Source organism: Haloferax marisrubri (genome assembly GCF_001469875.2).
GTDB classification, from domain to species: Archaea; Halobacteriota; Halobacteria; order Halobacteriales; family Haloferacaceae; genus Haloferax; species Haloferax marisrubri.
In genome coordinates this window covers 89,443-144,853 of sequence record NZ_LOPW02000006.1, presented here as the reverse complement: position 1 = coordinate 144,853, position 55,411 = coordinate 89,443, and the positions used below count along the sequence as shown (strand labels likewise).

The 55,411-nt window shown below is 68.2% G+C and carries 57 protein-coding genes (2 of these 57 running past the window's edge); 28 read left to right on the top strand and 29 right to left on the bottom strand.

Annotation, left to right across the window (positions count from 1 at the left end; genetic code table 11):
- Positions 1–88: the 3' end of a hypothetical protein gene (locus AUR65_RS06655; RefSeq protein ID WP_058566099.1), read on the top strand. The gene continues 200 nt to the left of window position 1, outside the view; only the last 88 of its 288 coding nucleotides appear in the window; its start codon lies beyond the left edge, outside the window; the stop codon is at positions 86–88.
- Between the two features lie 123 nt (positions 89–211).
- On the top strand, positions 212–832 hold the full coding sequence (locus AUR65_RS06650) for a TetR/AcrR family transcriptional regulator (protein ID WP_058566098.1): 621 nt from the start codon (positions 212–214) through the stop codon (positions 830–832).
- Positions 833–1,114: 282 nt separating this feature from the next.
- On the opposite strand, the gene AUR65_RS06645 is transcribed toward AUR65_RS06650, so the two are convergent.
- From AUR65_RS06645 to AUR65_RS06630, 4 genes are all read right to left on the bottom strand, one after another.
- Positions 1,115–2,017, bottom strand: a complete 903-nt coding sequence (locus AUR65_RS06645; protein WP_058566097.1) for a pyridoxamine 5'-phosphate oxidase family protein — start codon at positions 2,015–2,017, stop codon at positions 1,115–1,117.
- A 75-nt stretch (positions 2,018–2,092) separates the two neighbouring features.
- Complete coding sequence (locus AUR65_RS06640; protein WP_058566096.1) at positions 2,093–3,766, bottom strand: hydroxysqualene dehydroxylase; 1,674 nt, start codon at positions 3,764–3,766, stop codon at positions 2,093–2,095.
- Positions 3,767–3,895: 129 nt separating this feature from the next.
- On the bottom strand, positions 3,896–4,489 hold the full coding sequence (locus AUR65_RS06635) for a hypothetical protein (RefSeq protein ID WP_058566095.1): 594 nt from the start codon (positions 4,487–4,489) through the stop codon (positions 3,896–3,898).
- Between the two features lie 60 nt (positions 4,490–4,549).
- On the bottom strand, positions 4,550–5,596 hold the full coding sequence (locus AUR65_RS06630; protein WP_058566094.1) for a pyridoxal-phosphate-dependent aminotransferase family protein: 1,047 nt from the start codon (positions 5,594–5,596) through the stop codon (positions 4,550–4,552).
- A gap of 90 nt (positions 5,597–5,686) precedes the next feature.
- On the opposite strand from AUR65_RS06630, the gene AUR65_RS06625 reads away from it, so the two are divergent.
- From AUR65_RS06625 to AUR65_RS06615, 3 genes are all read left to right on the top strand, one after another.
- The gene (locus AUR65_RS06625; RefSeq protein WP_058566093.1) at positions 5,687–6,691 is read left to right on the top strand and encodes an AIR synthase family protein; all 1,005 of its coding nucleotides are present in this window, start codon (positions 5,687–5,689) and stop codon (positions 6,689–6,691) included.
- 159 nt (positions 6,692–6,850) lie between these two features.
- The gene (locus AUR65_RS06620) at positions 6,851–8,179 is read left to right on the top strand and encodes a cobyrinic acid a,c-diamide synthase (RefSeq protein ID WP_058566092.1); all 1,329 of its coding nucleotides are present in this window, start codon (positions 6,851–6,853) and stop codon (positions 8,177–8,179) included.
- A 177-nt stretch (positions 8,180–8,356) separates the two neighbouring features.
- The gene (locus tag AUR65_RS06615; RefSeq protein WP_058566091.1) at positions 8,357–9,076 is read left to right on the top strand and encodes a cob(I)yrinic acid a,c-diamide adenosyltransferase; all 720 of its coding nucleotides are present in this window, start codon (positions 8,357–8,359) and stop codon (positions 9,074–9,076) included.
- A 60-nt stretch (positions 9,077–9,136) separates the two neighbouring features.
- On the opposite strand, the gene AUR65_RS06610 is transcribed toward AUR65_RS06615, so the two are convergent.
- The 8 genes from AUR65_RS06610 to AUR65_RS06575 form a co-directional block, all read right to left on the bottom strand.
- Complete coding sequence (locus AUR65_RS06610; protein WP_058566090.1) at positions 9,137–10,225, bottom strand: LeuA family protein; 1,089 nt, start codon at positions 10,223–10,225, stop codon at positions 9,137–9,139.
- Positions 10,226–11,494: a CaiB/BaiF CoA transferase family protein gene (locus AUR65_RS06605; protein WP_058566089.1), complete on the bottom strand. Its 1,269-nt coding sequence runs from the start codon at positions 11,492–11,494 to the stop codon at positions 10,226–10,228.
- The gene (locus AUR65_RS06600) at positions 11,491–12,642 is read right to left on the bottom strand and encodes an ABC transporter ATP-binding protein (RefSeq protein ID WP_058566088.1); all 1,152 of its coding nucleotides are present in this window, start codon (positions 12,640–12,642) and stop codon (positions 11,491–11,493) included. The genes AUR65_RS06605 and AUR65_RS06600 overlap by 4 nt, the downstream gene beginning before the upstream one ends.
- Positions 12,642–13,508 carry a carbohydrate ABC transporter permease gene (locus AUR65_RS06595; protein WP_058566087.1) on the bottom strand — a complete coding sequence of 289 codons (867 nt, stop codon included), beginning with the start codon at positions 13,506–13,508 and terminating at the stop codon, positions 12,642–12,644. Before AUR65_RS06595 ends, AUR65_RS06600 begins: the two co-directional genes overlap by 1 nt.
- Before the next feature lies 1 nt (position 13,509).
- Complete coding sequence (locus tag AUR65_RS06590; protein WP_058566086.1) at positions 13,510–14,439, bottom strand: carbohydrate ABC transporter permease; 930 nt, start codon at positions 14,437–14,439, stop codon at positions 13,510–13,512.
- Complete coding sequence (locus AUR65_RS06585; protein ID WP_058566085.1) at positions 14,436–15,674, bottom strand: ABC transporter substrate-binding protein; 1,239 nt, start codon at positions 15,672–15,674, stop codon at positions 14,436–14,438. Before AUR65_RS06585 ends, AUR65_RS06590 begins: the two co-directional genes overlap by 4 nt.
- A 260-nt stretch (positions 15,675–15,934) precedes the next feature.
- Positions 15,935–16,573: a helix-turn-helix domain-containing protein gene (locus AUR65_RS06580; protein WP_004967876.1), complete on the bottom strand. Its 639-nt coding sequence runs from the start codon at positions 16,571–16,573 to the stop codon at positions 15,935–15,937.
- A gap of 141 nt (positions 16,574–16,714) precedes the next feature.
- On the bottom strand, positions 16,715–17,587 hold the full coding sequence (locus AUR65_RS06575) for a universal stress protein (RefSeq protein WP_058566084.1): 873 nt from the start codon (positions 17,585–17,587) through the stop codon (positions 16,715–16,717).
- Positions 17,588–17,713: 126 nt separating this feature from the next.
- Between AUR65_RS06575 and AUR65_RS06570 the strand changes: the two genes are divergently transcribed.
- The 3 genes from AUR65_RS06570 (at position 17,714) to AUR65_RS06560 (ending at position 20,514) form a co-directional block, all read left to right on the top strand.
- Entirely contained in the window at positions 17,714–18,394 is a 681-nt protein-coding gene (locus AUR65_RS06570) for a hypothetical protein (RefSeq protein WP_058566083.1), read from the top strand.
- A gap of 134 nt (positions 18,395–18,528) precedes the next feature.
- A complete protein-coding gene (locus tag AUR65_RS06565; RefSeq protein ID WP_058566082.1) occupies positions 18,529–19,668 on the top strand; it encodes a DUF7118 family protein in 1,140 nt (379 codons plus the stop codon).
- 69 nt (positions 19,669–19,737) lie between these two features.
- Positions 19,738–20,514, top strand: a complete 777-nt coding sequence (locus AUR65_RS06560) for a hypothetical protein (protein WP_058566081.1) — start codon at positions 19,738–19,740, stop codon at positions 20,512–20,514.
- 26 nt (positions 20,515–20,540) lie between these two features.
- Here the strand turns inward: AUR65_RS06560 and AUR65_RS06555 are convergent, their stop codons facing one another.
- Positions 20,541–21,008, bottom strand: a complete 468-nt coding sequence (locus AUR65_RS06555) for an FKBP-type peptidyl-prolyl cis-trans isomerase (RefSeq protein WP_008093880.1) — start codon at positions 21,006–21,008, stop codon at positions 20,541–20,543.
- 108 nt (positions 21,009–21,116) lie between these two features.
- On the opposite strand from AUR65_RS06555, the gene AUR65_RS06550 reads away from it, so the two are divergent.
- Complete coding sequence (locus AUR65_RS06550; RefSeq protein WP_058566080.1) at positions 21,117–21,947, top strand: alpha/beta fold hydrolase; 831 nt, start codon at positions 21,117–21,119, stop codon at positions 21,945–21,947.
- Here AUR65_RS06550 and AUR65_RS06545 read toward each other — a convergent pair.
- Positions 21,928–22,296 carry a rhodanese-like domain-containing protein gene (locus tag AUR65_RS06545; RefSeq protein WP_058566079.1) on the bottom strand — a complete coding sequence of 123 codons (369 nt, stop codon included), beginning with the start codon at positions 22,294–22,296 and terminating at the stop codon, positions 21,928–21,930. The genes AUR65_RS06550 and AUR65_RS06545 overlap by 20 nt on opposite strands.
- A gap of 102 nt (positions 22,297–22,398) precedes the next feature.
- Here AUR65_RS06545 and AUR65_RS06540 point away from each other — a divergent pair, with 102 nt between their 5' ends.
- Positions 22,399–23,004 carry a class I SAM-dependent methyltransferase gene (locus AUR65_RS06540; protein ID WP_058566078.1) on the top strand — a complete coding sequence of 202 codons (606 nt, stop codon included), beginning with the start codon at positions 22,399–22,401 and terminating at the stop codon, positions 23,002–23,004.
- Between the two features lie 528 nt (positions 23,005–23,532).
- Positions 23,533–24,408 carry an amidohydrolase family protein gene (locus tag AUR65_RS06535; protein ID WP_058566077.1) on the top strand — a complete coding sequence of 292 codons (876 nt, stop codon included), beginning with the start codon at positions 23,533–23,535 and terminating at the stop codon, positions 24,406–24,408.
- Positions 24,409–24,484: 76 nt separating this feature from the next.
- On the opposite strand, the gene AUR65_RS06530 is transcribed toward AUR65_RS06535, so the two are convergent.
- Positions 24,485–25,249 carry an enoyl-CoA hydratase/isomerase family protein gene (locus AUR65_RS06530; RefSeq protein ID WP_058566076.1) on the bottom strand — a complete coding sequence of 255 codons (765 nt, stop codon included), beginning with the start codon at positions 25,247–25,249 and terminating at the stop codon, positions 24,485–24,487.
- A 95-nt stretch (positions 25,250–25,344) separates the two neighbouring features.
- Positions 25,345–25,983 (bottom strand): helix-turn-helix domain-containing protein, encoded by a 639-nt coding sequence (locus AUR65_RS06525; RefSeq protein ID WP_058566075.1) that lies wholly within the window; start codon positions 25,981–25,983, stop codon positions 25,345–25,347.
- Between the two features lie 91 nt (positions 25,984–26,074).
- On the opposite strand from AUR65_RS06525, the gene paaA reads away from it, so the two are divergent.
- The 5 genes from paaA to paaE are packed head-to-tail and all read left to right on the top strand — an operon-like array spanning position 26,075 to position 28,777.
- The gene (gene paaA / locus AUR65_RS06520; RefSeq protein WP_058566074.1) at positions 26,075–27,019 is read left to right on the top strand and encodes a 1,2-phenylacetyl-CoA epoxidase subunit PaaA; all 945 of its coding nucleotides are present in this window, start codon (positions 26,075–26,077) and stop codon (positions 27,017–27,019) included.
- A 5-nt stretch (positions 27,020–27,024) separates the two neighbouring features.
- Positions 27,025–27,345 (top strand): 1,2-phenylacetyl-CoA epoxidase subunit PaaB, encoded by a 321-nt coding sequence (paaB, locus tag AUR65_RS06515; protein ID WP_058566073.1) that lies wholly within the window; start codon positions 27,025–27,027, stop codon positions 27,343–27,345.
- Between the two features lie 2 nt (positions 27,346–27,347).
- Entirely contained in the window at positions 27,348–28,166 is an 819-nt protein-coding gene (gene paaC / locus AUR65_RS06510) for a 1,2-phenylacetyl-CoA epoxidase subunit PaaC (protein WP_058566072.1), read from the top strand.
- Complete coding sequence (locus AUR65_RS06505; protein WP_058566071.1) at positions 28,159–28,608, top strand: metal-sulfur cluster assembly factor; 450 nt, start codon at positions 28,159–28,161, stop codon at positions 28,606–28,608. The genes paaC and AUR65_RS06505 overlap by 8 nt, the downstream gene beginning before the upstream one ends.
- A 1-nt stretch (position 28,609) precedes the next feature.
- Entirely contained in the window at positions 28,610–28,777 is a 168-nt protein-coding gene (gene paaE / locus AUR65_RS19890) for a 1,2-phenylacetyl-CoA epoxidase subunit PaaE (RefSeq protein ID WP_199180571.1), read from the top strand.
- 51 nt (positions 28,778–28,828) lie between these two features.
- Here paaE and AUR65_RS06500 read toward each other — a convergent pair whose 3' ends face one another.
- The 3 genes from AUR65_RS06500 to AUR65_RS06490 all read right to left on the bottom strand — a co-directional run bounded on the left by AUR65_RS06500 (position 28,829) and on the right by AUR65_RS06490 (position 30,802).
- Positions 28,829–29,212: a PaaI family thioesterase gene (locus tag AUR65_RS06500; RefSeq protein ID WP_058566070.1), complete on the bottom strand. Its 384-nt coding sequence runs from the start codon at positions 29,210–29,212 to the stop codon at positions 28,829–28,831.
- A 40-nt stretch (positions 29,213–29,252) separates the two neighbouring features.
- Complete coding sequence (locus tag AUR65_RS06495) at positions 29,253–30,257, bottom strand: LLM class flavin-dependent oxidoreductase (protein ID WP_058566069.1); 1,005 nt, start codon at positions 30,255–30,257, stop codon at positions 29,253–29,255.
- 74 nt (positions 30,258–30,331) lie between these two features.
- Positions 30,332–30,802 carry a MaoC/PaaZ C-terminal domain-containing protein gene (locus AUR65_RS06490; protein WP_058566068.1) on the bottom strand — a complete coding sequence of 157 codons (471 nt, stop codon included), beginning with the start codon at positions 30,800–30,802 and terminating at the stop codon, positions 30,332–30,334.
- Between the two features lie 61 nt (positions 30,803–30,863).
- Between AUR65_RS06490 and AUR65_RS06485 the strand changes: the two genes are divergently transcribed.
- Entirely contained in the window at positions 30,864–31,061 is a 198-nt protein-coding gene (locus AUR65_RS06485; protein WP_058566067.1) for a hypothetical protein, read from the top strand.
- Here the strand turns inward: AUR65_RS06485 and paaK are convergent.
- On the bottom strand, positions 31,040–32,329 hold the full coding sequence (gene paaK / locus AUR65_RS06480; RefSeq protein ID WP_058566066.1) for a phenylacetate--CoA ligase PaaK: 1,290 nt from the start codon (positions 32,327–32,329) through the stop codon (positions 31,040–31,042). The genes AUR65_RS06485 and paaK overlap by 22 nt on opposite strands.
- Before the next feature lie 99 nt (positions 32,330–32,428).
- Between paaK and AUR65_RS06475 the strand changes: the two genes are divergently transcribed.
- The 7 genes from AUR65_RS06475 (at position 32,429) to AUR65_RS06445 (ending at position 40,300) form a co-directional block, all read left to right on the top strand.
- The gene (locus AUR65_RS06475) at positions 32,429–33,592 is read left to right on the top strand and encodes a thiolase domain-containing protein (RefSeq protein WP_058566065.1); all 1,164 of its coding nucleotides are present in this window, start codon (positions 32,429–32,431) and stop codon (positions 33,590–33,592) included.
- Positions 33,589–35,154: a zinc ribbon domain-containing protein gene (locus AUR65_RS06470; RefSeq protein ID WP_058566064.1), complete on the top strand. Its 1,566-nt coding sequence runs from the start codon at positions 33,589–33,591 to the stop codon at positions 35,152–35,154. The genes AUR65_RS06475 and AUR65_RS06470 overlap by 4 nt, the downstream gene beginning before the upstream one ends.
- A gap of 84 nt (positions 35,155–35,238) precedes the next feature.
- Positions 35,239–36,123: a 3-hydroxyacyl-CoA dehydrogenase family protein gene (locus tag AUR65_RS06465; RefSeq protein WP_058566063.1), complete on the top strand. Its 885-nt coding sequence runs from the start codon at positions 35,239–35,241 to the stop codon at positions 36,121–36,123.
- Positions 36,120–36,995 (top strand): enoyl-CoA hydratase/isomerase family protein, encoded by an 876-nt coding sequence (locus AUR65_RS06460; protein ID WP_394337336.1) that lies wholly within the window; start codon positions 36,120–36,122, stop codon positions 36,993–36,995. The genes AUR65_RS06465 and AUR65_RS06460 overlap by 4 nt, the downstream gene beginning before the upstream one ends.
- Before the next feature lie 229 nt (positions 36,996–37,224).
- Positions 37,225–37,545, top strand: a complete 321-nt coding sequence (locus tag AUR65_RS06455; RefSeq protein WP_058566062.1) for an EthD family reductase — start codon at positions 37,225–37,227, stop codon at positions 37,543–37,545.
- 4 nt (positions 37,546–37,549) lie between these two features.
- Positions 37,550–39,244 carry a thiamine pyrophosphate-binding protein gene (locus tag AUR65_RS06450; protein ID WP_058566061.1) on the top strand — a complete coding sequence of 565 codons (1,695 nt, stop codon included), beginning with the start codon at positions 37,550–37,552 and terminating at the stop codon, positions 39,242–39,244.
- 111 nt (positions 39,245–39,355) lie between these two features.
- Positions 39,356–40,300 carry an NAD-dependent epimerase/dehydratase family protein gene (locus tag AUR65_RS06445; RefSeq protein WP_084816379.1) on the top strand — a complete coding sequence of 315 codons (945 nt, stop codon included), beginning with the start codon at positions 39,356–39,358 and terminating at the stop codon, positions 40,298–40,300.
- A 78-nt stretch (positions 40,301–40,378) separates the two neighbouring features.
- On the opposite strand, the gene AUR65_RS06440 is transcribed toward AUR65_RS06445, so the two are convergent.
- The 3 genes from AUR65_RS06440 to AUR65_RS06430 form a co-directional block, all read right to left on the bottom strand.
- On the bottom strand, positions 40,379–40,750 hold the full coding sequence (locus AUR65_RS06440; protein WP_058566059.1) for a cupin domain-containing protein: 372 nt from the start codon (positions 40,748–40,750) through the stop codon (positions 40,379–40,381).
- A gap of 65 nt (positions 40,751–40,815) precedes the next feature.
- Entirely contained in the window at positions 40,816–41,406 is a 591-nt protein-coding gene (locus AUR65_RS06435; RefSeq protein ID WP_058566058.1) for an HD domain-containing protein, read from the bottom strand.
- Between the two features lie 3 nt (positions 41,407–41,409).
- Positions 41,410–42,135, bottom strand: coding sequence for an EthD domain-containing protein (locus AUR65_RS06430; RefSeq protein WP_058566057.1), 726 nt, complete (start codon positions 42,133–42,135; stop codon positions 41,410–41,412).
- 117 nt (positions 42,136–42,252) lie between these two features.
- Between AUR65_RS06430 and AUR65_RS06425 the strand changes: the two genes are divergently transcribed.
- Positions 42,253–43,503: a M24 family metallopeptidase gene (locus AUR65_RS06425; RefSeq protein ID WP_058566111.1), complete on the top strand. Its 1,251-nt coding sequence runs from the start codon at positions 42,253–42,255 to the stop codon at positions 43,501–43,503.
- Between the two features lie 184 nt (positions 43,504–43,687).
- Positions 43,688–44,542: an MBL fold metallo-hydrolase gene (locus AUR65_RS06420; RefSeq protein WP_058566056.1), complete on the top strand. Its 855-nt coding sequence runs from the start codon at positions 43,688–43,690 to the stop codon at positions 44,540–44,542.
- A gap of 105 nt (positions 44,543–44,647) precedes the next feature.
- On the opposite strand, the gene AUR65_RS06415 is transcribed toward AUR65_RS06420, so the two are convergent.
- From AUR65_RS06415 to AUR65_RS06400, 4 genes are all read right to left on the bottom strand, one after another.
- A complete protein-coding gene (locus tag AUR65_RS06415; RefSeq protein WP_058566055.1) occupies positions 44,648–46,255 on the bottom strand; it encodes a hydantoinase B/oxoprolinase family protein in 1,608 nt (535 codons plus the stop codon).
- Entirely contained in the window at positions 46,252–48,267 is a 2,016-nt protein-coding gene (locus AUR65_RS06410) for a hydantoinase/oxoprolinase family protein (protein WP_058566054.1), read from the bottom strand. The genes AUR65_RS06415 and AUR65_RS06410 overlap by 4 nt, the downstream gene beginning before the upstream one ends.
- A 243-nt stretch (positions 48,268–48,510) precedes the next feature.
- Positions 48,511–50,724, bottom strand: coding sequence for a PAS domain S-box protein (locus AUR65_RS06405; RefSeq protein WP_058566053.1), 2,214 nt, complete (start codon positions 50,722–50,724; stop codon positions 48,511–48,513).
- 171 nt (positions 50,725–50,895) lie between these two features.
- The gene (locus AUR65_RS06400) at positions 50,896–52,176 is read right to left on the bottom strand and encodes an ABC transporter substrate-binding protein (protein WP_058566052.1); all 1,281 of its coding nucleotides are present in this window, start codon (positions 52,174–52,176) and stop codon (positions 50,896–50,898) included.
- A gap of 111 nt (positions 52,177–52,287) precedes the next feature.
- On the opposite strand from AUR65_RS06400, the gene AUR65_RS06395 reads away from it, so the two are divergent.
- Together AUR65_RS06395 and AUR65_RS06390 are read left to right on the top strand one after the other, a co-directional pair.
- Positions 52,288–52,887, top strand: a complete 600-nt coding sequence (locus tag AUR65_RS06395) for a TetR/AcrR family transcriptional regulator (protein WP_058566051.1) — start codon at positions 52,288–52,290, stop codon at positions 52,885–52,887.
- Between the two features lie 94 nt (positions 52,888–52,981).
- Entirely contained in the window at positions 52,982–53,950 is a 969-nt protein-coding gene (locus AUR65_RS06390) for a DUF1028 domain-containing protein (RefSeq protein ID WP_058566050.1), read from the top strand.
- Positions 53,951–54,074: 124 nt separating this feature from the next.
- Here the strand turns inward: AUR65_RS06390 and AUR65_RS06385 are convergent, their stop codons facing one another.
- Entirely contained in the window at positions 54,075–54,563 is a 489-nt protein-coding gene (locus AUR65_RS06385; RefSeq protein WP_058566110.1) for a DoxX family membrane protein, read from the bottom strand.
- 183 nt (positions 54,564–54,746) lie between these two features.
- A protein-coding gene (locus AUR65_RS06380; RefSeq protein WP_084816378.1) for a folylpolyglutamate synthase/dihydrofolate synthase family protein crosses the window boundary here: on the bottom strand, positions 54,747–55,411 show its end. The gene runs 973 nt beyond the window's last position; the window shows 665 of its 1,638 coding nt (coding positions 974–1,638); its start codon lies beyond the right edge, outside the window — the gene reads right to left on this strand; the stop codon is at positions 54,747–54,749.

The following is a 55,411-nucleotide window of genomic DNA, read 5'->3' as shown; positions in this document are numbered from 1 at the left end:
GGTCACGCGGGAGACGCTCGCCACCGCGTTCGGGACGGGCGTTCTGTTCGCCGTCTCGCTCGCCTCCTACTGGAGCGAAGACGAATGAGGTCCGCTCGGGGGTCGCTCACCGACGCGAGGCACCGTCGGCCGCCGCGGCCGGCTACCGCAGACGGTCGCAGCGATGAGAATACTGAATACCGGCCGTCGAAGAATGCGAACAACTGACGCGATGAGTGACAATCCCGGGACCAAACAGCGAATCAGGGAAGCCGCGTTTCGCGCGCTCTCCGAGCACGGATACGCGGACCTCACCATCAAGGACATCGGTGAGGAACTCGGACAGAACCCGTCCATCATCTACCACTACTTCGATAGCAAAGACGAGTTGTTGCTCTCGATGCTCGACGACTTCGTCGAGATATTCGTCGGGCGGCGATTGGAGCAGCCGGTGACGGACGCGAAGGCGGAGCTTCGGGCGTTCGTCGACCAGATTCTCCACCCGTCCGCCGCGCAAATCGAAGCGGCCATGCACGCACCTCCGACCGATATCGAGACTGCCGTCGCGCGAGTCTTCGTCGAGTTGTGGGCGCACGCGACGTGGGACGACGCGTTCCGTGAGGAGACGACGCGAGTCGACGGCCGGATGCGGGACGCACTCGCGTACGTTATCGAAGGCGGCATCGAGAACGGAGAGTTCCGACCCGTAGACGTGGAACTGACCGCCACTCACGTCCACTTTCTCGTCAAACAGGGACTGCACACCCGGTCGACGACGAACTGGGACGACGCCGCCGAGCGGGCACAGCACCTCATCGACGGAATCGTCGCCGACATCTCCGTCAACGACTGAACCGACTCGACGCCGTCGGTACCGAGCCTCCGACTAACTCACTACCTAGCGCCGTCACCAAAGAATGTGCGCCGGTTCCTGCTCTCGTTAGCAGCTGCCAACAAGCTTCGAGACACAGGGAGTTACGGAGGCCGTCCTGTCTGGCGAGGTCAGCCGTAAGAAAGCAATCGAAGAGGTCCGCCGTGTTCGTCTGACGAGGCGGGCGCGGACGACCCGACAGTTTGCTGTCGCTACCGGTGCCACCAGTCGCCGACGGAGAGACGAAGTCCGCGAGTGCGCACCTCACCACTCGATGAGCGTCCGAAGACGGGGGACCGGTCTGTACGTCTGTCCACGGTCAGCGAAGTAGGTCCGCGTCCGACGTTTTCCGTCGACGATGAACCGAAGACGGTCCCGTGCCGTTCGGTTCCGCAGGTGGAACGAACTGGCGGGGTCGAACACCAGTCCGCGCGCGTCCTCCCGACACCGGCCGCGGATGAGTCGCTGTTCGAGCTTTTCGAGGTCCGCGTCGTGCCAGTGGGCGAGGACGCACGCGGGCTGGCCGTCAACCGGCGTCACATCGTCCGGCGGCGTCAACCGGAGCCGACCGTCGCGGACGGTCGCAGACGAAACCGGCCAGCTACGGGGATACCCCGCGTCGTCGGTGACGGTCGCGACCATCTGGTCGTAGGTCTCCGCCTCTCCGCTGTCGACGCCGGCCGCGCTCCACGTCGGCACCGTCGTCGTGCCATCAGTCGGCCGCTCGTCGATTGCAGTCGGTCGAATCTCGACGAGGATTCGGAGCCCGTACCAGTCCAGAAGCAACAGTCCGAGCCGCGTCCCGAGGAACTCGGCGGCCTCGACCATCGCCGTCCGTTTCGGCGACGGCGGTTCGTCGCGGATGAGTCGCTCGACGACGGCGGTGTTCGCTTCCAGGTCGGCGTCGCGAACGGTCGCCCGCCCAGTCAGGTGCAGTCGGCTCTCGTCTTCGCGGAGTAGGAGCGACATCCGCGGGTTGGCCGCCGCTTGCTCGGCCTTCCCCGCGAACGCCGGCGCGGCCGTTACGACGACGACCTCCCGCTCGCGGTCGAAAAAGGGCGTGACCGGCACCACCGCCGGGCGGTCGCCGCGGGCCGTCGCGAATTCGGCCGTCAGCGAGTCGTACACGGCGTCTCGAATCCGCTCGGTCGCGGCCGACACCGTCACGGACGCCTCCTACGGCGCGGCAATCTGCCGGTCGTTTCGGGAGCTTCGACGGGAGCCAAGCGCCGCGGCCAACGGTCAGTCATCCAGTCCCCAGCCGCTCGTTCGCAGACCTCGGAAGGTCGACCGCAGTCCGCGCTCGGCCTCGCCGGGATGTGGAAGCCCCAGCCGAAACGCGACCTCGTCCTGCCGCTTCGGCGGGTCGAACAGTTGTGGCTCAGACAGCCCCCAGACAGTCGGCGGCGGCGCGCCGGCCCCCGTGCGCTCGACGATGCCGCCGACGGCTCGGCGGGCTGCCTCGTTGGCGCTCTCCATCGTCGCCAAGTCAGTATCCGTGCGGACGTAGTCGGCCGCCAACACGAGGTTCGGCGCGTCGGTCACCGCCGGGGGCCGGTCTCGGAGCGAGCCGACCGTGTTAATCAACAGCGGTTCGTGGTTCTCCATCCCGTCGCCGGTGTCGACGATTGCGGGGTCGAGCACCCAGTCGTACAGGTACTCGGCCGAGAGCCGCTCCGCATCTCGGTTGAGGTGAGCCGTCAGTTGGTGCCAGACCTCGGTTTTGATCTCCTCGCGGCTACACTCGCGGGCCGGCTTGTCGTACACCGCCCCCGGGGTCTCCCAGTCCGAGATAATCGCGGAGAGGACCCCCTGAATCTCGCCGTCGGCGCACGTCTCGATGTCGAACGGGCCGTCGTCCCAGAACTGACGCTGCGAAATCGCCGTCAGCGCCCACGGGGAGTCGGTGTACGCTTGATGGCCGCGCGCGAGCGGCAGGTCCTCGGTGAGATAGAACTGAATCCCGTTCATCCAAGCGGTGTTGAGTCGCCCGACGGTTCCGAGCGACGGGGCCGCCAGTCGAAGTTCCGGCGTCACCAACGAGGCCATTACCTCGACCGGAAGCGCCGCCACGTAGTAGTCCGCGGTCACTCGTTCCCCGCCGGCGAGTTCGACGCCGGTGACGCGACGGCCGTCGGAGTCGATCTTCGTGACAGGCGACTCCGTGCGGACGGACACGCCCAGCGAGTCCAGATAGGACTCCCACGGCGCAATCCAGACCTCGCTCGTCGGGCCGTTGAGCACCGCCTCAGTCGGCCGGTTGGGGTCGAGTTGGTCGAGCATCAACTGCGCGTATATCTGTCCGATAGTGCGGGCGCTGCCGCGCTGGGGTTTCAACGCGACGAGCGCCTGCGTGCTCTCGGCGAGGTGCTTGCGGTAGGCCGGTGACTGCGCCTCCGCGTCGACGAACTCCCACCACGACACGCGGTCGAGTTCCCGCTCGCGGCGCGCCCGACAACTCGTCAGCAGCACCAGCAGACGCCGGAGGAAGTAGTTCGTCTCGGCGGGGCTGATTTCGCCGCCGCCGATTGTCGGTTTGAGCGCGGCGACCCACTCCGCAATCGTGTTCGGCGTCCGCGTCTCGGACCGCATCTCTTCGCCCGTCGTCGTCGCGATGAGCGTCTCGTTCGTCTCGACGAGGTTGTCCGCGACCGTGCCCCCGGACGGTCGCGGGATTCGGCCGAGCGTGTCGCGGAGATTCCGATAGAACCCCGGGAAGAATCGGAACCCGTGTTCTGCCGGCAGTAAGTGGCCGTCGTCACCGGAGGGGACCGAGAAGCTCCGAGCTTTCCCGCCCAGTCGCGATTTGGCCTCGTACACGGTCACGTCGAAACCGCGTTCCCCGAGTTCGTGCGCCGCGCTCAGCCCACCGACCCCTCCCCCGAGAACGGCGACTCGAAAACTGCCTGCTGACATACGCTACTCGTGGTGCGAGACGGAATAATTATTTGCAATATCGAAGCATCTGCCGTCTCAGCGGCTGAGAACCCCGAACCGTGACGGAGAATACGGAGACAGGGCGATGACGGGGCGGTGAGAGCGTCACTACAACGTGGTCGTGTCTTCGGGAACGAGATTCGTCAGGGCGCGGTCGCCGAACAGGACGACGAGCGCCGCGCCGACGAGGTTGAAGACGAGGTCGAGCGCGGTGTCGACCCGACCGTAGGAGACGAGCACGGGGTCGATGCCGAGCGCGTCGGCCCCGCGGTGGATGGCGTACTCGGCGAGTTCCCAGAGCAGGCCGGCGCAGACGACGGCCGCGAGGACGCGGGTCGAAGGGTCGCGGCCGCGGCGACGCGAGAGCACGTGGACGACCCCGCCGAGAATCGTCGCCGAGTGGGCGTGAGTGAGGTGGTCCCACCACCACACGTCGTCGTAGGGGCCGAGCATCCCGACCGAGTGGGTCAACATGGCCGATTCGACGTAGACGCGTTGCCACGGGCGGAACTCGACGCCGGCCAGTCGCTCGACGGCGTCGGGGAGGTACGTGCCCGCGAGTCCGAACACGGCGTTCACCATCGCCGCGGGGTTGCGGCGGCGGAGCCCTGCCAGAAACACGACGACGATTGCGTATCTGATTCCGTCGTCCGGTTCCGGCCACGCCCTCGAATCGCTCGTCTCGGTCACGATTGTTCTCACCGAGACTGTCGTCGGCTTCGGGTAAAAGCGTTGACAGCCAGCAGCGGCCGGTCCGCGTCCTCAGACGACGGTCGCGAGCGCGTCCATCACGCGGTCGACCTTCTCCACGTCGGCGTTGTAGCCCATGTGACCGACCCGCAGGATGTCGTCGGCGAGGTCGGCGAGACCGGTCGCGAGGACGACGTCGTGTTCGGCTTCGAGTTCCGCTTGGACGCGTTTCGCCTCGCCGGGGAGGTGGAACGCCGTCACCGTCGGGGCGCTCCGGTCGGCGTCGGGGTAGATATCGAGTCCGAGGTCGGCCCCGCGCTCGCGGCAGTGCGCGGCGGCGTCCTCGTGGCGCTCGTAAACCGCGTCGAGGCCCTCTTCGAGGAGCATCGACAGCGACTCGTCGAGTGCGGCGACGTTCGCGCCGAGATGGGTGTACGGGAACCCCTCGCTCGTGTCGCGCCACGGCAGGAGATTCGTGTAGAGGGAGTCGGGGTCGCGGTCCTCGATGACCTCCCACGCGCGGTCGCTGACGGCGGCCGTCGTCAGTCCCGGCGGCGAGCTAAACGCCTTCTGGGACGCGCCGAGGTTGATGTCGATGTGTTCGCTCGGGACGGGCGTCCCGCCGAGCGAGGAGACGGCGTCGACGATTGTCAACACGCCGTGGTCGGAGAGCAGTTCGAGCACCGGCGCGATGTCGTTGAGCGTGCCCGTCGGCGTCTCGCAGTGGACCATCGTGGCGACCTCGAACTCGCTCTCGTCGAGCGCCGCTTCGACGCCCGCCACGTCGAGCGGGTCGGTGTAGTCGGCGCCGACGACCGTCGGGTCGCCGCCGTAGCTCTCGACGAAGTCGGCGAAGCCGTCGCCGTAGAGGCCGTTCGAGACGCAGAGCACGTCGTCACCGGGGGCGACCGTGGAGGCGATGGCGGCTTCGAGGCCGAGGATACCCTCGCCGCCCATGACGACCACGTCGTCGTCGGTGTCGTAGACGCGCCCGAGTTTCTCGCAGACGCCGTCGTAGGTGTCGAAGAACGACTGCTCGATGTCGGGGTTCGGCATCGGCTCGCTCAGTCGGTCACGGACCCGCGGCGGAACGGCCGTGGGGCCGGGTGTCATCAGCATGGCTTCCCGTTACGAACAGAGCGTCTTAGCAGTACGGCATCCGCCGGCGGACGGGAAGGCACAAAAGCGCCCTCGCCGTCAGCCACGTGTATGGGCAAACTCTCACATGCGGACCTCGACCGCTACGTCTTCTCGCGGACGGGGGCCCCCAACGACGACCTGCTCGTCGGGGCCGGCTACGGCGAGGACGCCGCCGCCGTCGCCACCGACGAGGGGGCGATGGTCGTCAGCACCGACCCAATCTCGCTCGCCGCCGAGCGCATCGGCACCCTCGGCGTCGCCATCGCCAGCAACGACGTGGCCGCCTGCGGGGGCGTCCCCGAGTGGCTCGTGAGCACCGTCCTCCTCCCCGAACCGGACGTGGACCTCCTCGACGACATCACCGCCCAACTCGACGCGGAGGCGAGCAGACTCGGCATCAGCATCATCGGCGGCCACACCGAGACGGTCGCCGGCCTCTCGCGACCGCTCCTCTCGCTTACCTGCATGGGACCGACCGACCGATACGTCCCGACGAGCGGCGCTGAACCCGGCGACGCGGTGATTCTCACCAAGGGGGCCGGCATCGAAGGCACGGCCGTCCTCGCCACCGACTTCCGCGCCGACCTCGATGCCGCCGGCGTCGATTCCGAGACGGTCGACCGCGCCGCGGGCTTCTTCGACGACATCAGCGTCCTGCCCGAGTCCGCGGTGCTCGCGCCCGCCGCAACCGCGATGCACGACCCGACCGAGGGCGGCGTCCTCAACGGACTGGTCGAACTCGCCTGCGCCTCGGGCGTCAGCATCGAGGTCGATACCGACGACGTGCCCGTCCGGCCCGAGACGCGGGCGCTCTGTGACGCGATGGGCGTCGACCCGATGCGGATTCTCGGCTCCGGCGCGCTCCTCGCGGCGGTCCCCGAAGACGAGGCCGACGACACACTCGCCGCGCTCGACGCCGAGGGAATCGAGGCGACGGTCGTCGGAACCGTCGAAGCGGCGGACGACGGCGCGAACGCGGATACGGACTCGGCCGCTCCGGCCCCGGGCGTCGTCTACGACGGGAGTCACTACGCCGACGGCGTCGAAGACGACATGTACGACCTCTGGGACTGAGCCGAACGCGAGTCGCCGACTACGCCGCCCCTCGGCGACCCGACCCAACACAACTTTGACTACTGAAATTCCACTTGTTGATATGACTGCCGAACGCCCGTCTCGACTCGCGAGCGACCCGCCGGAAGCGCCGTCCGCGACGCGGACCGCGGTGACCAGATGAGAGGCGTCGTCGTCGCCGGCACGGCCTCCGGCGTCGGGAAGACGGTCACGACGCTCGCGGTGTGCCGCGCGCTCGAACGAGAAGGGTACGCGGTCCAACCGGCCAAGGCCGGTCCCGACTTCATCGACCCCTCGCACCACGCCGCCGTCACCGGGAAACCGTCGCGGACGCTCGACCCGTGGCTCGAAGGCGACGACGGCATGCGCCGGACCTACGCCCGCGGCGAGGGAGATATCTGCGTCGTCGAGGGCATGATGGGCCTCTACGACGGCGACACCTCGACGGCCCGCGTCGCCGCCCTCCTCGACCTCCCCGTGGTCCTCGTCGCGGACGCGAGAGCCGGGATGCAGAGCGTCGCGGCGACGGCCTACGGCTTCCGGACCTACGCGGACCGGATGGGAATCGACGCCGACGTGGCCGGCGTCATCGCCTCCCGCGCCCACGGCGGCCGCCACGCCGAGGGCATCCGCGACGCGCTCCCCGAGGAGCTGCCATACCTCGGTCGAATCCCGCCGAGCGACGACCTCGAAATCCCGGAGCGCCATCTCGGACTCCACCTCGGCGACGAGGCCCCGCTGTCCGACGAGGCGCTCGACGCCGCGGCCGACGGAGTTCGCGCCGACGCGCTCGCGGAGGTTGCGCGGGAACCGGAGTGGGACACCGAAGAGTTCGAAGCGGGCATTCGAGCTGAGCCAGTCCAAGCCACGAATTCGGACGGCCCGACGGTCGCCGTCGCCCGCGACGAGGCGTTCTGTTTCGTCTACCCGTCCACGTTGGAGCGATTGGAATCGCTCGGCACCGTCTCGTACTTCTCGCCGGTCGGCGGCGACGACCTCCCGGACTGCGACGGCGTCTACCTCCCCGGCGGCTACCCCGAGCGGTTCGCCGCGGACCTCGCGTCGTCGCCGACGCTCCCGGCGCTCGCCGACCGGGCCGCCGACGGCCTCCCGGTGTTCGGTGAGTGCGGCGGCCTAATGGCGCTCTCCGAGTCGCTGACGACGACCGACGGCGACACCCACGAGATGGCCGGTATCCTCCCCGCGGACGTGACGATGCAGGAGCGCTATCAGGCGCTCGACCACGTGGAACTCCGCGCAACCGACGGGACGCTGACCGCCGACGCGGGCGAGACGCTCCGCGGCCACGAGTTCCACTACTCGTCGGCGGACCCGGCGACGGACGCCCGGTTCGCCTTCGACGTGAAGCGCGGGACCGGCATCGACGGCCGCGAGGGGCTCACCGAGTACCGAACTCTCGGTACCTACGCGCACGTCCACCCCGAAAGCGGGGCGTTCGACCGCTTCGTCTCGCGGCTGACGGACTAACCACGGCGAAGGCGCGGCGCGTAAGAGCGCGAGCGCGTGAGAACGAGAGGCGAGCGCGGCGAACCCCTATATACGAAGCCGCGACAAGCACCGACCGACGACCGACCAACGCGGGGCGGAACGGACCGGTTCGGTCCGCGCCGACCCGACTGCGACACCGACTTCGAATTCACTACGATGACCGACGCACCCGACGGAACCACCGAAACAGACGACGAAACCACCCCCGACTCGGTTCGGGCGAACACCCCCGGCCGCGGCGTCCGCCCGGAAGCGGCCGCCATCGAACCCGCCGCGCCCGACGACTTCGGCCTCGTGCAGGTGTGGTGGGGCGACGGCAAGGGCAAGACCACGGCCGCGATGGGCATGGGCTTTCGCGCCGCCGGCCACGGCTACCGCGTCCACATGCTCCAGTTCCTGAAGGGCGGCGCGGACTCCGTCGAGGCCGTCCGCGGGGAGTACAACGCCATCGCGGCGATGCCCGGCTTCTCCTTCGAGAACCTCGGTCACTACGGCTGGGCCGGCATGGCCGACGGCAGCGACGACGCAGACCACGAGGCGCAGGTCGCCGCCGGTCTCGACCGGGCGCGCGAACTCATCGACGCCGCGGCCGACGCCGACCTCTCGAACCCCCTCGACCTCGACGGCCCGGCCGAGAACGGCGTCCACTTCCTCATCATCGACGAACTCCTCTACGCCGTCGCGATGGGACTGCTCGACGAGGAAGACGTGCTCGACCTCGTGGAGCGAAAGCCCGAAAATCTCGAACTCGTGTTGACCGGGAGCCACGAGGAGCCGACCTACATGTACGACGCCGCGGACCTCGTGACCAACGTCAGAAAGGAGAAACACCCCATCGACGCCGGCCAGCGCGCGAGAAAAGGAACGGAATACTGAACCGCGTTATTCCGGCTCAACACCGACTGAGCGCCGACTGAGCGGTGAGACAGCGCCGATTCAGAGCCGCCGAGCGATGTCCAGCGCCTCGTCGGTCGGCACCGGTTCGTCCAGCGACCGGAGCGTCTCGACGAGCGCCGCGACCTTCGTTTCGTCGGGGTCGTCGCCGACCCGCTCCAAGAGCCGGCGGGCCGCGCCGGTCCCGCTCTGCGGGCCGAAGTAGAGCGTCCGCGACCCGCCGAAGACGGCCGGGTCGAACGGTTCGAACGTCGCCGGGTCGTCGAGCATCGCCGCCGTGTGGAGCCCGGACTCGTGGGAGAACACGTCCGCGCCGAGCACCGATTTCTCCGCCGGCACCGACTCGCCGAGCGCCGTCAGCACGTCGTTCGCCCGGGGGATGAGCGTCGAAGGGTCGAGCGCGGGGCGGTTCACGGCGCGGCTCGTCTCGGCCGCGACGACGAACTCCTCGACGGGGACGTTGCCGGCGCGCTCGCCGATACCGCCGACCGACACGTCCACTTTCTGCACGTCGTGGGCGACCGCGGTGAGCGCGTTGGCCGTGGCGACGCCGAGGTCGTCGTGGAAGTGGACGCCGAGGCGGGCCGGGTCGGTGTCGAGGTCGTGGAGGAACGACGACACCTCGAACGGCGTCTTCGAGCCCACGGTGTCCGCGATAGTGAGGTACGTCGCGTCTATCGAGTCGAACAGGTCGTCGAGGAACGCGGGGTCGGTCCGGAAGCCGTCCATCGCGGTGAAGTGGACTTCCAGCCCGGTCTCGGTCGCGGAATCGACCGTCTCACCGACGAGCGAGCGCAGTTCGTCCGCGTCCTTCCCGAGCAGTTCGGTCCGCTGTCGCTCGCTGGTCGGCGCGAACACGTCGATGACGTCGACGCCGGCGTCGACCGCGGCCTCGACGTCCTTCGGGACGGCCCGGGCGATGCCCGTCAGTTTCGTCTCCACGTCGACCGCGTCGCAGACCGCTCCGGTCTGTTCGCCCGCGATGGGGAAGCCGACCTGCACGTAGTCGACGCCGAGGTCGTCGAGGGCGCGGACGGCCGCGACTTTCTGTCCCGTCGTGTAGGACGCGCCGGGGCGCTGTTCGCCCTCGCGGCAGGTCACGTCGAGGAGGACCGGTTCCGCGGCGGCCATTCAGACCCCTCCCGCGCGCCGGAGCGCGTCGATGGCCGCGTCGTCGTAACCGAGCGACGAGAGAATCGCCTCGGTGTGCTCGCCGAGCTTCGGCGGGTCGGTCGATTCGGGGCGGTCGAAGCCGCTGGCGACGACGGGGAACCGCGGAACGCTGACCGACCGCGACGTTCCCTCGGCGGTCTCGACCTCGGTGAAGAAGTCGGTCGCCCGCAGGTGAGGGTCCGCCGCGACCTCGTCCATCGAGTTCACCTTGGCGACGGGGACGCCGACCTCGCGCAGACCGGCGACGAGGTCGTCCGCCGGGTAGGTCTCGCATTCGGCGCGGAGCAGGTCCATGAGTTCGTCGAGGTTCTCCCGGCGGTCCGGGAGCGTGTCGAACCGGTCGTCCTCGTGGAGGTCGAGGCCGAGCGCCTCGCAGAGCGCGGTCCACTGGCGCTCGCCGGAGGGGCCGATGAACACCCACTCGTCGTCGGCCGTCTCGAACACGTCGTAGGGTGCCCAGTTGGGGTGTGACGCGCCCATCGGCCCCGGCACGTCGTCGTAGGCCTCGGTGTACGCGAGCCAGTAGCCCATCATCGAGACGGTGGACTCGAACAGCGGCGCGGTCACCTTCGACCCCTCGCCGGTCCGGTCGCGGCGGTAGAGCGCCCCGAGGACCGCTATCGCGCCGTAGAACGACGCCGCCATGTCGGCGATGCTCGTGCCCGACCGAACGGGGGGCATCCCCTCGTGGCCGGTGACGCTCATCAGCCCGGACAGCGCCTCGGCGATGGGGTCGAGCGCGGGGTACGACTCGTAGGGGCCGGGGTTGAACCCCTTGATGGAGCAGTAGACGAGGCCCGGGTGCGTCTCTCGCAACTGCTCGTAGCCGATGCCGAGTCGCTCGGCGGTCCCCGGCGCGTAGTTCTCGACGACCACGTCGGTCTCGTCGAGCAGGTCGAAGAACGCGTCGAGCGCCGCGTCGGACTTGAGGTCGAGCGTGAGGCTCCGCTTGTCCCGGTTGACGTAGTTGAACGAGCTGTTTCCGACCGGCGACGACCCGCGGATGAGGTCGCCGCCCTCCGGGTGTTCGACCTTGATGACGTCCGCGCCGAGGTCGGCGAGGAGCATCGAGCAGAACGGCCCCGCGATGATGTGGCCGAGTTCGAGGACGCGCACGCCGTCGAGCGGGAGCCCGGGCGACGCCGACGCGGTCGCAGAGCCGGTCGCGTCCGCGGCAGTCTCGGTGCTCTCGGAGCTCTCGGCGCGCTCGGCGCTGTCGCCGCTCATGGAGTGACGCCCCCCGCCCCGGCGGGCGACGACGAGCGCTCGCCGGCGCGCTCGGAGCCGAAGAGTATCGTCTCGCCGTCCTCGCCGAAGACGAAGGCGTCGGCGAGGTCGAACGACACGTCGAGGCGGTCGCCCGCGACCGCGTCGTCGACGGCGTCGCTCACCACGTCGAAGGGGGTGCCGTCTTCGAGGCGGCCGTGGACCACGGACTCGGTTCCGAGCGTCTCGACGACCTCCACGTCGACCGAGAGCCGACACGCCCCGTCGGAGCCCACGTCGAGGTACTGCGGCCTGATGCCGAGTCTGACGCGATCGCTGGTCGGGGCCTCGACGCCGGCCGGGAGCGAAAGCTCGAACCCGGGGCCGACGAGCGCGGTCCCGCCGTCTCCCGCCTCGACCGCGCAGTCGACCACGTTGGTCGAGGGCATACCGATGAACTGCGCGACGTACTCCGAGTTCGGGTAGTCGAACAGCTGTTTCGGCGGGTCGACCTGCGCGAGTTCGCCGTCGCGAAGCAGGACCACCTGGTCGCTCATCGTCATCGCCTCGGTCTGGTCGTGGGTGACGTAGACGACGGTCGTGTCGAGCTCCTGGTGGAGTCGCTGAATCTCGACGCGGAGGTCGGATTTGAGCTTCGCGTCGAGGTCGGACATCGGCTCGTCCAGAAGCAGCACGTCGGGGTCCTGCACGAACGCGCCGCCGAGGGCGACGCGCTGTTGTTGCCCGCCGGAGAGTTCGGCGGGCATCTTCTCCAACTGCGCTTCGATTTGGAGGACTGCGGCGGCCTCGTCGATGCGCTCGTCGCGTTCGGCCTTCGGGACGCCGTGAATCTTCAGGCCGTAGCCGATGTTCTCGCGGACGGACATGTGCGGGTAGAGCGCGATGGACTGGAACACCATCGAGACGTTGCGCTCCTGCGGCGGGAGGTCGGTCACGTCCTCGTCGCCGAACGAGACGGTGCCCGAGGTGGGCGTCTCCAACCCGGCCAACATGCGCAGGGTCGTCGTCTTCCCGCAGCCCGAGGGGCCGACGAAGGTCGTAAACGAGCCTTCGGGGATGTCGAGGCTGAGGTCGTCGACGGCGACGTGCGTGTTTCCGAGGGTTCGAAACTCCTTTCTGACGGTGTCGAGGTGGATGCTGGTTGCCATTATTCGAGGCCTCCAACGCTGAAGCCCTGGAGGAGGTATCGTTGCAGGAACAGTGCGATGAGGAACGGCGGAATCGAGATGAGAAGCGAGACGGCCATCGTCTCGCCCCAGCCGATGCTGACGCGGTCCAAGAACAGCGACGCGCCGACGGTGATGGTGTACATCTCGTCGCGGCTCATGACGACGCGCGCCATGGTGAAGTCGTTCCACGCGACGGCGAACGCGAAGATGGCCGCGGAGATGTAGCCGGGCCGGGCGACCGGCAGGACCACGTCTCTGACGGTGCGCCAGCGGCTCGCGCCGCGGACCCACGCGGACTCTTCGAGCGCGATGGGGACGGTCTGGAAGTACTGCCACATCAGCCAGATGCAGAACGGCGCGGAGATGGCCGTCAGCGCGAGGGTGAGCGCGAAGTGGCTGTTCAGCAGGCCGAGCGTCGAGAAGACGACGTACAGCGGGATGGCGAGGACGATGGGGCTGAACATGTACGAGAACAGCACCGCCCGCGCCGCCAGCGACTTCCCGGTGAAGTCGAAGCGCGTCAGGCCGTAGCCCGCCGCGACCGCGATAGTCGTCGAGAGGACGGTCGACCCGAGGGTGACGACGAGGCTGTTGACGAAGTACCGGACCGTGTCGGTCGACCCGAGGAGGACGAGGAAGTTCCGGAGCGACGGCTCGGTGGGAAGCAGGTTCACCCGCCCGCCGGCGAACGTCGTCGCCGGCGACTGGATGGCGATGACCACCATCACGTACACCGGGATGATGGTGAACACCGAGATGAGAAGCGCCGTCAGGTAGACGGCGATTCGCTGGAGGCGTTTCTGGGTGTCGTGGGAGACGAGGCCGCGACCGGCGGACGTCGCCATCTCACGCCACCTCCTTTTCGGGGGCGAACGCCCGGAAGTAGACCACCGCGACGCCGGCGAGGAGGAAGAACATGACGCCGGCGAGCGCCGTCGCCATGCCGAAGTTCACCTCGCTGAACGCGAGTTGGTAGACGCGAATCGGGAGCGTCGTCGTCTGCTGGAGCGGGCCGCCGCGGGTCGAGAGGTAGATGATGTCGAACTTGTTGAACATCCAGATGCCCCTGACGAGGAGGATGATGAGAATCGCGCCGCGGAGGTGCGGGAAGGTGATGTCGCGGAACGCCTGCCACGTCGTCGCGCCCTCGACCCGCGCCCGCTCGTAGAGGTCGGGGTCGATGGCCTGCAGGCGCGCGAGCAGGATGAAGAAGGCGAAACTGGCGAACTTCCAGACGCTCGTGACGACGACCGCCGGCATGGCGAACTCCAGGGTCGAGAAGAACGCTATCGGCTTGTCGATGAGCCCGGCGTCGACGAGGAACTGGTTCAGAATCCCGATGTTGGGGTCGAGGATGAACTTCCACATGAAGATGACAACGAGCGTCGGCAGGAGGTACGGGAAAATCATCAGCGTCCGCAGGGCGTCGCCGCCGCGGATGCGCTGGTTGATGACGAGCGCGAGGCCCAGCCCGATGACGAGGCTCAGCCCCGTCGTCGCCACCGCGTAGACGACGCTGTTCCAGAGGAAGCCCCAGAACGCGCCGTCGCCGAGAAGTGCCGCGTAGTTGCCGAGGCCGACGAACTCGGGGTTCCGCACCGGCGACGCGAACAGGCTCATCCCGAGCGCGTAGACGATGGGGATGACCCAGACCACGACGAAGAACGCGAGCATCGGGACGAAACACGCCGCCAACAGGAGCGTCGTGCCGTCCACGTCGCGCTCTCTGAGGGCCGACCCGGCGGCCGCCAACCGCGATTTGAGGGCCGTACTCATTGCAACCCGCGGAGTTGCTCGGCCAGCCAGTCGACCGTCTCGTCGGGTGTGAGCCCGCCGACGAGGAGCTGGTCCGCGGCCTGTCCGAAGAGCTGTTCGCTGTAGGCGTCGGCCGCGACGATGTTCGGCGCGCCGTCGTCGCCCGTCGCGAGGACGCTCGTGAAGGCGTCCCAGTTGTCGCGGACGAGGTTCATCACGTCGGGGTGCTGCTGGATGACCTCGTTTTCGGTCACCTCGGGCGCGTCAAGTTGCTCCCGCGTCGGCGGGAACTGGAACAGCGGCGCGGAGAGCACGAAGTCGAAGAAGCGCGACGAACTCGTGAAGAAGTCCACGAACGCCTGTGCGCCCTCGGTGTTCTGGCCGTCGTTGCGGACGAGGTGGCCCTCCATGTACGCCCACCACTTGTCCTGCGCCGCCCCGCTCGGCACGGGGAAGGGCATCGGACTGAGGTTCTCGACGAGGTCGGGCCGGTTGGCCTGAATCGTGAGGATGGGGAGGCCGCCGACGCTGGCGATAGCCGCGGCGTTCTCCTGTTGGAGCGCGCCGATGGCGTCGCCCCACGCCCACCCCGAGCCGTTCGGCGAGTGCTCGGCCATCGACTGGACCCACTCGAACGTCTCGACGGCCGCCTGTCGGTTGTCGTCGTTGTCGAGTCTGACCTCGATGCCGTCGGAGGGGCCGCCGTACACCTCCACGTCGTTCTGCCAGAGGTACTGCGTCATCTGGGTGTCGGCGTTGTTCGTCTGACCCGACTGGATGACGTAGCCCTCCATCGACTCGTTGGCCGACACCTCGCCGGCCGCCTCGACCCACTCACTCCACGACGCGGGCATCTCGGAGTACACGTCGTTTCGGTACCAGCCCATGAGCGGTTCGACCATCGCGGCCGCGAAGTACGACTCGCCGCCGACGTTGACCGGGTCGGGCAGGTCGTTATCTTGGACGGCCCCCGTGACCGGCGCGAGGACGCCGTCGCGCTGAAGTCGATACGCGTCCGTCGAGGTGTCGAAAAGCAGGTCCGGCGGGTTGCCCGCGGCGACCATCTTCTGCATCTCTGCGTCCGAGGAGGTCCCCTTCGCCGTGTAAATCATCTCGACCGTGTGGTCGGTCTCCTCCTCGAACTCGGCGATAATCTCGTCCATCACGTCCTTCGAGTCGCCGCGGTCCGAGAGGTATCGAATCGGCTCGTTGGAGCCGCCGCCACCGCCGCCGCCCAGACAGCCAGCCGTCGTCACCGCCGCCGCGCTGCCGACCGCCGCGAGGAACGTCCGCCGCGACGACCCGCGCGTTTTCCGCCCGTCACCACCACGAGAGTGATTCCCATTTATCATGGTAATTGCAAACAATACGTACACCGGACGAAGCCACGGGAGTAGTGCCTACCCCTGTTGGCTCTTTATATTGGTTTCCGAAGATATGGTGACGTATTTCAGGAGTACTAGGCGCTTAAAATCCGACTCGCGGCGCGCTGGGGGCCGAACCGGCCCGGTCGCAGTCAGGTGCTGTCGGGATTCGCGGGCGTCGTCGCGTCGGCGAGCGCGTCGCTGAGGAGTTTCTTTTCGGCCCGGCGGAGGTGTTCCAACACGGTCGGTCTGCTCACCTCGAACGCCGCCGCGATTTCCTCGACCGTGACGCCCCGCGGCCAGTCGTAGTAGCCGCGTTCGAGCGCGTAGCCGACGACCTCGGCCTGCCGCTTCGAGAGCCGCGTCGAGGGGCCGACGAAGGGTTTCAGCCGCCGGAGTTCGACGGTGCCGAGCGACCGGAGCCCCGAGATGATGGCCTTGAGGTCGGCCCGCCGGAACACGACCACGTCGAAGACGCGCGAGCGACCGTAGAACTGGCTCATCCGCTGGAGCATCCCGTGGTTCTCTCGGATGACGGGGAGCGCGCCGGACGACCGCTTGGTGATGAGCAGTTGGTCGTCGCCGACGAGTTCGAGGTCGCGGACGACCTCGCTGGCGGCGAGGCGGTCGGCCATCTCGTCGCGGTGCTCTCCGGCGTCGACGACGAATCGGATGTCCGTCTCGCCGAGCACCTCGCAGTTCGTCACGACGACCGGCCCGTCGACGAGGTCGCTCACGTGCGACAGCACGTAGTCCTCGTTCAGTTCGAGGAGGATGGTCGCGCGAAGCATCGCTATCGAGCCCTCCGGCCGTCGGGGATGGACGGGCGTCCGAGACGGTCCTGTTCGACCACGGCTACTGCGCCGATACGTCGCCCGCGGGTAATAGCTGTATCCCGAGGCGGACGACCCGCCGCCCGCGACCCGCTCGGGTTACTCCTCGTCGGGCGACACCGTGATGACGGGAGCCGGAGCGCTCCGTACCGTCTGCTCGGCGACGCTCCCGAGGAGGATTCGGTCGACGCCGCTCCGCCCGGTGGTTCCCATGACGACGGCGTGGATGTCGTTGCCCTCGACGTACTCCCGAATCGCCGCGCTCGGCGAGCCGTGTTCGATGGTCTCGGCGAGCTTCGTGACGCCGTGTTCGTTCGCCTCCTCGACGACCTGCGAAATCGCCTCGTTCGCCCCGCGCTCGCTCTCCTCGCCGGAGAGCATCGACCGCACGTCGAAGCCGAGCGCGGAGTCGTCGACCACGGAGAGGACGTGGACCGTCGCGTCGAGTTCGGCGGCGAGTTCGAGGCCGTGGCTCGTCGCTCGTTTCGCGGAGCGGCTCCCGTCGGTCGGGATGAGGATGCGCTCGTAGGGGAACGTCAGCTCCTCGTCGGGCTTCATGCGGGCGGTGAGCACCGGTCGGTCCGACAGGCGGACGACCTTCTCCGTGACGCTCCCGCGGAGCTGTCGGGAGATGCCTTCGCGCCCGCGGGTCGGCATCACGACGAGGTCGTAGTCGTACTCCTCGGCGTACTCGACGATAGTCGGTGCGGGGTTGCCCTGCACCACGTCCGTCGAGTACTCGACGCCGAGGTTCTGGAGCGTCTCCGCCGCCTCCTCGACCACGCTCTCGCCCTCGCGTTCGAGCGCGTCGACCACGTCGTTCCCGACCACGGTGACGCTGTCGCGGGTCGTGTCGGCGACGAAGAGCAGTCGTATCTCCGCGTCGTCCCAGTGGGCGAGTTCGCTGGCGTGGTGGAGGACCGCGCTCGACGACGTGTTCTCGTCGACGGGCAGGAGGATGCGCTCGTACATGGCTTGTCATACACCCGGTCGCGGGTAAGTCCTTTCGCCGGACGGCGTCCGCGGACCGCCCGCCCCCGGCGTCGCGGCCCTCGGCGCGCCACACAGTTATCAGACAGCAGTCACAACCAAACGGTGATGGCACCGACAGACGAGTCACCCCCGGGCGGCGAAACGCGGACGCGACGGCGGCGGCGACGACGCCAGCGACGTGACGACGACGAGACCGGCGTCGACGCGTGGCTCGACGCGACGGTCTACTTCGGGCTCGGACAGCACCTGCTTCTCGCGCTGCCGATGCTCTGGGTCGCCTTCATGACCGTCTCGACGCCCGTGGCGGTCACGACCGCGGCCGTCGTCTCGCTGGCGGTCGCCTGCCTCGCCATCGGCGCGCTCCGGATGAACGCCGTTTCGGTCGGCGCGCCGTGGCACCGCATCGAGGACGGCGAAATCGGCCTCGGTCCCGACGCAGGCTACGGGTTTCTCGTCCGCCGAGCGGCCTACCTGAACGCGACGCTCGGCCTCGGGACGTTCCTCGGCGCGCGCGCCGACCTCGCGGGCGCGGGCCTCCCCGGCTCTGTCGTCGTCGCCGGCGGCGTCGCGCTCTGTGCGATGCTCGCGCTCCCCCGACTGCGCGCCGCGCCGGTCCGCGCGTCGGCCGCGGTCGCCGGAGCCTACTACGCCGTCTCGCTCCTCGTCGTCGCCACGTTCCCCGGGATGGTCGGCCTGTTCTCCCTGTCGCCGTCGGTCGCGCTCTGCGTGCTCGCGGTCGCGGTCGCCGCCGCGTTCGACGTGGCGGTCGGCCGGGACCAGCGCTGACTCGGCCGGCATCGGCCGACTTCGGCCGCCCGCCCGCCGTCTTCCTCGGTCATCAAGTTTTCAACCCTCGCGCACCGACTCGTCGGGCATGACACCGATTCCGCGAACGGGCCGCCCTCCCGAGGTGCCGCGGCGTGACTGACGCCGCGCTCGCCGACGACCCCGTAGCGGCGCTCCGCACGGCGGCCGACACCCTCCGCGACCGGCGCGAGTCGGTCGACGAAATCGGCCGCGAGGAGCTTCGGACGCTCGCGTCCGCCGTCCGCGACGTGACGGGGATTCTCGACCGCTACGAGGAGCAGGCGACCGACGACCTCGAAGGCTACGTCGCGTTCCGCGAGGCGCTGTCGAACCGACTCGAGGAGGTCCCCGCGGACGTGCGCCACAGCGACGCCTTCATCGACGCCAACGACTCGCTCACGACCGGCATCACCTCGTCGCTGTCGGCGTCGGACTTCGAGCAGGCCAGACGCGAGTTGGACCCCGCCCGCGAGGAGGCGGCGCTCCTCGACGAACTGGACGAGGCGAGAGAGGACTACCGGAGCGCCCGCCGGCGACTGCGGGAGCGCGCGGACGAACTCGACGCGCGAATCGAGCGCCTCGAACGCGTTAGGGAACTGGGCGAAGCCGACATCGACGCGCCGGTGGACGACCTCCGCGACCCCATCGAGCGGTACGACGACGCCGTGACCGAGGCGTTCGACCGGTTCCGCGCCGAGTCGCCCGCCCGCGAAGTGCTCGCGTGGCTGGCGGCCGCCGAGTCGTACCCGCTGGTCGAGACGCCCAGTCCTCCGGAGCGACTGCGCGAGTACCTCGAAACCGCCGCCATCGGCGACGAGCCGATTTCCACGCTCGTCGAGTACGCCGGCTACTCGCGGTCGAAGCTCGACCACTACGTGGACGACCCCAAGCGGTTCTCCGCGGCCGTCGGGACGAACAAGCGCTTTCTGGAGACGCTCGACGCCGACCCGCTGACCGTGTCGTGGCCGCCGGAGCCCGCCTCGGAACTCCGCTGGCGGACGAAGGAACTCGTCGCCGTCGTGAGTCGGTTCGCCGACGACGAGACGGTCGCGCACGCCCGGGGCGTCCACGAACTGACGTACCATGAGTCGTACGACCGCCTCCGCACCGCCGCGGTCGCCCGCGCCGAACTCACCGAAGACCAGCGCGACCGCCTCCGGCGGGGCGTCGTGGCAGACGAGTTGGCCTCGGCCCGCGAGGAGCGCGAGCGGGTTCGAGACTGCCTCAACGCCCACCCGCGGCTGGACGAGTAGGCGACTGCGGACGCGTGGGCGCCTGACAGCGACAGAAGACACTTACCGCGCTCGGCGGAACTCCCGACGATGCGTCTCCGGAAACTCGCCCTCCTCCTCGCGGTGGTCGGTCTCGTCTGTCTCCCCGCGCCGGTGTACCTGCCCGCGCTCGCGGAGGCGACGTCGCCGCCGCCGCAAACCTCGCAGTCGTACCGAGCCGAGACCGTGTCACTCGCGAACCAATCGGATGTCGAGACTATCGTGAGTCACCACGGGCGGACGGTCTCGATTTCGGTACACCAAGTCAGCCACCGATACTCGGCCGGCGAGTACCGCGCGCCGAACGAGACCCGCGAGACGCTGGAGGCGGCGATGCGGAACGGCACCGCCCGCACCGCGGCGGCGGGCGCGAGAGCCGACCTCCGCGCGATAGCGCGGAACAACACGTACGTCCACGACGCCTACGGCGAGCGCGAGCAGTACTACCGGCTCAGCGTGGAAGAAAACGGCTCGCTCGTCACCGCCCGAAACGCCACGCTCCAGCGCGTCGCCAACACCACCGTCGAGCGAGGGGCGTACAGCTACGAACGCCTCTCGCCGGAGGCGAGAGAAACGGTCGATAGAGTGCTCCGGAACTCCTCGGACGAGGACTTCGGCTACCGACCGCGGGTGAACGACGCCTTCGTGGACCGCCTCCCCGCACTCGTGGAAAAAGAGGGCACGCTCCACAGCATCACCGTCTACGGGCACGTCGACGACTTCGGCTTCGGGGCCGCGCTCGTCGTCGGCCTCGGCGCGGCTGGGGTCGGCGCAGTCCTGATTCTCGTCGGCGGCGTGATGTACGCCGTCGCTTGGTGGCGCGAATAGCGGGAGAAGAACCGCGAGACCGCGGCTTAGTTCGCGTCGACGATTTCGACGTCGAAGACGAGCGTCTCGCCGGCGAGCTCGTGGTTGAAGTCGATGCGGACCACGTCGTCGTCGGCGTGGACGATTTCGCCGAGGCCGCCCTGCTGGGTCTGGACGTACAGCCCCTCCTCGGGTTCGTCACCCAGCACTTCGCGGAGCTGTTCGGTCTCGTGCTCGCGAATGAGGTCTTCGTCGTGCTCGCCGTAGGCCTTCTCCGGCGGAATCTCGATGCTCTCTTCGTCGCCGACGGACATGCCGACGAGCGCCTCGTCGAGGCCCTCGATGACGGTCCCCGCGCCGACTTCGACCACGAGCGGCTCGTAGTCGCGGTCGCCCTGCGCCTCGGAGAGTCCTTCGGCGTCGGCCACGTCCTGCCGCGACGTGTCGAAAACCGTGCCGTCAGGGAGCTTTCCAACGTATTCGAGCGAAACGGAGTCGCCGGTTTCTATCGTCATACCGCCTACTCTCTGCCGGAGACGGATAAGTGACCGTACTGCCGGCGAGAGTGTGAAATCGTTGCCATGTGAGGGCGCACTCATGCTCTCGGCGCGCCACTAGGTCGCATGGCGTTCGCCCGAACGAACGGTATCGACACCTACTACGAGCGGCGAGGCGAGGGGCCGCCGGTGGTCTTCGTCCACGGGGCGATTCTCGACCACGGCCAGTGGGACCGCCAGGCTGAGGCGCTGTGCGACGACTACACCACGGTCTCGTACGACGTTCGGGGACACGGCCGAACCGGCGGGTCCGACTTGGCGACGTACTCGATGGAGCTGTTCGCCGACGACCTCGCCGCGCTCGTCTCGGAGTTGGGACTCGACAGGCCCGTGGTGTGCGGGCTCTCGACCGGCGGCTGTGTCACGCAGGCATACGCGATGCGATACCCTGAGGGACTCTCGGGGCTCGTCCTCGCGGACACGTTCTCCCCGGTCGTCTTCGACCGTCTCGAACGGTTCCAGCGGCTCGTCGTCCCGCGGTTGACGATTCCGCTCGTCCGGCTCGTCGGCTACGAGCGCGTGGAGAAGGTCATGGTCTGGTTCCAAGAGCGGCTGTCGGGAACGGCCGCAGGCGGCGACTACGGGAACGTCGAGCGTCTTCGGGAGCGCGGCCCCCGGATGGCGACCGACGAGTTCGTGAAAGTGATTCGGGCGGTCAGCCGGTTCACCGATTCGTCGGTCGTCCTCGGCGACATCGACGTCCCGACGCTGGTCCTGTACGGCGAGAACGAACTCCCGTTCGTGCGCAGGCACGCCGCGGCGTTCGGCGACGGGATTCCGTCCGCCACGGTCCGCGAAGTTCCCGACGCCGGCCACGCGTCGAACCTCGACAACCCCGCGTTCTTCGAGGACGCCCTTCGGGAGTTCCTCGACGGCCTCAGAACAGTCGCCAGATGAGCGACCGGAGTTTGTAGCCCAGCGACCCCCGTTGGTAGCCGTTCCACCCGCTCATGCCGCCCGCGAGCGTCGCCGCGTCGTACCCCTCCTCGCGGAGGAGCCCCGTCGCGCGCTTCGCGACGATGCCCATCTTACAGACGACGACCACGTCGCGGTCCCGCGGAATCTCGTCCAACTGACCCCGAAGCGAGGCGTCGTCGCCCGACCGGAGGTCGTCGTAGACCGGGACGTTGCGGCTCCCGTCGATTGCGCCGCGCTGGTAGTTCGACTCCGGGCGGATGTCGAGGACGAAGGGGTCGTCCCCGTCGGCGAGGCGGGCGTCGAGTTCGTCGGGGCGAATCGAGGGCACGGCTCATCACACGTCGCTGGCGCGGAAAGCGCTGACGCTTCCACGTCCCGCCCGCCGGGAACGACGCCGTAGCTTGAACACGGCGGTCCGCGTAGCGCCCGTATGGAGTGGGACGAACGCTACCGGACCGGAACGTACCCGACCGACCCCGAGCCGTCGCCGGTGCTGCGGGCGTACCTCGACGAACTGCCCGACGGTCGCGCCCTCGACGTGGCGGCCGGGAACGGTCGGAACGCGCTCTTTCTCGCCGCGAACGGCTACCGAGTTGACGCGCTCGACCAGTCGAGCGAGGGACTCAGTATCATCGACGAACGCGCCGCCGACCGCGGGTTCGCCGACCGCGTGGAGACGATTCAGGCGGACGCGACGACCCACGACTTCCCCGAGTCGGCGTACGACCTCGTCACCATCAGCTACTTCCGGACGCTGGACCGCCTCGCGGACATCAAGGCGGCGCTGAAGCCCGGCGGCGTCCTGTTCTACCAGCATCACCTACGGGCCGACCCGCCGGCGACGGTCGGACCGAGCACCGACAGGTACCGCTTCGATTCGAACGAACTGCTCCGGGCCTGTCTCGACCTCACCGTGCTCTACTACGACGAGTCGACGGAACTGCGCGACGAGCGACGGTCCGCGACGGCGACGATTATCGCGCGGAACACGCGAGGCGGCGCGCAGTCGTATCCCCGTCGAAGGCGACACGAGTAACAATTCAGAGAGGAGATATTCAGCGCGACTCGCAGGTGAACTCGGGTTTGGGGTGGCCGAGTGAAAGAAACAGCATATTGTTTCTGAAAATTATCAGCCACACACGCACGCAAAATCGATTGAAGCATGCATAACATGCAGTCTAAAATGTTTACTCTAAATGGAGTCACACTTACACTCGGTTTGAAATTTTATTGACGTGAATTTACGGGCCGAATTTGAACTGAGGCTCTATGCCTACGCCCGACATGTGATAGTTTGGTTATACTAAACCTGCCGTCGCTCGTCAACCACGTCGGGGTCACGCCGGGGTCACGCCGGGCTAGTATCACAGCCGGATTCCCGTGAACGAGAATCACCGTCGAGTCGGAGCGGCGACTGAGCGGCGACCTAACTGAATTGGCCGGTGACTGAATGGGTCGCGCGTCGAATCGTCCGCCGTGGCGGTACGCCAACGCCGCCGCGCCATCATTCGGTCGGTCGGATTCGCCCGTTCGATTTTTATCGCCCGACGACGGTCATACATGAATGACCGTGTTAGATTGGGTCGGCGAGCCGCGCATCATCGACACGCACGCCCACCAGCCGACCGCGGAGTTCCTCGAAGACGCCGGCGGGGAGATGATGCGAGACGCGGCGAACAGGTTCGGCGCGGAGATGGAGACGTGGAGCTACGAGGAGATGATAGCCGAGTACCGCGAGCACAACATCGGGCGGGCGGTGCTTCTCGGGTGGGACGCCGAGACGAACACCGGAAACCCCCCGGTTCCGAACGACTACGTGGCCGAGGTCCGCGACGCGCACCCGGAGTTCTTCGTCGGTTTCGGGAGCGTGGACCCGCTGAAAGACGACTGCGTCGAGGAGGCGGTCCGGTGCGTCGAGGACCTCGGTCTCTCGGGGTTCAAGTTCCAGCAAATCGCGCAGGGGTTCGACCCGAGTGACGACGAACACAGAACATTGTTCGACACCATCGAGGACCTCGACGTGCCGGTCGTCTTCCACGGTGGGAACTCCACGCTCGGCGCGTGCTCGCCCGGCGGCCGCGGCCTGAAAATCAAGTACGGCAACCCGATGCTCATCGACGACGTGGCCGCCGAACATCCGGACCTCCAGATTCTCATCGCCCACCCGGCGTACCCGTGGGAGAAAGAGCAACTCGCCATCTGCCAGCAGAAGGGCAACGTCTACATGGACCTCTCGGGGTGGCTCCCGAAGTACATCGACGAGCAGGTGCTCCACTACGCCAAGACCGTCCTGCAGGACAAGGTGATGTTCGGCACCGACTACCCGATGATTCGGCCGGGCCGGTGGTTCGAGTCGTTCGAGGAGCACTTCGACGCCTCCGAGGAGGTGAAGCGAAAGCTCCTCTGGGAGAACGCAGAGCGGTTCCTCGGCCTCGACTGAGGGGAGGATGACGAGGCGAGACAGAACTGACGGGTGAACGGGACGAAACGAGACGAAGCGAGACGGGACCGACGACTCAATCGAACTCCGGCCGCCGCTTCTCCAAGAACGCGGCGACCCCTTCCTCGTGGGCGTCAGTATCGTAGGCGAGCGTCTGGGCGTGGGCCTCGCGTTCGAGGCCGTCAGCCCACGACCGGCCGAGGTTCGCGTGTATCGCTTCTTTCGCCAGCGCGAGCGTCTCCGTCGGCTGTGCGGCGAGTGCCTCGACTATCTCGTCGACGACGGCATCGAGGTCGTCGGGTTCGACCGCCTCGTTCACGAGGTCGAGTTCGGCGGCGCGCTCGGCCGAGATGAGTTTCCCGGTGAAGGCGAGCTCCTTCGCGGCGCGGAGGCCGACCAACCGGGGAAGCGTCACCGTCGCGCCCGCGTCGGGGACGAGACCGACGTTGACGAACGACGCGCCGAACCGGGCGTCGCTGGCGGCGTAGGCGAAGTCGCAAGCGGCGACGACGGAGGTCCCCGCGCCCACGGCGTCGCCGTTGACGCGGGCGACGACCGGTACTGGAGCGGTGAGAATCGCCTCGGCGACGCGGCCGAGCGTGCCGCGGACGCGGTCGTAGGCCTCGCGGGCGGTCTCGTCGCGCTCGGCCATCGCCCGAATGTCGCCGCCGGCGCTGAAGGCGTCGCCGTCGCCGGTTATCACCGCGGCGTCGAACGCCTCGGGCGTGAGCGCTTCGAGCGCCGCCGAGAGCTCCCGAGCGGCGTCGGCAGTAAAGGCGTTTTTCGCCTCGGGCCTGTCGAACGTCACGGTTCGCACGCCGTCCGCGTCTTCGACTCGCATACCCGCGCTACGGGGACGCGGGGTAAATAGCCTCGCCGGGGGGTCGTGTCCGAATCGGTTGGCGTGCTAGTGCCCGAGTCTGGCGCGCTCCCGACTCACTCGAACAGCGTGCCGAAGACCGACCGTTGCGCCCGGCGGAGTCGTTCGAGGAACGCCGACTTGCTGATGCCGAGTTCGTCCGCCACGTCCTGGGCTGTGCTCGCCCGCGGGAGGGCGAAGTAGCCCATCTCGGCGGCGACGCGGAGGGCGGCCTCCTGCGCGGGCGTGAGGTCCCACGCTCGGCCGATGGGCGGGTCCTCGTCCGCCCGAAGCGGATAGACGCGCTGGAGTTGGATGCCGACGGTGCCGCCGGCCTTCTCCATCACGCCGCGGAGCACGTCGTAGCCGACGACCGCCCCGCGCATCGTCGCGCCGCCGTCGTCGTACCGCATCGACTCGACGAGGAAGCCGGCGTTGACGAGTTCGTGGACGACGCAGGGATGTTTCGAGAGACACCGAAACGTGTGAGTCTCGTCGCCGCGGGTGACGTGGAGGTAGCGGATGGCGTCGTCGGCGTCGAGGGCCTCGGCGAGTCGGTCGTCCGCGGGGCCCGAAAAGTGGAGCAAGACGTTGCCGTCGGCGCGGAGTTGCGGCGCGTTCGCGTCGACCGCGACGGGGACCGCGTCGGTCGCCCGCGCCAACGGGCAGTCGTCGCCGTCGATGCGAAACTCGGCCACGAGACACTCCGCGATCATCAGCGTGTGCATAGGTGGCACGGGAATAAAAAGGCAGGCTATGGACGGGTCAATCCGTAAATGGTTGTAGATGATAGTTCCTGATAGAAAAATGGACCTCGAAACCGTCAAAGAACGCGCGGGCCCGCGGCAGTTCGCTCCGAAGGACGACATGCCCGAGGAGTACCGCAAGGCCGCGACGCGGATGCTTCAGTTCCACGCGAACAGCGAGGTGATGGGAGGATACCTCGAAAAGCCGTTCATCCGGCAAGCGCCGAGCATCGACCGAAAACTGGCGTTTTCGGCGAAGGTGCAGGACGAAATCGGCCACGCGCAACTGCTCTACCGCGCGGCGGAGTCCCTCGGCGTCAAGACGCGCGACGAGATGCTGGACGAGCTCGCCCGCGGCGAGGGGAAGTTCCTCAACTGCTTCCACTACCCGATGGAGTCGTGGCACGAGGTGCCGATGATAGCGTTCTTCGTCGACGGCGCGGCCATGCACCGACAGGTGACGCTCAAGAACACGTCGTGGACGCCCTACGCCCACGCGATGGACAAGGTGTGCTTCGAGGAGGGCTTCCACGTCAAACACGGCGAGTCCATCCTCTCCGAACTGATGAACGGGTCGAAGGCGACACAGGAGAAGACGCAGGCCGCCTTCGAGACGTGGTGGCCGCGCATCATCCAGTTCTTCGGCCCGACCAACGACAAGTCCGTCCACAACGACTTCGCCCAGCAGGTCGGTCTGAAGACGAAGTCCAACGACGAACTGCGCGACACCTTCCTCGACACCTACGTCCCGAAGGCGGAGAAGTACGGCCTCGTCGTCCCCGAGTACCCGCGCATCGAGTACGACGAGGCGAACGACACCTACCACGTCAACGAGGACGACCTCGACTGGGACGAGTTCTGGACCATCGCCAAGAACGCCTCGGCGGGGAGCCACGAGCAGATTAACTCCCGCGCGCAGGCGCAGGAGGCGGTCGAGTGGGTGCGCGAATCGATGCACAGCTGGGAGGGCGCGTCGGGGGCCGGAACCCCGCAGGCGGCGGACTGAGAACCATGATTTGGGAAGTATTCAGACAGGACAAACCGGGAGCGTACCACAAACACTGCGGCAACGTCCACGCGCCGGACCGCGAGTTGGCGCTCCAGTTCGCGGCCGTCCAGCACGGCCGACGGATGAAGACCCACAGCCTGTGGGTCGTCCCGCGCGACGAAATCGGCGAAATCGACACCGACGAGACGAGTTTCGGCGGGACGACCGACAAGACCTACCGCTGGGCAACCTCGTACACCGACATCGAACCGGCCGCGCCGGAAGTCGCCGAAAGCGAGGCCGAGCAGGCCGACGTGGAGCGTTCGCTGGAGGCGGACAGCTAACCATGCCCGACGCACTCAATCCCGAAGACCTCGACGCCGAACAGCGCGCCGCGCTCGAAGAACTGCTGTTCCGACTGGCGGACGACGAGTACGTCCACGGCGAGCGCCTCATCGAGTGGCAGATATTCGCGCCGACGCTGGAGTCCGACCTCGCCTTGGCGAACATCGCGCAGGACGAGTTCGGCCACGCGCGCCTGTGGTACGACCTGCTCGAAGAACTCGGCCACACCGAGGCGGAACTCATCTGGGAGCGCCCCGCCGACGAGTTCAGACACGCGACGCTGGTCGAACTCCCGTTCGCGGAGGGCGACTGGGCCGACGTGGTCCTGCGGTGCTACCTCTACGACGCCGCCGAGCGCCTGCAACTTGACGCGCTCGTCGAAACAAGCTACGCGCCGCTCGCCGACCGCGTCGGCAAGGTGCTGAGCGAAGAGCGCTACCACCTCGAAAACGCCCAGAGCTGGCTCGACCGCCTCGCCGAGGGCGACAGCCGGGACCGCGTGCAGGACGCGCTCGACCGGCTGTTCCCCCACGCGCTCTCGCTGTTCGCCGAGCCCGAACACGAGGCGGAAATCAGGGAACACGGCTTCCGAACGATGGCCACCGCCGACCTCCGCATCGAGTGGCTAGAGACGGTCATCCCGTACCTCGAATCGCTCGGCCTCGACGTGCCCGACCCCGACGAGGTCGAGCGTCCGAGCGCCCGCGGTCGCGACGGAACCCACACCGACCACTGGGACGAACTGGCCGCGGAGTTCCGCCGGACGTACGAGGAACTCGAAGCGCCCGAACCGGCGAGAATCGGCAGGGAGCGTGTCTGACGTGAGCGCAGACGGACCCGAGACGGCCGACGCGACCGCCTGTAGCTACACGGAGTACGCCGACGGCGCGGTGCCCGATGGCTTCCCGAAGACGGGCGCTGGAGCCGCGGGCGTCGAAGCCGACATCTGGGACGCCCTCTACGAAATCGAGGACCCCGAGATGCCGGTGAGCATCGTGGACCTCGGCCTCATCTACGACGTTCGCGTCGCCGAGCGGGAGGACGAGGACGGCGAGACGAAGACGCTCGGCATCGTCGAGATGACCCTGACCTACACCGGCTGTCCGGCGCGCGACTACCTCGAAAACGACGTGAAGTGCGCGATTCTGGCGTCCGGCGTCGATGAGGCGTCCGTCCGGCTCCGGTTCACGCCCGAGTGGACCGTCGGGATGGTGACGAAAGCGGGGCGCGAGGCCCTCCGCGGCTTCGGACTGGGGGTGTGAGATGCGTCGCCTCGACCCCAGCACCGAGACGACCGGCGAGGCGTCGGGCGCGGAGTGCCCGTACTGCGGTGGCACGAACACCGTCCGCGAGCATCCCAAGGGACCGGGGCTGTGCCGGTCGATGCACTTTTGTAACGACTGTCAGGAGCCGTTCCAGCGGTTCGGATAGGCAGCAACGAGCGGCGGGTGCGAGAAACCCAAACCCAAACCCAAACCGAACTCACCCCGTTTTGTAGACGCCTCGCGCGGTCGCTACGTGAGCACCGTCGGTCGCGTACACGTCCACGTCCACGGTTCCCACGTCGCCGCCGAGTCGGACCACGTCGGCCTCGGCGCGGAGGTCGCCCGTGCCCGCGTCGAGGTAGTCGATGCGCATGTCGATGGTCGGGACCGGCTGGTCGACCTCGCTGACGAGCGCCGCGCCGCCGACCGTGTCCGCGAGCGTGAACGTGACGCCGCCGTGGGCCATCACCCGGTCGCTGTTCCACGACAGTTCCTCGCGCATCTCGACGCGACCCTCCGCGTGCCCGTCGGCGGCCTCGGTGACTTCGACGCCCAAGAGCCGCGCGAACGGCATGCGCTCGAAGAACTCCTCGATGTCCATGCCAGTAGTTCGCACAGACTCGTTAAGTTCGTTTCGTCGGTCAGACGAGTCTCGGGCGGACCTCGTCGCCGAGTCGGCGGACGCACTCGACCATCCGGTCGGTCCCGATACCGGGGTAGTAGGTGCGGAGGATGAAGTGGATGTCGTCGCCGAGCGCGTCGCGGTAGCGGTCGAGTTCCGCGACCACGTCGTCGGGCGTGCCGAAGACGGCCTGTTCTTTCAGCTCCGTTCGGCGCTCCTCGGAGAGCTCGGACACCTCGTCGCCGGAGAACAGTTCGGCGTACCGGCGCTGGAGGTAGAAGTAGCCGTCGCGCATCGCGTCCCACACCTCGGCCTTCGAGTCGCCGACGAACCCGTGTTGGAGGACGTAAATCGTGAAGTCGCCGTCGAGACCCTCCGACTCGCGGACGCTTCGGATGTCCTCGACGCGCTTGCGCAGGCCGCCGAGCGAGAGCGACGACGGTGCGCACCACGCGTCCGCCGTCCGGGCCGCCCGGCGGACCGCGGGCTTGGCCGCGCCACCGAGCATGACGGGCACGTCGTGCGCCGGTTTGGGCGTCACGTCGGCACCGGTCGCACCCCCGTGAAACGGCGACTCGTGCGCTATCGGGCCGTCGGACCACGCCTCCCGGAGGAGCGAAACGGTGTCGGCGAGGCGGTCGGCGCGCTCGTCGCGCGGGACGTCGAAGGCGCTGAACTCGCGGGGGTTCGAGCCGATTGCGAGGCCGAGCGTCGTGCGCCCGCCGGAGATGAGATCCACGGTCGCCGCGTCCTCGGCGAGTCGAATCGGGTGGTACAGCGGCGCGAGCGCGATGCAGGTGCCGAGTTCGACCGAGTCGGTCGCGGCCGCGAGCGCCCCGAGCGCGGGCATCGTCCCCGAGAGATAGCCGTCCGCCGCGAAGTGGTGTTCGGACACCCACGCGCTGTCGAGGCCGGCGTCGTCTATCGCGCGGCCGAGCGTCAGCATCTCGTCGTACAGATCCGCCATCGGTCGGTCGTCGTCCGGCCGCCGCTGGCAGGTGAAAAGGCCCGTCCCGAGCTTCATGCCTCGGGGTTCGCACTCCAGCTATTAATAGTTCGAATCGGGGGCCGCTCGCGGGAATCGAATCGAGCGAGTCCCTACTCCGCGCCCGCCTTCGTCTTGATGAGGAACTTCATGTCGCCTTCGAGAACGACGGTGCCGTCCTGCTTCGTCATCTCGATTTCGAGGACGACCAAGCCGGCGTCGTCGCGGCTACTGAGGTCCTTGCGCTCCGAGACCACCATCGTCTGCGAGAGCGTGTCGCCGATGAACACCGGGTTCGGCAGGTCCATGTAGTTCATTCCGAGGAAGGCGATGGCGGTGCGCTCGACGATGCCTGAGCGATAGACGAAGCCGGTGGACTGGACGAACGTCATCGGCCCGTGGGCGATGCGCTGGCCGAACTGGGTGTCTTCGGCGTACTCGCTGTTCGTGTGGAGTTCGGTCCAGTCGCCCGAGAGCGCGGAGTGCATCATGAAGTCCGCCTCGGTGACGGTGCGGCCGACGCTCTGGAACTCCTTGCCCTCCTCGAAGTCCTCGAAGTAGTGCGGTTCGTAGCTGTATGCCATATCGCACCGTCACCGCCAAAGGATAAAGAAGTTTACATACCTATCTTTACTGATAGTCTGTGTGTTCAGAGCGAATGCCGACCGCGGGGTCGGGAGAGAAGACAGCGACAACAACGACCACTACAGGGGCGACGACCCCAACTGCCCTGACGACCCCGAAGACGCCGGCGGCCACATCGACTCCGACCACATCGACTCCGACCACACCGACAACATCGGTGACGCCGAGGGCGCGCGTCACCGGCCGCGGTGGTCGTAGACGCGCTGGACCTTCCCGACCTCGGTGCGCGCGATACTGCCGTACGCGACGAGATTCAACTCGTCGGGCGTGAACGACAGCACGTTCGAGAGCCGCGTTTCGATTCGGTCTTCGAGGTCCGCCGACGACCCGTCGAACCCCTCGACCAGTTCGACCGTGATTTCGACCCGGTCGAGGCTCCCCTCGCGCCGGAGGTCGATGCGGTAGTGCGGCGCGACTTCGTCGAATTCGAGGACGACCGATTCGACCTCGCTCGGGTAGAAGTTCACGCCGCGGACGAGTATCAGGTCGTCCGACCGCCCCGTGATGTTGTCCATGCGGACGCAGGTACGACCGCACTTGCAGGTATCGTAGTTCAGCGTGGTCAGGTCGCCCGTCCGGTAGCGAAGGACCGGCAACGCGTCCTTGGCGAGCGTCGTCAACACGAGCTCGCCCTCCTCGCCCTCTTCGACGGGGTCGCCGGTGGCCGGGTCGATAACCTCGGGGTAGAAGTAGTCCTCCCAGACGTGGAGGCCCGCCTGCGCCTCGCACTCGACGGAGACGCCGGGGCCGACGATTTCCGAGAGCCCGTAGATGTCGATGCCGGTCACGCCGAGGCGCTCCTCGATTTCGTTCCGCATCGGTTCGGTACAGGGTTCCGCGCCGAAGATAATCGTCCGGAGCGGGAGGTCGCGGATGTCGATGCCCATGTCGTCTGCGACCTCCGCGAGGTAGAGCGCGTAGGAGGGCGTGCAGGTGAGCACGTCGCTTTCGAGGTCGACGAGCAGTTCCACCTGCCGTTGGGTGTTGCCGCCGCCGATGGGGATGACCGTCGCGCCGAGTTCCTCGACGCCCTGATGGAGGCCGAGGCCGCCGGTGAAGAGGCCGTAGCCGTAGGCGTTCTGGACCACGTCGTCCGGGCCGACGCCGGCGGCGACGAGACAGCGCGCGACCGCGTCGGTCCACACGTCGAGGTCGTCGCGGGTGTAGCCGACGATTTTGGGCTTGCCGGTGGTGCCGGACGACGCGTGGATGCGAATCACCTCGTCCATGTCCACCGCGAACATCCCCGTGGGGTAGGTGTCGCGGAAGTCCTCCTTCGTCGTGAACGGCAGTTTCGACAGGTCGTCGACGCTCTCGACGTCCGCGGGCGCGAGGCCGGCCTCGTCGAACGTCTCGCGGTAGAACGCGACGTTCTCGTACGCGTTCCGAACCGTCTCTCGCAGGCGGTCGTCCTGGACTTGGCGGAGGTCCTCTCGCGGGGCGGTCTCTATGCTATCGAGCACCATATGACTCCAAAATACATGATAGAAGATGATAAAATAGTGCGTTCGACCGACGGGACCGCGAGGCGAACCTATTTCGCGGAGAATACATAACCGACTATCATGCGAGATGTCTACATCGTCGGGGCGGGCCAGTCGGCGTACGGCGCGTTTCCGGACGAGAGCTACCGGTCGCTGTTCGCGGGTGCCTTCGAGGAGGCGATGGCGAGCGCCGGCGGCGTCGAGGCGGCCGACATCGACGAGGCCGTCGTGGGGTCGCTCGGCGTCGGCGGGCGGCAACTCGGCCTGTCGGGACCGGCCGTGACCGAGCACATCGGGCTTCACGGCGTCCCCTGTTCCCGCATCGAAAACGCCTGCGCCGCGAGCGGCTACGCGGTCAGACAGGCGGTGCAGGCGGTCAAAAGCGGGATGGCGGACGTGGTCCTCGCGGGCGGATACGAAGTCATGACCGACATGAGCGGCGACGTGGGGAAGTACTGGCTCGGCGTCAGCGGCGAAACGGAGTGGGAGCGGCTCACGGGGACGACGTTCGCGGGCGTCTACGCCCAGATGGCATCGGCGTACGTGGACGCCTACGACGCCTCGCCGGACCACTTCTCGAAGGTCGCGGTGAAGAACCACGCCAACGGCGCGAAGAACCCGAAGGCGCACCTCGGCTTCGAGTGCTCGCTGGACGACGCGCGGAACGCGCCCGTCGTGGCCGACCCGCTGAACCTCTATCACTGCTGTCCGACCTCCGACGGCGCGGCCGCTGTCCTCGTTGCCAGCGAGGACGTGGCGAGCGCGTGCGACGACGCCGTCCGCGTCGCGGGCGTTGGTGCCGCCTCAGACCACGTCGGGCTGTTCCAGCGCGACAGCTACACTACTATCGAGTCGTCCGAGCGGGCCGCAACGGCCGCCTACGAGATGGCCGGCCTCGGTCCCGACGACGTGGACTTCGCGGAGGTCCACGACTGCTTCGCCATCGCCGAACTGCTGGCGTACGAGGACCTCGGCTTCTGCGAGCGGGGACACGCGCCCGAACTGGTCGATTCGGGCGCGACCGAACTCGGCGGCGACCTGCCCGTCAACCCCTCCGGCGGCCTGAAGTCGAAGGGCCATCCCATCGGGGCGACGGGCGCGGGACAGGTCGTCGAGGCGTTCAAGCAACTCACCGGGCGGGCCGGCGACCGGCAGGTCGCGGGCGCGAACGTCGGCCTCACCCACAACGTCGGCGGGTCGGGCGGTGCCGCCGTCGTCCACGTCCTCGAAGGAGGTGCGCTATGAGTGCCGACGCCCCGACTCAGACGACCCTCGGAGTCGCCGGGGTCGGCGCGTACGTTCCTCGGCTGTACCTCCCCGCGTCGGCCTACCGCGAGGCGTGGGGCAAAGGCGGCGCGCCGGGCGTCGAACGGGTCGCCGTCGCCGACGCCGACGAAGACACCCTGACGATGGCGACCGAAGCGGGCCGACGCGCACTCCGTGCGGCCGGGGTGGACGCCGGCGACATCGACCACCTCGCCCTTGCGACCACGACGCCGCCGAACGACGAGGAAGAGTGCGCAGTTCGGCTGGCCTCGCTCCTCGGTGTCGACCCGTCGGTTCCGACCCGACAGTTCGGCGGGAGCACCCGCGCCGGCGCGGTGGCGCTGGCGGCGACGAGCGAGGCGACACAGAACGTGGGCGACGGCGCGAGCAGTCCGAGGCTCGTCGTCGTCGCCGACAGCCCGCGAGGAGCGCCCGAAAGCGACGAGGCGGCCGGTGCCGGCGCGGGGGCGGCCGCGCTCGTCATCGCCGAAGACGGACCGCTCGCCATCGACGCCGTCGGCGAGTTCGGCGACCCCGCGCCCGGCACGCGGTTCCGACGATACGGGAGCGCCGAGACGGAGTCCATCGGCGTCACGCAGTACGAGCGCGACGCCTACACGCGAGCGGTCGCCGGAGCGGTCGAGGCCCTCGGCATCGACACCACGGAACTGAACCCAGACGCCGTCGCGCTCACCGCGCCGGACGGCAAACTCCCGTACCGCGCGGCCGGCGCGCTCGGCGTCGAACCGGCTCGAATCGCGGCCGGAACCGTCGTCTCACGGACTGGGGACACCGGCGTCGCCGGGCCGTTTCTCGGACTCGCGGCGGCGCTCGATTCGGAGAGCGACACGGCAGGCGACGCGTCGAGCGGCGAGTCGCCCGCGTCTTCGGTACTGCTCGTCGGCTACGGCGGCGGCGCGGGGGCGACCGCGCTCGCACTCGGCACGGAGGCAACAGACGCTGACTCCGCCGCCAGTTCCGTCGTCCCGGTCGAGGCGGTCCTCGGCGGCGACGTGGAACTCTCGTACGCCGAGGCGCTCCGACGGCGCGGGACCATCACCGGCGGCGAACCCGCTGGTGGCGGCGCGTACGTCAGCGTGCCGACGTGGAAACGGACGATTCCGCAGCGACACCGCCTCGTCGCCGGCGCGTGTAAGGAGTGCGAGGCACTCGCGTTTCCGCCGGAGGGCGCGTGTGCCGACTGCGGGTCGCTCGCGGGTTACGACGACGTGACGCTCCCCGGCACGGGAACCGTCGAGGCCGCGACCGCCATCGGACAGGGGGGCGCGCCCCCGGAGTTCGTCGAGCAACAGCAACGCGCCGGGTCGTTCCCGGTCGCCGTCGTCGCCTTCGACGGGCCGGGCGGCGAGGGCGGCGAAGCCGACGACCGAACCGTGAGCGCGCCCGCGCAGGTCGTCCACTCGCCCGCCGGAACGCCCGCAATCGGCGACCGCGTCGAAGCCGTCACACGCCGCATCTACGAGCAGGAGGGCGTCGTCAGATACGGGTTCAAGGTCGTCCCGACCGCGGCACGACGGTAGGTCGGGACACCGCCGAGGTCGTCGGAGTCGGCCGGCCCCTAACGAGGGCAAACGATTATGATGGTTCCCGAACCCCTTCCGGTGATGCAAGTGAGTGTACTCGGCGCGGGGACGATGGGCCACGGCATCGCACAGGTGGCCGCGATGGCCGGCCACGAGGTGACGATGCGCGACATCGAAGCGGAGTACGTCGAGGGCGGACTGGAGGCCATCGAGTCGAACCTGCAAGGCGGCGTCGACCGCGACAAGGTGACGCCCGACGAGATGGCGGCGACGCTCGACCGGCTCTCGGGGACGACCTCGCTGGCGGCGGCCGTCGCCGACGCCGACCTCGTCGTCGAGGCGGTCCCGGAGGACATGGAACTCAAGCGCGAGACGGTCGCGGAGGTCGAAAGCCTCGTCGCCGACGACGCGGTCATCGCGTCGAACACGTCGTCGCTCTCCGTGACCGAAATCGTGAGCGCCCTCGAACGACCGGAGCGCGGTATCGGGCTTCACTTCTTCAATCCGGTCCACCTCATGGGACTCGTCGAGGTCGTCGTCGCCGAGCAGACGAGCGAGTCGACGCGGGCGTTCGCCACCGAGTTCGTCGAGGGCATCGACAAGACGGCCGTCGAGGTCGGCGACTCGCCCGGCTTCGCCTCCTCGCGGCTCGGCGTCGCCCTCGGCGTCGAGGCCATGCGCATGGTGCAGGAGGGCGTCGCGTCACCCGGGGACATCGACACCGCGATGGAACTCGGCTACAACCACCCGATGGGACCCGTCGAACTCGGCGACGTGGTCGGCCTCGACGTTCGACTCGACATCCTCGAACACCTGCGCGAGGAACTCGGCGAGCGCTTCCGCCCGCCGCAGATTCTCAGGCGGAAAGTCCGCGCCGGGAAACTCGGCAAGAAGACCGGCGAGGGGTTCTACGTCTGGGAGGACGGCGAAATCGTCGGCGCGTCCGAGGACGTGATGGACCGATGAGCGGCGACGGTTCGAGCGGCGACGACCGAGAGATGGGCGGCCCCCGAGCCGACGGCGGAACGCCGACCGTCGAGTCGGTCGCCGCCGAGTGCGAGACGGTCGATGCGGTCGTCGGCGACCGCGTCGAGGGCGTCGTCACCGTGACGCTGAACCGCCCCGACGCGCGGAACGCGCTCGACGCGACGCTCCGGGCGGAACTCAAGCGCGTCCTCGACGCCATCGAGGACAGCGACGTCCGCGTCGTCGTCCTCACCGGCTCCGACGAGGCGAAGGCGTTCGTCGCCGGCGCGGACGTGACGGAACTCCGCGAGCGCGATATGCTCGAACAGCGCGAGGCGAGCAAACGCCCGCGGGTGTACGAGCGCGTCGACGGCCTCCGACAGCCGGTTATCGCCCGCGTGAACGGCCACGCCCTCGGCGGCGGCTGCGAACTGATGCAGGCCTGCGACGTGCGCATCGCCCACGAGCGGGCGAAGCTCGGGCAACCCGAAATCAACCTCGGCATCATGCCCGGCGGGGGCGGCACCCAGCGACTCGCGCGCCTCGTCGGCGAGGGCCACGCCATGCGACTCATCCTGACGGGCGAGCTCATCTCGGCCGCGGAGGCGGCGGACATCGGCCTCGTCGAGGAGGTCCACGGCGACGACACCTTCGACGACCGGGTGTACGAACTCGCCGAGATGATGGCGTCGAAGAGCCCCACGGCGCTGGCGTTCGCCAAGAAGGCCGTCAAGGCCGCCTCGCGGACGGACCTCGAACAGGGCATCGAGTACGAGGCGGAACTGTTCGCCCAACTGTTCGGCTCGCCCGACAAAGACGAGGGCATCGACGCGTTTCTCGAAGACCGCGAACCCGAGTGGCACGACCGATAGACGCCGAGTTCGGACCGCAAAACCGTTCGAACGGGGTCGCTCTGCCGCAGCCCGTGACAAATTTATTGCTGTAAATTCCCCGTATATTTGCCGCGCCGACCAGAAATAGTTGATGGTTATTCGGAACGATTGGTCGAACCGCCCGACTCGATTCTGTCGAGACCGCCGGACGGCCGGTGCGTGCGGTGGCGATAGAGCAAAGTAGCGTCCGGTGAGATAGCAGACATACATGATTAAATTGGTAAATATTCTGGTCCGGGACGACGACTACACGCACGAGGAGTTCGTCGAGCGGTGGCGGGGGAGCCACGCGGACCTCGCGAGGGAGCTTCCGGGGCTCGTGAAGTACGCGACGAGCGTCCCGACCGACCCCGAGCGGTCCGAGTACGACGGTATCGTCGAACTCTCCTTCGAGGACATGGCCGCGCTGAAGGCGGCGTTCGACTCCGAGGTCGGCCGGCGCGTGAACGCCGACGCGGCCGAGTTCATCGACATGGAGCGGGGGCCGACGCTCTACGTCGAGGAGACGGTCCACCTCGACAGGTCCTGACGCCATGAACACGAGCGAACGACTCGTCGAGAGCCTCGAACGGCTCGGCGTCGAGCGAATCTTCGGCTACCCCGGCGGCCGCGTCATCGAGCTGTTCGACGCGCTTCCGGAGTCGGACATCGACCTCGTGCGCCCCCGCGACGAGCGCGAGGCGAGCGTCATGGCCGAGATGCACGGCCGACTGACGGGCGAACCGGGCGTCCTCGCCGGACAGGGACCGTGGATAGGGAGCCTCGGCCTCATCGGGCAGATGGAGGCGCGCCTCGCCTCGTCGCCGATGGTCACCATCACCGAGGCGTCCGAGCGCGGGAACTACTCGACCGTCGCGCCCTACCAGCAGTCCCGCGGCGACTACGGCGGCCTCGAACTCCCGAAGATTCTCGACGCCGTGACGAAAGAACACTGGTTCCCGCGGACGCCGACCGAGACGGTTCGGAGCCTCCAACTCGCGTTCAAACACGCCGTCGCGGGTCGCCCCGGCCCGACGGCCGTCATCCTCGACGGCGACGCCGTCACCGAACCGTTCCCGGACGAGTCCGTACCGCCGGTCTGGGACGACGAAGCACAGACCAGAACGTGGACCGCCGCGCCGACGGCGCGCGACGTCGCGGCCGCCGCCGAGGCGCTCGAAGCGGCCGAGCGGCCGGTCATCCTCTCGGGCAACGGCGTCCACGCGTCGGGCGCGTACGACGAACTCGCGGCGGTCGCCGACGCCTACGAGGCGGCCGTCGTCACCTCCTATCTCGGGAAATCGACGTTCCCCGAGACGCACCGCCTCGCCGGCGGCGTCATCGGCTCGTTCGGTCACGAGGGCGCGAACCGACTCGTCAGCGAGGCCGACGCGCTCCTCGTCGTCGGCTGTCGCATGAACCCGATGGACACCAACTGGCAGGCCCCCGACTTCATCCGCCCCGACGAGCAGACGATTATCCACGCCGACATCGACCCGCGGAACGCCGGGTGGGTCTACCCCGCCGACGTGGGGCTCATCGGCGACGCCGCCGAGTCGTTACGCGAACTCGCGGCCGCCGGCGGCAACGACAACGACTGGGCGGAGGCAGCCGCGCGCGAGGCCCGCGAGTCGTTCCACGCGCCCGAGTGTGAGTCGGACGCCGCCCCTATCCTCCCCCAGCGGGCCGTCAAGGAAATCGAGCGCGTCGTCGACGAGGACACCGTCGTCACCGCCGACTCGGGGAACAACCGCTTTTGGTTGCTCAACTACCTGCAGGTGCCCGCCGTGCAGACGTACTACGGTTCGGGCGGCGTCGGCGGCATGGGTTGGGCGACGCCCGCCGCGGTGTCGGCCGCGCTGGCGACCGACAAGCACGTCGTCGGCGTCGCGGGCGACGGCGGCTTCGCCATGACGATGACGAGCGTCGAGACGGCGGTCGAACACGGCGTCGCGCCGACGTTCGTCGTCCTCAACGACACCAGCCTCGGGATGGTCAGACAGATGCAACGCGGCCCCGGCGACATCGCGGGTGTCGAGTTCCACGACACGGACTTCGCGCGGGTCGCGGAGGCGTTCGGCGCGACGGGCGTCCGCGTCGAGACGCCGGACGAACTCGGCGACGCGCTCGCCGACGCGAGACGACACGACCTGCCGACGGTCATCGACGCCCGCATCGACCGCGACCAGGACATGGCCGCGACGCTCCAGTCGTCGTTCTACGCGTCGGTCGGCGGACTCCACGAGTAGGCGAAACGGCGCGCGAGCGCCCGGCGCGGCTCTCCGCCGCTCGCCCCGACGCCGGGAAACGCTTTTCTCGCGCGCAGGTGGAGCTATGGTAGCATGTCATCATCGACCGTGATTGTTACGGGCGGGACCGGCTTCATCGGCTCGTACGTCGCGGCGGACCTCGTCGCGGCCGGCCACGACGTGGTCGCCTACGACCGCTCGACCGACCCGCGAATCCTCGACAAGTTGGGCGTCACCGACGACGTGACGATACGCCGCGGCGACGTGACCGACCCGACGGACGTGTTCCGGGCGGTGCGAGAGACCGGCACGACCCGCGTCGTCCACCTCGCAGCGCTCCTGACGACGACGGCGCGAGAGCATCCGCGGGCCGCGCTCGACGTGAACGTGCGGGGGACGAACAACGTCTTCGAGGTCGCGCGGGCCCTCCCCGAGCAGGTCGAGCGGGTCGCGTGGGCGTCGTCGGCGGCGGTGTACGCCCCGCCCGCGAACTACGGCGGCGACTTCGTGACCGAGTCGGACCTCGTCTACCCGGATACGCTCTACGGCGCGACCAAGGAGTACAACGAGCATCAGGCGCGAGTGTACCACGAGGATTTCGGCGTCTCGCACGTCGCGCTCCGGCCGACGGTCGCCTACGGCCCGTACCGCGAGACCGGCGGGTCGGCGTTCCTCGCCGACATCGTCGAAAAGCCCGCGCTCGGCGAGCCGTTCAGCGTCGACTACGGCGACCAGATTATCGACTGGCAACACGTCCGCGACATCGCACAGGCGTTCCGCAAGGCCGCGTTCGCGCCCGAGGAATCACTCACCCAGCGCGTCTACAACGTCCGCGGGGAGTTGGCGACGGTTCGCGAGGCCGCGGAGACCGTGACGCGACTCCTCCCGGACGCCGACCTCACCGTCTCCGACGAGGGCGAACTCCCGTGGACCCAAGAACTCGATATGACGAAGGCGCAGGCCGACCTCGGGTACGACCCGGAGTACGACCTCGAAACGGGGTTCCGCGACTACATCAACGTGCTTCGGAACGAACACGGGTTGGAGCCGGTCTGAGCCGGGCGACTGGCGCGCTACGGAGTCCGCTCAGCCGTCACGCTCGCCGCAGAGTCGGCCAGCGGCCAACAGCCGGCCTCACTCCACGACGACGCCGTCGTCCTTCGTACTCGGCGCGCCCACGACGAACACCTCGCCGTCTTCGACACAGCGCAGTTGCCGCACCTCGTCGGCCGAGACGACGACGAAGTCGCCCGGTTCGAGGGCGAGCGCGTCGGTCTCCTCGCCGTCGTCGTCGGCGAAGGCGAGTTCGAACGCGCCGGAGAGGACGTGGTACAGTTCCTCCTGTTCGCGCTGGTAGTGCATCGGCCCCGTCCCGCCCGCCTCGAACACCCAGACCGACGGGCGCATCTTTTGCGGGCGAAGCTCGTAGCCCACCGCCTTGACTCGGGCGTCGGCGTTCTCCACGTCGTGCAGTTCGAGGTCGGCGAGGTTGACGCGCTCGTGCATCGGCGCGAGCTACGAACGGCGAGATAATAGCTGTGGTGACAAGTGTCGTGGGAACTTCTGTCGCGCTACTGGGTCTGCGAGTACCGTTCGACCCACTCCTGTAGGCTGATACCCATCGCGGCCTGCGTGATGGCGTTCGAGGACGCCGAGTTCGCGCTCTTGACGAGTTCGGATTCGAGCGTCCGGGTCGGAATCTCGCCGATGAAGTGCGGGATGGCCCGCTGGACCGCGAGCGGGCAGCCGACCTCGTGGGCGAGGGCGTAGCCCGAAAGCGAGTGCGGAATCTCCTGTGTCGCGTACTCGGGGTCGGGGTCGTCGAGCGCGTCGTCGTCCACGAAGTCGACGTACTCGTAGCACTTGCCCACGTCGTGGAGGAGACAGGCCGCGCGGACCACGTCGAAATCCGGGTCGGCCCCGTGGAAGTCCCGCTGTTCCTCGGCCGCGCGGACGGCGATGCGCGTCACGCCCCGGACGTGCTCGACGTTCGACACCTCGTGGATGTTCCACGCGTAGGGGATGTCCTCGATATCGCGCCAGCCGCCGCGGTCGAGACCGAGACACCACGCCTCAATGACTCGCTCGCGGAGGTCGTCGTTCCCGATGTCGGCGAGTTCGGGGAAGGCGGCTTCGACCTGCGCGCGGTAGTCGTGCGCCATCGCTCAGCGGTCCCCCGTCACGTCCTTCTGGACCGTCTCGCGCCCGACGAACCGCGGACGGTCGCCGATGGAGAGGAAGTTATCCACGTCTTCGCGGGGCGCGTTCGCCTTCGGATGGTCGGGGTCGTAGTCGCGCGAGGACTCGTGGCCGAGGCCCGCCCGGAGCGCGTCGAGGCTCTCGAAGTAGAGTTCGGCGACGCCGTCGAACTCGGACGCCTCGGGGTCGGTCGGGACGACGCGGGCGTACCGGACCACGCCGGGAATCTCGCGGGCCAAGGGGACGTGCGTGTTCGCCCAGTGGTCGAGGAACTCGTCGTGGCTCATCCCGTCTTTGCGAACGAGAAACGCCGAGTGCTTGTAGAGACCCGTCGTGTCGCCGCCGGTCTCGTCTTTCTCGACGACCTCCTCGCCGACGAACCGGGGGCGTCGCTCGATGTCGAGGAAGTTGTCCACGTCGGCCCGGGCCTCCTTCGCCTTCCCCTTCGCCGGGTCGTAGTCGCGCGAGCCCTCGCTCCCGAGCGCGTCGTGGAGGGCGTCGAGGTCGTCGAAGTAGAGTTCCGCGAGGCCGTCGAACTCGGACGCCTCGGGGTCGGCGGGGACGACCGTCTGATAGCGGACGACGCCCTCGATGTCGCGGGCGATGGGCGTGTGCGTCTCCCGCCAGTACGTGACGAACTCGTCGTGGCTCATCCCCGCCTTGCGGACAAGCAGGGCTACGTGCTTGTACATGCGTACACCGGTTTGTCGTCGTATAAAATAATAAATCATGAGCATGTGAGAAATCTACAACAAATTAATGTGATAGTCACGAGTGGAGAGCGTATGCCCTTCCACGAGCGGGAGTTCATGAGCGGGACCCGCGGGACGATGGCCGTCGATTGGGAACAGCGCATCGACGTGAGGCGACTGCGCGAGGAGCGGAACGAGCGCGCGCTCGCTCGGATGCGGGAGGCGGGCCTCGGGAGCATGCTCCTCATCGACGACCCGAACATCCGGTACGTGACCGGGCTGGCGATGACCGGCGGGTCGGGCGCGGACCACTACTCGCTGCTTCTGGAAGACGGCACCGTCGTCCACTGGGACACCGCCGACCACGCGAGCAACCAGCGGTACAACTGCCCGTGGCTGACCGACGTTCGCTACGCCTGTCCCGGACTGGGGAACGTCCCGCGGGCCTCGGGCCGCGACTCGGCCCGCTCGTTCCTTCTCGACAAGATGGCCCAGACCGTCGTCGACGCCCTCGACGAGTACGGTCTCACGAACGAGGCGATGGGCATCGACACCCGCCACGCGGGCCTGCTCGACGCCTTCGAATCGAAGGGTATCGACGCCCGACCGTCCGAGTGCGCGGCGGTGATGGAGGACGCCCGAAAGACCAAGACCGAAGACGAAATCGAGTGTCTGCGGCAGGTCGCGGCCATCTGCGAGGCGGGCTTTCAGGCTATCTGCGAGGGCGCGAAGCCGGGCGCGCGGGAGTCGGAGGTGTGGGGCGACGCCGTCCGCGAACTCTGGCGGCACGGCGCGACGGTACAGGGCGGCTATCTCACGTCGGGGCCGAACACGTGGCCGAAGCATCAGGCGAACACCACGGACCGGCTGATTCGCCCCGGCGACATCGTCTACGCCGACTTCTACAACGTCGGCTACCTCGGCTACCGGTCGTGTTACTACCGGACGTTCTCGATGGGCGACCCGACCGAGGAACAGCGCGACGCCTACAAGACGGCCCGCGACAACCTCTACGCCGTCCTCGACGAAATCGAACCGGGGAAGACCACCGACGAAATCGCGGCGGCGTTCCCGGACATGGCGGGCGAACACGCCGACTGGTACGGCGCGGACGACCACTGGCAGTTGACGACCAACCACTGGGCCCACGGCCTCGGCCTCCAACTGTACGAGGTGCCGCTCATCTGGCGCGGCCTCTCGCCGGACCACCCCATCGAAATCGAGGAAGGGATGACGATGGCCGTCGAGACCCAAGAGCCGGCGGGGAGACAGGGCGTCCGCGTCGAGGAGATGGTCGTCGTCCGCGACGACGGCGTCGAACTGCTCAGCCAGTGGCCCGTCGAGGAGATAACGGTCATCGACTACTGAACGCGGTGGCGAATTTCGAACAGTTCACAAATTGTAAAAATTGTACAATTTGTTTCTACTGCGGGTCTCTCGCCCGCGAACGGGAGGCGACATTCCGTTACGCCGGAAACTTTTACACGCCCCGTGCGGACCGCTGGCACATGTACTGTCACGGTGAACCCGGCAACGCGGCGCGGAGTGGACGATGACGATTACGAGCGACTGGGGCGAGTGGTGGGCGCGCGACGAACTCAACGGCGTCGCCGTCGAGGAGGGCGTCTCGCTGTGGTATCTCGGCGTCGCCGGGTGGGCGATACGGACGCCGGAGACGGCCGTCTACATCGACCCCTACTTCAGTACCGAGCGGGACCGCGAGTACGTCGCGCGGATGTCGCCGGTGCCGATGGAGCCGCAGTGGGCCGACGCCTGCGACGCGGTGTTCTGCACCCACGACCACCGCGACCACTTCTGGCCGCCCTCGTTCGGGCCGCTCCTCGACCACGGCGGCGCTGTCCACGCACCCGTCGAGTGCTTCGAGAACTTCGACGTGAGCGCAATCGACGAGGAGAAGCGGACGGCCGTCGAACCGGGAGACAGCTACGAGGTCGGCGACCTCACCGTCCACGTCCGAGGCGGGTACGACCCGGACGCCGACGGCACGGTGTCGTACGTTATCGAACACGAGACGGGCACCGTCTTCCACGGCGGCGACAACCGACCCTGCGAGGCGTTCCACGAGATAGGAGCGGAGTTCGACATCGACCTCGGGATGCTCTCCTACGGGACCGACGCCCGCGTCGTCCAAGACGGCGAGGTCATCACGCGCAAACTCTACAACGACGCGGACGAGATGATCGAGGCCGCGAACGCGCTCGGTATCGACCGCCTGATTCCCGAACACTGGCGGCGCTGGCGGTCGATTCACGCGGACCCCGGCGCACTCGCCAAGGCGGCGACGACGTTCGAGTACCCGCACGTAATCGAGGAGGTCGAGGTCGGCGACCGCTTCAAACTCGGCCGACCGGGCGTCGTCCCACCGGCGCGCCTCGGCGGCGAGTAAGTCGCCGGCCAGTTCGGCCAGTTCGACCAGTTCGACCAGTTCGGCCAGTCCGGCCAGCCCGACCAGTCATTCCGTTCTTCCGCGTCTCACCGCCGCGACCCGAGGCTACTCCGTCTTGCCGTCCTCGCGGTCACGACGGGTCGCGTCGTCGTCGCGGTCGTCGGGGTCGCCGTAACCGCCGCCGCCCGGCGTCCGAACCGTGACGGTCGTGCCGGCGGGCACGTCGCGGGTCGTCTTCGACGGGACTTCCTCGCCGTCGACGAGGTTCTGTCCCGTCGCCCCGTCTTCGCCGCCCGAAATACCCCGAGGCGCGACCCGCCGGCGCTCGGTGAGAAGCGAGACGGTCGCGTCGGCCTCGACCGTGACCGACCGGACGATGCCGAGGCCGCCGCGGAACTCGCCGCGGCCGCCGCTTCCCTCGCGGAGACCGTACGCCTCGACGAAAAGCGGGTACTCGGCTTCCAGCGCCTCGACCGGCGTGTTGAGCGTGTTGGTCATCCCGACCTGCACGCCGTCCATGCCGTCGCCGCCCGTGCGGCCGCCGAACCCGCCGCCGATGGTCTCGTAGTAGGTGAAGCCGTCCGAACCGCCGGCGCGACTGCCGATAGTCAGGTTGTTCATCGTCCCCTGTCCCTGCGCGGGAACGCGCTCGGGGGCCGCGTCGGCGAGCGCCGCGAAGACCACGTCGGTCACGCGCTGACTCGTCTCGACGTTGCCGCCGACGACCGCCGCGGGGGCGTCGGGGTTGAGGAGCGACCCCTCAGGGACCTCAACCGAGATGGGGTCGTAACAGCCCTGATTCGGCGGGATTTCGGGGTCGGTGACGCATCGAACGACGAAGTACACCGCGCTCTTGGCGACCGCGAGCGGCGCGTTGACGTTGCCGGCGACCTGGTCGGCCGTGCCGTCGAAGTCGAACTCGACGGTGTCGCCGCTGACCGTCGCGGTCACCTCGATTGGGATGTCCTCGTCGGTCACGCCGTCGCCTTCGAGCACGTCGCTGGCGCGGTACTCGCCGTCGGGCAGGTCGCGCAGTTCCGCGGTGACGCGGTTCCGGGAGTAGTCCATCACGGCGTCGAACGCGGCGAGCACGCGGGACCGGCCGTGTTCCGCGACGAGGTCGGCCAGTCGCTCCTCGGCGCGCTCGTTCGCCGCGATTTGCGCGCGGATGTCGGCGCGGCGCTCGCCGGGGTTGCGGACGTTGGCGAGGAGGAGCGACAGCACGTCGTCGTTGGTCTCGCCGCCGGCGACGAGTCTGACCGGCGGGAGTCGGAGCCCCTCCTGGTAGATTTCGCGCGCGCCGGCGGGCATACTGCCGGGCGTCATCCCGCCCACGTCGGCGTGGTGCGCCCGCGAGACGGCGTAGCCGAGCACCTCGCCGTCGACCGAAAGCGGCGACACCATCGTCACGTCGGGGAGGTGCGTCCCGCCCTCGAAGGGGTCGTTGAGGACGAACACGTCGCCCGGTTCCGGGTCGTAGTCGAGGACCGTGTCAACGGCCTCGGGCATCGCGCCGAGGTGGACCGGGATGTGTTCGGCCTGCGCGACGAGGCGGCCGTCGGCGTCGAACAGCGCCGTCGAGCAGTCGCGGCGCTCCTTGATATTCGGCGAGTACGACGAGGTGATGAGCACCTGCCCCATCTCCTCGGCGACGCTCTCGAACTGGTTGCGCATGATTTCGAGCGTCACGGGGTCGACCTCGCGGTCGCTCATTCGCCGTCACCCCCGCTGGTGAGGACGAGCGTTCCGTCGGCCCCGACCGTCCCGCCCCACGCCGGCGGCACGACGACGGTGCTCTCGTGCTGTTCGAGGATGGCCGGCCCCTCGACGGTCGTCCCCGCGCCGAGGCCGTCGCGGTCGTAAACGGGCGTCTCGCGGAACGCGCCGTCGAAGAAGGCCTCGCGGGTGTCCTTTCGGGCGTCGCCGCCGCCGCGGTAGGTCACGTCGAGCGGGTCGCGTTCGACCGCGGCGGTCGCCCGGACGTTGACGAGTTCGACCGGGTCGTCGAGGCGGTAGCCGTAGGCGCTCTCGTGGGCCTCGTGGAACCGCGCTTCGACCGCCTCGGCGTCGAACGTCTCGCCGACGGGGACGGTCAGTTCGAAGCTCTGTCCGACGTACCGGAGGTCGGCGGCGCGCTGGACCGCCGCGTCGGCGGGGTCGGCTACGTCTTCGAGCGTGTCGGCTTCGAGATCGGCGTAAGCGGCGTCGACTGCCGCGGCGTCGAGGCCGGAAAGCGGGCGGCGGAGCGTCCGCACCGAGTCGTGTTTCTGGTCGGCCGCGAGCAGGCCGTACGCCGAGAGGACACCGCAGGCCCGCGGAACAATCACGGTCTCGATATCGAGGCTCTCAGCGAGCGCGGCGGCGTGCATCGGCCCGGCACCGCCGAAGGCGACGAGGCCGAACTGCCGCGGGTCGTGGCCGCGCTCGACCGTCACGGCGCGAATCGCCCGCGTCATGTTGGCGTTGGCGACGCGGTAGACGCCCCGAGCGGCCGCGAGCGCGTCGTCCAGACCGGCCTCGTCGGCGAGTCCCGCGAGCGCGTCGCGGGCGGCGTCCACGTCGAGAGAGAGTTCGCCGCCGAGGGCGGAACTGCCGCCGATGTAGCCGAGGACGACGTTCGCGTCCGTCACGGTCGGTTCGGTGCCGCCGCGGCCGTAGCAGGCCGGGCCGGGGTTCGCGCCCGACGAGCGCGGGCCGACTCGGAGCGCGTTGCCCGAGTCGACCCACGCGATGGAGCCGCCGCCCGCGCCGACGGTGTTCACGTCCACCATCGGCGTCTTGATGGGCCGGCCGTTGATTTCGGCGTCGGTGGTCCGCTCGACCTCGCCGTCGCGGACGAGGCTCACGTCGCTGGAGGTGCCGCCCATGTCGAAGGTGACGAGGCCGGCGAGGCCGTCGCCGGAATCGGTCGCGGTCTCCGCCGCGCCGACGACGCCCGCGGCCGGCCCGGACATCGTGGTCGTCACGGCGTGCTCGCGCACGGTCGCGGCCGGGGCGATGCCGCCGTTGGCCTGCATGATTTTCGGGACCGGGACGCCGAGGTCCGCGGCCCGCGATTCGAGGCGGCCGAGGTAGCTGTCGATGGCCGGCGTCACGTAGGCGTCGACCGCGGTGGTCGAGGTTCGCTCGAACTCGCGGAACTCGGCGAGCACCTCGTGGGAGGCGGAGACGGGCGCGTCGAGTTCCTCGCGGAGCACGTCGGCGACGACGCGCTCGTTTTCGGGGTGCTGGTAGGCGTGCAGGAGCGAGACGGCGACGCTCTCCGCGCCGGAGTCACGGATGTCGTCGGCGAGCGCGCGGACCTCGCGCTCGTCGACTTCGGTCTGAATGCCCTCGACGGTCGCCCGCTCCGTCACCTCGAACCGGCGGCGGCGCGGGACGAGCGGGGCGGGCTTGTCGGCGGTCACGTCGTAGAGGTCGGGACGGGCCTGTCGGCCGATTTCGAGCACGTCGCGGAAGCCCTCGGTAGTGACGAGCGCGGTCTTCGCGCCGTCGTCTTCGAGGAGGGCGTTGACCGAGACGGTCATCGCGTGGGTGAACGCGTCGACCTCGGCCGGGTCGATGCCGGCGTCGTCGCAGGCCTTCTCGATGCCGCGGACGACGCCGACGCTCTGGTCGTCCGTGCTCGGGACTTTCGCGGTGACGAGGCGGCCCTCGGGAGTCAACAGCGCCACGTCGGTGAAGGTGCCGCCGACGTCGACGCCGATTCGCGTCTCGGAATCCATCAGAACACCTCCATATCGGTCACGACCGTATAGAGCGTTCGGAGGCCGAGCCAGACGGCGATGAGCGCCTCGCGGGCGTCCTCGTCAAGCGACACCGTGATGCGATTCGTGACCATGAGTGTCTAACTCTCGGAGGGGTTCTTAAGGATGTGCGGACGACCGCCACGAGCCACGAGCGCGTGACGAACCGGGCGCAGTCGCCCGAAAAGTGTGGAAATTGTAGAAATTGTAGACGGGGCTGTGTCAGTCGTCGCTCCGCTGTCGCTGCGCGGACGGTCTCGCGGCCGTCGCCGACTCGGTGAAGACGAACCGAGCGCCGCCGGTCGAACCGCGCTCCGCGGTCGGCGTCCAGTCGTGGGCGGCCGCGATTCGCTTGACGATAGCGAGGCCGAGGCCGCCGCCGCGGCGCTCGCTCACGCCGGTCTCGAAGCACTCCGCGGGCGAGCGGTCGTCCGGAAAGCCGTCGCCGTCGTCCTCGACGTAGAAGCCGTCATGAGTCCGACCGACAGTCACCGTCACCTCGGAGCCACCGTGGTCGACGGCGTTCTCGAACAGGTTTTCGAGGAGCTGTCGGAGCCTGCTCTCGTCGGCCGCGACGGTCGACGACGCGCCGCCGTCCGTCCGGTCGAACCGCAGTTCGGCGTCGGCGGTCGGGACGGTCTCCCACGCCCGCTCGGCCGCGCGCCGGAAGTCGAGCGGCTCCGTCTCGACGACAGTCTCGCCCTGCGTGGCGAGCATCGTCAGGTCCGAGAGCAGTTCCTCGACGCGGTCCAGACTCTGACCGAGCTTTCGGAGGTCCTCGGGGTCCGCGTCGTCGGGCGACTCGGCGACGATATCGAAGTAGCCCCGGGCGGTCGTGAGCGGCGTCCGGAGGTCGTGGGAGACGACGCGCGTGAACTCGCTGAGACGCTCGTTCTGCCGTTCGAGCAGGCGCTGGCGGGCGTTGCGTTCGGTCACCTCGCGCTGGAAGCCGATGTAGTTCGTGACGGTCCCGTCGTCGTCGCGGACCGGCGTTATCTCGCATTGGTTCCAAAACGGCGTCCCGTCGCGGCGGTAGTTGAGGAGTTCGATACTGCACGGCACCTCGTCGGCGATGGCTTCGCGGAACCGCTCGCAGTCCTCCTCGTCGGTGTCCGGTCCCCGCAGGACGCGGTGGTTCTCGCCGAGAATCTCGTCGGCGTCGTAGCCGGTGAGTTCCTCGAAGGCGGCGTTCGCGTAGACGATTGAATAGTCGTCCTCGTCCGGGCCCGTGATGGTGATGCCGACCGAGGCCTCGTCGATGGCGCGGCGCATCAGCGACAGTTCGGCCTCCTGCGCCAGTCGCTCGGAGATGTCCCGGAGGATGCCCGTCGTGCCGACGACCTCGCAACCGTCGTCGTGCAGGAGCGCGAGGTGACACTCCATGGGCACGCGGTCGCGGCCGTCGCCGTCCGACGCGAGGAGCGTCGTCTCGAAGGTGAGCCGGTCTGTCTCCGCGCCGTCGCCGAGCGACGCCCGGAGCGACTCGTAGGTCTCGTAGTCCGCGTCGGGGAGGTACGACGAGAAGTGCGAGCCGAGGACGCGGTCGCGGTCGTGGCCGACGAGGTCGGCGAAGGCGTCGTTGACGTACTCGATGCGGTCGTCGGCGTCGAGGGAGTAGACCGGGTCGCCCGCGGCGCGGATGATGTGCTCGTCGCGCGCGAGTTCGTCCCGGCGGGCCTGCTCGCCGGTGATGTCCCGGAGGATACCGACCGAGCCGCGGAACTCCTCGCCCTCGTAAGGCAGATAGCCCATGTGGTCGCGGCACGGCACCGCCTCGCCGTCGGCGGTCCGTATCTCGATTTCGAACTGGGTCGTGTCCGGGCCGCTCGACGAGAGAATCCCCCCGAGCTCGCCGGCCGCCTTCCGCACGTCTCCGTCGTCCTTCACGAGTTCCGGGCCGCTCCCGAGAATCTCCTCGACGGCGTAGCCCGAGAGGTCCGCGAAGGCGTCGTTCACGTAGGTGAACTGCCCGCGCTCGTCGACGACGTAGACGGGGTAGCCGAGAGCTTCGAGGACGGTCTCGTAGCGCTCCGCGCGACGGGTCGCCCGGTGCTCCGAGACGCTGTTTTCGATGCGGTTGACGAGCAGTTCGTACTGCTCGGACGAGGGCTGTTTCTGCAGGTAGTCGGTGACGCCCGCGGAGATGGCGTCGCTCGCGACTTCCTCGCTCCCCTTGCCGGTAAAGAGGATGAAAGGGAGCGAGCCGTGTTCCTCGCGGACCGCTTCGAGGAGTTCGACGCCGGTCATCGCCGGCATATCGTAGTCGCTGACCACGCAGTCAATCTCGGAATCACGAACGATATCGAGCGCGGCCTCGGGGTCCGAGCAGGTCGTCACCTCGAACGAAGAGAGCTTTCGAAGGTACGTCTCGCCGAGGTCCAAGAGCGCCGTATCGTCGTCAACGTAGACGATATGAGGAGATTCCGAGGTCGTCATCAGTAGTTACCAAATAGTAACTCTCGCGCCGGCACATAAGTTCGACCTCTATAGTTAGGGCCGGTGAAAACACGGGTCGATTTCGAATCTAATAACGGAGAACCGCGATTCGACGGAGGCGACCGAGTTCTGACGGGCGGCGAGCGACCGTCGGTCGAACTCGGCCGTCCGTCAGAACTCGCCGGCGACGATATCGGCGACGCGGCCGCGGTCGAACAGGCGTTCTCCCGCCGGAATCTTGGGGTACGACTCGCCGTCGCCGTAGCCGGGCCACACCCCGAACCGGTCGGGGAAGAGCTGTTTGGCGGTCATCTCCAACTGGAACAGGTTCATAATCGGTCCCTGCATCCCGTTTCCGGACGGGTAGTACCGGCCGTCGCGGAACGCGGGCACCTCGTCAGCGAGGGGGTCCGAAAGCACCTCCTCGCGGTTCGAGCGGAACGAGTCGCCGAGCGCGGTCCCCCAGTACCGGAGGACGACGTCGGGCGCGGTCTCGACCATCGCCTCGTAGTCGTACGAACCGCCCGACCCGGTCTCGGCGTCGGTCGCCGCGAACGCGTTCTGCATCCCGAACGGGCGGAGGTGTGCCCAGAGGTAGCCGTCCTCCGTGAAGTCGTACGGCCAGAACGTCCCGCCGGTGTAGGCGACGACCGCGAGGGACGGTCGCTCGGACGCCGGCGGGAGGTCCGCCCGTATCCGGGCGACGAGGTCGTCCCGGAGCGACTTGAACGCCCGGTAGCGCTCTTCCTCCCGGAACACCGCCGCGATGTGGCCGAGATACTCCCAGAGCGTGTAGTGCTCGTAGCGGTCGCGGCAGGGTTCCGGCGGTTCGGCGTTCGTCCGGCTGTAGTAGTTGCCGAACCACGGCCCCACGTCGGTCGCGATTGACGCCACCTCGTCTTCGGTCCAGTCGAAGGAGCTACTCCGGAGGAGACACGGGTCGAGGAAGTGAACGTCGCTGTCCAGTTCGTAGAACAGCTCCCTGTCGAGGGCGTTCGGGTTGGACGCCGGCGTGACGCGGCCGAGGTCCTCCCACTCGAAGTCCACGCCGTCGAGCGCGTCGTAGTAGTAGTCGACCGTGTTGCCGAACAGTTCCTTGTCGTAGCCGATACCGGTGATGGCGTCGCCGTGGCCGAAGGCGACCGCCGCGTCGGCCGAGACCGGATAGTAGGTCAGGGCGCTTTCCGGCACGGCGTCGAACTCGACCTCGCCGACCGGGGCCATCGACACCGAGTACGACCCGTCGCTCGTCTCGGATTCGGTCGGAGGCTCCGTCTCGGCGGTCGACGCCGTCGCGGTCGCATCACCCGTCACGCCGGCGGTCTCGGTCGTCGTCGAGTCCGTCGAATCGCCCGTGCAACCGGCGAGCAGTCCGCCCGCGGCGACCGCGCTTCCGTACTTGAGATACCGTCGCCGCGTTGGCTCCGGTCCGTGGCTGTCTTCGTCTGCCATATTTTTAGGCTAGCCTAAAGTTATAAAGATGCTTCGGACGTTCGTCTGTCGGGGAGAGTCTCCCGCGACGACCCGAAAGCGACACCTCCGTCCAACGAGAACCCCCTGAGCATGACGCGGGACGGGCGCGCCGAGGAGCTGGAGCCGGCGAAGCGGCGCATCATGGAGGCGACGTACAGGGCGTTACAGAAACACGGCTACGGCAACCTGACGACCCAGGACATCGCCGACGAGTTCGAGAACAGCAAGGCGCTCCTGTACTATCACTACGACGGGAAAGACGAACTCCTGGTCGACTTCCTCGACTACGTGCTCGCGGAGTTCCTGAACGGCCTCCCGCGAGGGGACCGCACGCCCAGAGAGGAACTCGAAACGGTGGTCGAGACGCTCCTGCCCGAGACGCTCTCGGAGGAGGCCTACCGACTCCAGCTCTCGATGTTCGAACTGCGGGTGAACGCCCGGCACGACGAGGAGTACCGCGAGGAGTACCGCCGCATCGACGAGGAACTCACGGCGCACCTGCGGGATATCATCGAACGCGGAATCGAAGCCGGCGAGTTCGAAGCAATCGACCCCGAGGCCGAGGCCGAACTGTTCCTCTCGATTCTGACCGGGACGCGCGCCCGCCGGCTGACGGTGTTCGAGCCCGACGAGCCAATCGAGTCGCTCCGGGCGGCCATCGACTCGCACATCGACCGCATCTCGGCGTAGCGACCTCGACCCCGGCTTCGACCCCGACCGAACGTGGCCGGCTGGTCCACCGGAACGTGAACCCTTATTCGCCCGGCGTCCGTCGGTTCGGACCATGACACCGCGACCGTCGACCTTCTCAATCGTCGCCCGCGACCCCGAACAGGACGCCGTCGGCGTGGCCGTCCAGTCGAAGTTCGTGAGCGTCGGCTCCGTCGTCCCGTTCGTCAGCGCGGACGCCGGCGCAATCGCCACCCAGAGCTTCGCGAACGTCGCCTACGGCCCCGACGGATTGGACCTCCTGCGCGACGGCCACTCGGCCGAGGAAGTCGTCGCCGAACTGACCGACGCCGACGACGAGGCCCCGAGCAGGCAGGTCGGCGTCGTCGGGGGCGACGGGAGCGTCGCGGCGTTCACCGGCGACGAGTGCTTCGACGTGGCCGGCGACATTCAGGGCGACCACTACACCGTCCAGGGGAACATCCTCGAAAACGAGGCGACGCTCGACGCGATGGCCGAGGCGTTCGAGACGACCGACGGCGGCCTCCCGGAACGCCTGCTCGCCGCACTCCACGCCGGCAACGACGCCGGCGGCGACAAGCGCGGCGAGCAGTCCGCAGCGATGTACATCGCCAAGCCCGAGGGGGGCTACGACGGCGGCAACGACCGCTGGGTCGACGTGCGCGTCGACGACCACGCCCACCCGATAGACGAACTCGAACGCGTGTTCAAGCTGTACGACATCACGCTCTTGGAGCGCGAAGCGCCCGCCGAAACCATGTCGCTGTCGGGCGAGACTGCCGAGGCGGTCCTCGAAACGCTGTCGGAGCTCGGCTTCTACGACGGGACCCCGAGCGGCGAGTTCGACGACGAGGCCGTCGCGGCGCTCGAATCGTTCCGAGGCATGAACAACTTCGAGAACCACTCGCTTTCGGTCCTCGAAGACGCCATCGCTCGGGGTTGGGAGGAGGTCAAAAGTGAGGGCGAGACGGCGGGAGAAGACGACGCGACGGACGAACTCGACGGGGAGACGAAGCTCATCGAAGCGATTTGGCAGGGCCTCAGCAGGCTCGATAGGAAGTAATCGGAGAAAATCAGTCTCGTCTCTCAGTTCTCGTCTCGCGTCTCGCCGAAGCGCGCCGGGTGCGGTGGCGTTGGTGGTCACCGCGGCGCACCGACACGGCCGCGCGGGGGAAGGACGGTCCCGCTCAGCCGAGGAGGTACTTGAGCGCGGGGCGCTGGCGGACGAACTCCATCTTCTCGATGATGACGTCGAGGCCGAGGATGCGGCCCGCGGCGAGGGTGCCGACGATGGCGAACATCATGAGGCCGAACAGGTCGCCGTTGACCAGTCCGTGGCTCCAGTCGGCGTTCCCGAGGTAGAAGAACACCATCAGGACGCCGCCGAAGAAGGCGGCGAGCCGGACGAGTGCGCCCACGAGGAGCCCGAGACCGATGAGAGCCTCACCCCACGGAATCATGAAGTTCGTGAAGTCGAGGAGCCACGGGGTCGCGGCGGCCCACGCGAAGAAGCCCTGCAGCGGCGAGGCGGCGGGGGCGTTCGCGAGGTAGCCTGCGGCGTTGAACGGCTCGCCGACGATCTTCGTCACACCGGCGTGGAGGAACCAGTAGCCGGTGATGAGGCGAGTCAGCACGAGCACGTAGCCCGTGACGCCCTGCGAGTAGTCGAAGTCCATTCTGTTCCCCAGCATCTCGATTTGTGAGTTAGCGGCCATTGTCTTTCACCTAACAAATGAACGGACGACCGCCGAGAGCATATAAAGGGGGCGTGATTTCCGAATCTAAGGAATCGAGAATCACCGAAATCAAAAGTGTGGGCCACGATACCGTCCAGTCCTGTCGTCGTTCGAACTCGGAACTCAGCTGTCGGTCGAGTCGAGCACGGTGTGGCTCGGGACCGCCGCCACGGAGTCCGCACCCTCGGCGACCGTCGTATCCCTGTACGCCGCGATTCGCTCGGCGATGGCGACCTCCATGTCGCGCATGAAGTCGTCGACGGTGTTGCCCATCAGGACGACCGGATCGCCCTCGGCGAGCATCTCGTCGAGGACCGCGCCGGCGTCGTCGTCGGGGGTGTGTTGGGTTGTGGGCACGTCGACGGCGCGGGCGAACGCGCCGGTCTCTGCGCCGCCGACCCTGACGCGGTCGATGCAGTCGCGCTCGGCGAGGAGGTTCACGTACTCGGCGAACGAGGCCGTCCGCCCCCGGCGGTCGATGCGAAGGTAGACGAACGGGAGGATTTGCTCGTCGTCCTCGGTGAGGGCGCGGCGGACGAGTTCGGTGCTCTCGACGTCGTTGACCTCGGCGGCGTTGTAGACACGGCCACCGGGGACGCGTGACCACTCGGGTTGCATCGCGTCGAGGTAGGCGTCGAGTTCGCCTGCGGGGAGCGGGTCTTCGCCGAGCCACTCCAACACGGCGTCGATGGCGTGGACGGTCTCCGCGCCGATGAGGTCCGCGTGGCGCGGCGGGACCTCGACCTGCTCGATGGTCGCACCGCGGTGTTCCAGTTCCTCGCGCATAT

Bases quoted from the DNA above. Each gene is read 5' to 3' on its own strand.
- AUR65_RS06650 (WP_058566098.1), top strand. From the start codon at position 212: ATGAGTGACAATCCCGGGACCAAACAGCGAATCAGGGAAGCCGCGTTT.
- AUR65_RS06640 (WP_058566096.1), bottom strand. From the start codon at position 3,766: ATGTCAGCAGGCAGTTTTCGAGTCGCCGTTCTCGGGGGAGGGGTCGGT.
- AUR65_RS06630 (WP_058566094.1), bottom strand. From the start codon at position 5,596: ATGCTGATGACACCCGGCCCCACGGCCGTTCCGCCGCGGGTCCGTGAC.
- AUR65_RS06625 (WP_058566093.1), top strand. From the start codon at position 5,687: ATGGGCAAACTCTCACATGCGGACCTCGACCGCTACGTCTTCTCGCGG.
- AUR65_RS06620 (WP_058566092.1), top strand. From the start codon at position 6,851: ATGAGAGGCGTCGTCGTCGCCGGCACGGCCTCCGGCGTCGGGAAGACG.
- AUR65_RS06615 (WP_058566091.1), top strand. From the start codon at position 8,357: ATGACCGACGCACCCGACGGAACCACCGAAACAGACGACGAAACCACC.
- AUR65_RS06610 (WP_058566090.1), bottom strand. From the start codon at position 10,225: ATGGCCGCCGCGGAACCGGTCCTCCTCGACGTGACCTGCCGCGAGGGC.
- AUR65_RS06605 (WP_058566089.1), bottom strand. From the start codon at position 11,494: ATGAGCGGCGACAGCGCCGAGCGCGCCGAGAGCTCCGAGAGCACCGAG.
- AUR65_RS06600 (WP_058566088.1), bottom strand. From the start codon at position 12,642: ATGGCAACCAGCATCCACCTCGACACCGTCAGAAAGGAGTTTCGAACC.
- AUR65_RS06595 (WP_058566087.1), bottom strand. From the start codon at position 13,508: ATGGCGACGTCCGCCGGTCGCGGCCTCGTCTCCCACGACACCCAGAAA.
- AUR65_RS06590 (WP_058566086.1), bottom strand. From the start codon at position 14,439: ATGAGTACGGCCCTCAAATCGCGGTTGGCGGCCGCCGGGTCGGCCCTC.
- AUR65_RS06580 (WP_004967876.1), bottom strand. From the start codon at position 16,573: ATGCTTCGCGCGACCATCCTCCTCGAACTGAACGAGGACTACGTGCTG.
- AUR65_RS06575 (WP_058566084.1), bottom strand. From the start codon at position 17,587: ATGTACGAGCGCATCCTCCTGCCCGTCGACGAGAACACGTCGTCGAGC.
- AUR65_RS06570 (WP_058566083.1), top strand. From the start codon at position 17,714: ATGGCACCGACAGACGAGTCACCCCCGGGCGGCGAAACGCGGACGCGA.
- AUR65_RS06560 (WP_058566081.1), top strand. From the start codon at position 19,738: ATGCGTCTCCGGAAACTCGCCCTCCTCCTCGCGGTGGTCGGTCTCGTC.
- AUR65_RS06555 (WP_008093880.1), bottom strand. From the start codon at position 21,008: ATGACGATAGAAACCGGCGACTCCGTTTCGCTCGAATACGTTGGAAAG.
- AUR65_RS06550 (WP_058566080.1), top strand. From the start codon at position 21,117: ATGGCGTTCGCCCGAACGAACGGTATCGACACCTACTACGAGCGGCGA.
- AUR65_RS06540 (WP_058566078.1), top strand. From the start codon at position 22,399: ATGGAGTGGGACGAACGCTACCGGACCGGAACGTACCCGACCGACCCC.
- AUR65_RS06535 (WP_058566077.1), top strand. From the start codon at position 23,533: ATGACCGTGTTAGATTGGGTCGGCGAGCCGCGCATCATCGACACGCAC.
- AUR65_RS06530 (WP_058566076.1), bottom strand. From the start codon at position 25,249: ATGCGAGTCGAAGACGCGGACGGCGTGCGAACCGTGACGTTCGACAGG.
- AUR65_RS06525 (WP_058566075.1), bottom strand. From the start codon at position 25,983: ATGATCGCGGAGTGTCTCGTGGCCGAGTTTCGCATCGACGGCGACGAC.
- paaA (WP_058566074.1), top strand. From the start codon at position 26,075: ATGGACCTCGAAACCGTCAAAGAACGCGCGGGCCCGCGGCAGTTCGCT.
- paaB (WP_058566073.1), top strand. From the start codon at position 27,025: ATGATTTGGGAAGTATTCAGACAGGACAAACCGGGAGCGTACCACAAA.
- paaC (WP_058566072.1), top strand. From the start codon at position 27,348: ATGCCCGACGCACTCAATCCCGAAGACCTCGACGCCGAACAGCGCGCC.
- paaE (WP_199180571.1), top strand. From the start codon at position 28,610: ATGCGTCGCCTCGACCCCAGCACCGAGACGACCGGCGAGGCGTCGGGC.
- AUR65_RS06500 (WP_058566070.1), bottom strand. From the start codon at position 29,212: ATGGACATCGAGGAGTTCTTCGAGCGCATGCCGTTCGCGCGGCTCTTG.
- AUR65_RS06495 (WP_058566069.1), bottom strand. From the start codon at position 30,257: ATGAAGCTCGGGACGGGCCTTTTCACCTGCCAGCGGCGGCCGGACGAC.
- AUR65_RS06490 (WP_058566068.1), bottom strand. From the start codon at position 30,802: ATGGCATACAGCTACGAACCGCACTACTTCGAGGACTTCGAGGAGGGC.
- paaK (WP_058566066.1), bottom strand. From the start codon at position 32,329: ATGGTGCTCGATAGCATAGAGACCGCCCCGCGAGAGGACCTCCGCCAA.
- AUR65_RS06475 (WP_058566065.1), top strand. From the start codon at position 32,429: ATGCGAGATGTCTACATCGTCGGGGCGGGCCAGTCGGCGTACGGCGCG.
- AUR65_RS06470 (WP_058566064.1), top strand. From the start codon at position 33,589: ATGAGTGCCGACGCCCCGACTCAGACGACCCTCGGAGTCGCCGGGGTC.
- AUR65_RS06465 (WP_058566063.1), top strand. From the start codon at position 35,239: ATGCAAGTGAGTGTACTCGGCGCGGGGACGATGGGCCACGGCATCGCA.
- AUR65_RS06460 (WP_394337336.1), top strand. From the start codon at position 36,120: ATGAGCGGCGACGGTTCGAGCGGCGACGACCGAGAGATGGGCGGCCCC.
- AUR65_RS06455 (WP_058566062.1), top strand. From the start codon at position 37,225: ATGATTAAATTGGTAAATATTCTGGTCCGGGACGACGACTACACGCAC.
- AUR65_RS06450 (WP_058566061.1), top strand. From the start codon at position 37,550: ATGAACACGAGCGAACGACTCGTCGAGAGCCTCGAACGGCTCGGCGTC.
- AUR65_RS06440 (WP_058566059.1), bottom strand. From the start codon at position 40,750: ATGCACGAGCGCGTCAACCTCGCCGACCTCGAACTGCACGACGTGGAG.
- AUR65_RS06435 (WP_058566058.1), bottom strand. From the start codon at position 41,406: ATGGCGCACGACTACCGCGCGCAGGTCGAAGCCGCCTTCCCCGAACTC.
- AUR65_RS06430 (WP_058566057.1), bottom strand. From the start codon at position 42,135: ATGTACAAGCACGTAGCCCTGCTTGTCCGCAAGGCGGGGATGAGCCAC.
- AUR65_RS06425 (WP_058566111.1), top strand. From the start codon at position 42,253: ATGAGCGGGACCCGCGGGACGATGGCCGTCGATTGGGAACAGCGCATC.
- AUR65_RS06420 (WP_058566056.1), top strand. From the start codon at position 43,688: ATGACGATTACGAGCGACTGGGGCGAGTGGTGGGCGCGCGACGAACTC.
- AUR65_RS06415 (WP_058566055.1), bottom strand. From the start codon at position 46,255: ATGAGCGACCGCGAGGTCGACCCCGTGACGCTCGAAATCATGCGCAAC.
- AUR65_RS06410 (WP_058566054.1), bottom strand. From the start codon at position 48,267: ATGGATTCCGAGACGCGAATCGGCGTCGACGTCGGCGGCACCTTCACC.
- AUR65_RS06405 (WP_058566053.1), bottom strand. From the start codon at position 50,724: ATGACGACCTCGGAATCTCCTCATATCGTCTACGTTGACGACGATACG.
- AUR65_RS06400 (WP_058566052.1), bottom strand. From the start codon at position 52,176: ATGGCAGACGAAGACAGCCACGGACCGGAGCCAACGCGGCGACGGTAT.
- AUR65_RS06395 (WP_058566051.1), top strand. From the start codon at position 52,288: ATGACGCGGGACGGGCGCGCCGAGGAGCTGGAGCCGGCGAAGCGGCGC.
- AUR65_RS06390 (WP_058566050.1), top strand. From the start codon at position 52,982: ATGACACCGCGACCGTCGACCTTCTCAATCGTCGCCCGCGACCCCGAA.
- AUR65_RS06385 (WP_058566110.1), bottom strand. From the start codon at position 54,563: ATGGACTTCGACTACTCGCAGGGCGTCACGGGCTACGTGCTCGTGCTG.